Genomic DNA, 56467 nt, shown 5'->3' with positions numbered 1-56467 from the left:
TCGCCCGGCCCTGGATCGTCGAGCTCGTGGAGCATCTCTTCCACTCGCGCAGCCCTTCCTTCGCGGGGCTGCTGTCGGTGCTCTACGCGGACGGACACCCGGTCGCCGCGCACTTCGGCATGCGCACGCCGTCCGTCCTGGCGTGCTGGTTCCCCGCGTACGACCCGGCCTTCGCCAAGTACTCGCCGGGGCTGATCCTCCATCTGCGGATGGCGGAGGCGGCCGCCGCCGAGGGCATCGCGTACCTGGATCTGGGGCGCGGGGAGAAGGAGTACAAGGAGTCGCTCAAGACCCGCGATCTCGTGGTCTCCGAGGGCTGGGTGACCCGTCCGCACCCGGTCGCGCTCGGGCATCGCGCGCGGCGTGCGCCGGTGCGCGCGCTGCGCAACGCGGTGACGGCCCGGCCCCGGCTGCGGGAGCCCGCGGACCGGTTGCTGAAGCGTGTGGGGCGGTTGCGCGCCGGAGCGCGATAACGGACATTGACGTACAGGCAAGATCAATGCGACAACCTCGCACTAATTTAAGTCAAATGGTATTCAGTGCCACAGGTCTTGCCTTAGAGTCGCAATCATCAATACCGTCGTAATCCACCCGCAACGGTCCATCACAGTCAGCGGCTCAGGGGAGGGCCAGTCAGTCGCGATGGGACGGTGCGGGGCGCGGTAGGGGGGTACCGTGCTCGGCCACCAGGACCCGTGGCCGAGTCGCGAGCCGCGCGGCCAGTCACGCATGCCCACCCGCCTGAGCCGCCAGGAGCCGTATTCGTCATGCGTGCCACGCGTGACCACGACTTGGGTCAGGTGGGAAAACCCCCCTTTCGAACCGGACACACCACAGGACCGCCCGGGGGCGGGCGGTCCACCGGACGAGAGGGAAAAAAGGACTCATGAGCTCCTTTCTGCGCCCGGCAGTCACCGGGCAGGCTCCTACGGTGATGCCGATCCATTTCACCGAGGTGTCGGCACACTTGGCGATCGCGCCGCTGGTCAGCGTGGTCATCCCGGCGATGAACGAGGCGGCGAACCTGCCTCATGTCTTCGCCACACTGCCTTCCTGGATCCATGAAGTGGTGCTCGTCGACGGCCACTCCACCGATGACACGGTCAAGGTCGCGCGCGAACTGTGGCCGAAGGTGCGGGTCGTCGAGCAGACCGGGCGGGGCAAAGGCGATGCGCTGATCAGCGGATTCGCCGCCTGCACGGGCGAGATCATCGTCATGGTCGACGCCGACGGCTCCGCCGACGGCAACGAGATCGTCTCCTATGTCTCGGCCCTCGTCGCAGGTGCCGACTTCGCAAAAGGCTCCCGCTTCGCCAACGGCGGCGGCACGGACGACATGACCCCGATCCGCAAGCTCGGCAACCGCATGCTCTGCGCGACGGTCAACGCCAAGTTCGGGGCCCGCTACACCGACCTCTGCTACGGATACAACGCCTTCTGGAGGCACTGCCTGGACAAGATCACCCTGGACTGCACCGGTTTCGAGGTCGAGACCCTCATGAACATAAGAGTCGTCAAGGCGGGGCTCCGTGTGCAGGAGATCCCCAGCCACGAGTACGTACGGATCCACGGCGTCAGCAACCTGCGGGCGGTCCGGGACGGGCTGCGGGTGCTGCGGGTGATTCTCGGCGAGCGCCGCAAGGAGAAGCGGTGAGCGCGGAGCGCATCTCCGTGGTCATCTGCGTCTACACCGAGGACCGCTGGGACGACATCCTCGCCGCGGTGGCCTCGGTGCGGGCGCAGAGCCTGCCCGCACATGACGTCCTGCTCGTCGTCGACCACAATCCCGTGCTCCTGCGGCGCCTCGATGAACAGTACGGCGGCACGCATCGCATGCGCGTGCTCGCCAACGCCGGTCCCCGCGGCCTGTCCGCCGGCCGCAACACCGGCATCGCCGCCTGCGAGGGCGACATCGTCGCCTTCCTCGACGACGACGCCGTGGCCGAACGCGACTGGCTCCGCTGGTTCGCCGACGCCTACGCCGACCCGCTCGTCCTGGGCGTCGGCGGCCGCACCCGCCCCCTTTGGGCCTCCGGCCGCCGCCCCGCATGGTTCCCCGAGGAGTTCGACTGGGTCGTCGGAGCCTCCTACCGGGGCCAGCCGCCCGGACGTGCCCCCGTCCGCAATGTCCTGGGCGGCAACGCCTCCTTCCGTCGCATCGCCTTCGACATCGCCGGCGGCTTCGCCACCGGCATCGGACGCGACGGCGACCGCCGGCCCATGGGCTGCGAGGAGACGGAGTTCTGCATCCGCCTCACCCAGGCCAAGCCCGGCGCCGTGCTCCTGATCGACGACCGCGCCGTCATCTGGCACCGCGTCCCCGCCGAGCGGGAGGGTTACGGCTACTTCCGGAGCCGTTGCTACGCGGAAGGGCTGTCCAAGGCCCTCGTCACCCGGAGCGTGGGCGTCGACGCCGGCCTAGCTACCGAGCGCGCCTACGCCGCCCGCGTGCTCCCCCTCGGCGCCGCGCGCGCCCTGCGCGACGCGCTCCGGGGCCGCCCCGGCAGCCTCGGCCGCGCCGCCGCGATCGCCTCCGGCATCGCGGTGACTGCCACGGGCTACAGCGTCGCCCGCCTGCGCGGAGAGTCAGCCCGTCCGGCGTTTGAGGACACGCCCGAAGGGCGTTCGGGGGTCCAGGGGGCTTGCCCCCTGGTTTCGGGAAGGGGCGGGGTGGGGGAATCCCCGTCGGCCAGAAGCCCGCGGAAGGAGAGCCCTGATGACGCGGCACGGCAGTGAAAACCGCGTTCCGATCCTCATGTACCACGCCGTGGCCCAGGCCCCGCCCCGGGCGACGTATGGCCTGTCCGTCACCCCCGCCGCGTACGCGGAGCAGATGGCGCTGCTCGCGCAGAACGGCTTCACGCCGCTGACGGCCACGGCGCTGGCCGCCGCGTGGCGGGAGAGCCGCCCGCTCCCCCGAAGGCCCGTGCTGATCACGTTCGACGACGGATATGAGGGCGTGCACACGCACGCGCTGCCCGTCCTGCGCAAGCACGGCTTCGCGGCGACGCTGTTCGCGACGACGGGCTGGCTGCGCGGTGCGCATGAGGTGCAGAGCGGGGCCGCGCTGGACAGGATGCTCGACTGGGAGCAGGTGCGGGAGCTCGAGGCGGCGGGGGTGGAGATCGGCGGGCACAGCCACACCCATCCGGAGATGGACCAACTGACCGACGAGAGGCTGTGGTTCGAGGTGCTGCGCTGCAAGGAGATCCTGCGCGAGGAGCTCGGCGGCGGGGCGCCGCCCGTGTCGTTCGCGTATCCGTACGGCTATTCGGACCGCCGGGTGCGCAGGACCGTGCGGGCGGCCGGGTTCGGGGTGTCGCTGGCGGTGGGGAACGCCCTGGCGGCGCGCGGCCAGGGGCCGTACGCACTGGAGCGGGTGACGGTGCGGCGGAGCACCGGGGTCGAGGAGTTCGAGCGGATGGTGAGCGGCGGAGCCGGGGCCGTGGGGCGGAACTTCGCCGGGGACCGGGCGCTGACCAAGGGGTACGCCGTGGTGCGCAGAACCCGCCAGTGCCTGCGGAAGGTATCCGGGACCCGTGTCTGATACGACGACTCGCGAGCCGGCCACCACTGAGGAGGTGGTGAGGACAACAGGCGCGAACCACCTCTTCCGCAACGCGTACGCGCTGATGCTGAACACCGGCGTGTCGGCCGTCCTGGGCCTGGGCTACTGGCTGATCGCGGCCCGCTATTACACCGAGGACGCGGTCGGCCAGGGCTCGGCGGCGATCGCCGCGATGAAGTTCCTGGCCGGGCTGATGGCGGTGACGCTGACCGGGGCGCTGACCCGCTTCATCCCGGTGTCGGGGCGAAGAGCCGGGCTGCTGATCTTCCGGACGTACGCCGGGACTTCGGCGATCGTGGCCTTCGCGGCGGCGGTGTTCCTGCTGACGCTGGACTTCTGGGGGCCGTCGTACCGCTTTCTGCACGGGACTTCGCACGGCCTCGGGTTCATCGCGGCGGTGATCGGCTGGTCGCTGCTGACGCTGCAGGACGGGGTGCTGACGGGGCTGCGCAGCGCGCTGTGGGTGCCGGTCGGCAACACGATCTTCTCCGCGGCGAAGCTGGCGCTGCTGATCGCGATCGCGGCGGCGGTGCCGACGGCCGGGGTGTTCGTGTCCTGGGTGGCGGCGATCGCGCTGTCGGTGATCCCACTGGGCTGGCTGGTCTTCCGGCGGCTCGTGCCGCGGCACGTCGCCGCGACGGCCGGGCAGGGGGAGCCGCCGACGACGCGGGAGATGGGGCGGTTCGTCGCGGGCGACTCCACGGGGTCGCTGTTCGCGCTGGCGGTGGTGTACCTGGTGCCGGTGCTGGTCGCCTCGCAGATCAGCTCGGCGGACAACGCGTACTTCTACATCACGATGACGATCGGCGGCACGATCGACCTGCTCGCGATCAACATGGGCTCGTCGCTGACGGTCGAGGGCTCGCACGACCCCTCGCGCATCGCCGAGAACTGCCGGGCCGCGCTGCGCAGGATGGCCCGCATCATGGTGCCGATCGTGGTCTTCCTGCTGGCCTTCGCCCCGCACATCCTGGGCGTCTTCGGCAAGGGCTACGCGAGCGAGGGCGCGCCGCTGCTGCGGCTGCTGGCGCTGTGCTCGCTGACCCGGGTGCTGATCGAGGTCTTCTTCGGCGTGCTGCGCGCACAGAGCCGTACGGCGCTGCTCGCGCTGTTGCAGGGCGTGCTGTGCGTGCTGGTGCTCGGGCTGACGCTGGCCCTGCTGGGTCCGCTGGGCATCGTCGGGGCGGGCTGGGCGGAGCTGGGCAGCCTGGTCGTCATCGCGGCGATCTCGCTCGTCGGGCTGCGGCGTGTGATGGCCGCGCCCACGGCCCGGGTGCCGGCCCTGGCCGACGCTCCTCCCGCGGAGGAGCCCGATCCCGAGCCCGATCCCTGCGCCGCCGGTTCCGGCGACGACCTCGACGTCGTCTACGGCACCCGCTGGGCCAAGCGCGCCGCCGCCCTTGACCAGGACACGCTTCAGCTCGGCGTACGCCTCACCTTCGACCACCCCGAGCGGCGGCCTCCCGCCGCCCCGCCCACGCCTCCGCAGGGCGTGCCGCAGGCCATCGCCCCGGCCCCGCTCCCAGAGCGCGAGCCCGCGCCGGAGCCCGCGCCGGTGCCCGAGCCCTGGTCCCGCGTCCGGCCGCACTGGGCGCCGCTCGCCCTGTGGGCCCTGCTGGCCTGCGGACTGACCCTGTACTGGCTGCCGTTGCGCGGCATGGGCGACGCCCAGCTCGACGCCATGGACGGCCTCGGGCTGGTCTCCGTACTGCCGAAGGCGACCCTCGCCGGGGCCGCGCTGCTGGTGGCGGCCTTCGCGGGCGGGCTGTGGCTGCGCGCGCCACGTCCATGGCTGCTGCTCGCGGTGCTGCTGGCGACGGTGGTCTCGCTGCACAGCGTGCCCGCACTGCTGGAGGCGCAGCCCCGCTTCGCGACGGCATGGCAGCACGCCGGTTTCATCGACTACATCAACCGCACCGGCATCGCCGCGCCCGACATGGACGCCCGCTTCTCCTGGCCCGGCTTCTTCGCCGCCGTCGCTTTCGCGGCACGCGCATGCGGCGTAACCGATCTGACGGATGTCCTGCGCTGGTGGCCCCTGACGATGCAACTGCTGTACCTGGCCCCGCTGATGCTGCTCCTGCGCGCGGTGCGGGCCGGCTGGCGGGCCAAGTGGTGCGCGGCCTGGTTCTTCGCGCTCAGCGGCTGGGTCGGGCAGGACTACTTCTCGCCCCAGTCCCTCAACTACCTGATCTACCTGATGTTCGTGGCCGTCCTGCTGGTCTGGTTCCGCTCCCCCCGCCCGCCCGGGGGCAAGCTCATCCCCGGCGAGGCCGAGGTCCGGATCGCGGGCCGCACCGACCGGGCGATCCTGCTGGCGCTGCTGGTCGGGCTGTTCGCCGCCTCCGTGGCCAGCCACCAGCTCACGCCGTTCATGATGCTCGGCGCCCTGACCCTGCTGGTGCTCGTACGCCGCTCCACGCTGCGCGGGCTGCCTATCCTGTGCGGCGTCCTGCTGGTCGGCTGGATCGGCTTCCTCGCCGAGCCCTACTGGTCCGGGCACTTCGACGAGCTCTTCGGCGGCGTCGGCTCACTCGGCGGAAACGTCTCCTCCAGCGTCTCCGGACGCATCGAGGGCGGCAGCAGCATCCACAAAATGGTGCTCTATGTACGCGTCCTCCTCGCCGCCGGCGTCATGTCCCTCGCCGCCTTCGGCTGGCTCCGGCGCCGCTGGGCCGGCATCAACGACCGCGCCCTCCTCGTCCTCCTCCTCGTCCCCTTCTGCGGCTTCGGCATGCAGTCCTACGGCGGCGAAATGGCGCTCCGCGTCTTCCTCTTCGCCCTCCCGGGCGCCGCCGCCCTCGCCGCCCTCGCCATCTTCCCCCGCACCTCCTCCGACCGCGGCCGCCTCGCTCCGCTGGCCGCCCTGCTGGCCGGCTGGGTCCTCATCGGCGGCTTCCTCGTCGCCCGCTGGGGCAACGAGTCCTTCGAGCGCGTCCGCACGGGCGAGGTCGCCGCGATGAACTACGTCTACGCACACGACGCCCCTTCGGCCCGCGTGCTGTGGCTCAGCAAGGACACCGTCGACGATGTCACCCCGAACATGCCGTGGAATGCCCGCGACATGGAGAAGGTGACCTATGTGCCAGTGCTCGCGCCCAGCGATCCGGTGCTGGTCAAGCCGCTCGTCGCGGCGCTCAAGGACGCCGGTCCGCAGTCGTACCTCATCGTGTCGCGCGGCCAGACCACCTATCTGCAGCTCGACGCGGGCTTCTCCCGGACCTGGCCCGACAAGCTGCTCGCCGCCCTGGACGCCAGGACCGATGTGCGGCGGGTGCTGGTGAACGAGGACGCGGCGGTCTACGAAATGCGCAGGCAGCCGAGCGACTGGCCCGTGCGCAAGCCGCAGCCCGAGCGGGTCTTCCCCGTCGTGACGTGGACGGCCTGGACGGTGGTGGGGGCCGTGGCCGGAGTCGCTCTGCTTCTGCTGCTCGCCGCGCGGGAGTTGGCCCGCGTCACGGTGCCGGCGGAGCGGCGCAGGCGCGGCATGCGGCTCTCACTGGCGGTCGCGGCTCCCCTGATGGTGGTGTTCCTGCTGGCGCTCGTCGACCGCTTCCTGACGCTGAGCTGAGCGGAGGAATGTCCCCCACCCCGCCCCTTCCCGAAACCAGGGGGCAAACCCCCTGGACCCCCAAACGCCCTCCGGGCGTGTCCTCAAACGCCGGACGGGCTGAGTTCACCTCCGACGCCCACGGACCCGCACCCGACGGACGGAGACCCCGTCAGCGCCGCAGCCAGCGGATGCCGTAACCGGCGAGGTCGAAGGACTGGCCGTCGACCTCGGCGTGGATCGTCCGGTCGAGGACGTTGACGACGAGCACGGCCTTGTCACTGGCAAGCACCCGCACATTCGGCTTGTCGTCGGCCGCGACGGCGACGTCACCAAAGCGCGTCCCCGGGGGAAAGGCCGCCGCGAAGCGGCGCAGCAGGTCCAGCATGGGCAGTTGTTCACCACCCGCGGCCGACAGCTCCGTGCTGGTCCACAGGCAGCCGGGACAGGTGGCGCCCTGCGCCTGGGGGTTCCAGTAGAAGGCCGCGGCGGCGCCGCCGAGGGCGAGCTGCATCATCGCGGCGGCCTGGACGGCGGTGCGGTGCTGTTCGGTCCAGCCCGAGTCGTCGGGTTCGACGTACCACTCGGCCCACCAGAGGGGGAGGTCGGTGCGGCCGGCGATCCATCTCCCCAGGGCGGCGAACTTGTCGGTGGCGGCGAACTCGTCCGGTTCGAGGGTGTCGTCGTGGTTCATGCTGGAGCCGTCGAGGACGACGAAGTCCGCGCCGGCCTTGTGGCTGAGCCAGTAGTCGACGGCGTCGAGCGTGCGCTGGTCGGCGGCGCCCCAGGAGCCCTTCACGGAGGCGGACGCGTCGCCGTTGCCGCTGTCGCCGGGGGCGAAGCTGTCCATGACGACGTAGGGCCCGCCGACGAGATCGTCCGGGTTGACCTTCTTGATCGCCTTGTAGACGAGGTTGTAGAGCTTGGTGTAGCCCTCGTAGTCCCACCGCTTGAGGCCGTTGTTCCAGAAGCCCTTGAACTCGTTCCAGACGACGAAGTGCCGTACGTCGGGGTAGCGCTTGGCGACCGTCGCCGCGAGAGCCGCGAAGTCGTCGAAGTGGTCGGGGCTGGGGGCCACTTCCAGCCGCGACCAGTCCGTGGCGCCGGCCTGGCCGCCCTTCATCCAGTCGGGGGCGCAGCACAGGGTGATGACGGGTGTGCCGCCGGTGGCGCGGATGAGGTCGACGCGGTCGTCGAGCTCGCCGAAGTCGTATTTTCCGGGGGACGGCTCGGGGTTGTCGGCGCCCCAGCCCATGATGGCCTGGTCCTGCGGGAGGGACCGCTGGGCGAGCAGTTTGTCGGCGGCCTGCTTGGCGTAGGTCTCCCCGTGGTCGGCGCTGAACTCGGTGTGGGTGAGGCCGAAGCCGAGTTCGGCGGTCGGCTTCCCGGTGGCGGTGGCGGAGGGGCCGCTGGGGGCGTGTACACCGGTGGCGGTGTCGCCCTGCCGCGTATGCGTATCGCCGCCGCCGCACATGGACAGCAGCAGCGCCAGCGCGACGACGCCGACCACGCCGACGCCGAGCAGAGCGGTGACGCTTCGCCGCCCTGCCCCCGACAACCTCATACGTGCGCCCGCATGACGTCCCATTACCAGAAGCCTAGCCGCGAAGATGCCCGGAAGGGGCTACTTGTCGGCCACTTGTCCCGGACTTGCCCCGGACGGAAAAAGACTGTGCGATGCGGGCTCCTGTGCCGGATCATGAGCATCATGTCCGAACCGATCTCCGAGCCGAGGAGGCCCGTGGCGCAAGCGCAGCCGACCACGTCCCCGACCACGCCGCACCGTGCCGTGCCGATGCGTCTCACGATGGATGACAGCGACTCGCCGTCCGACATCGTGGACGCCCTGTTCCTGGGCCGTTTCGCCTCCGGTGAATTGCCCTACTCGCGCGGCGCCTCCCTCGACAGCGTGAAGCCGGGGCTGACGCTGCTCCCGCCCGAGGCCGCCGTGCTGCGCTCGGCCCGCGACAAGGACCGCAGCGCCACGCTCGCCGAGGGCGACGGCTGGACGGTCCTGGTCTCGCGGTGGAGCCGGGGCGCCGACGTGACGGTGGCTGCGGTCAGCGAGGAGCTGGCCGACGAGGTGCTGGCGTCCTGCGTGGACGGCGCGGCGGACGAGCCGGAGCCGCAGCCGGAGAACGTGACGATGGGCTTCTGGTATGTCTCGCCCAGGCGCGGGCCGCACCGTACGACCCGCCAGATCAGCGCCGAGACCTGGTCGGAGGTGCGGGGCAACTACACGGCGCCGGTGGCCGACGCGATGGACGGGCTGATGAAGCTCACCGCCGACGACGTGTCCGGGCGGCTGCTGCTTCTGCACGGCCCGCCGGGGACCGGCAAGACCTCCGCCCTGCGGACGCTCGCCCGTTCGTGGCGGGACTGGTGCCAGGTGGACTGCGTCCTGGACCCGGAGCGGCTGTTCAACGATGTCGGCTATCTGATGGACATCGCCATCGGCGAGGACGACGGCACGGCGGGCGGCCGCTGGCGGCTGCTCCTCCTGGAGGACTGCGACGAACTGATCCGCGGCCAGGCCAAGCACCAGACGGGCCAGGCCCTGTCCCGGCTGCTCAACCTCACCGACGGCCTGCTCGGCCAGGGCCGCAACGTCCTGGTCGGCATCACCACCAACGAGGACCTGGAACGGCTCCACCCCGCCGTCGTCCGCCCCGGCCGCTGCCTCGCCCGCATAGAGGTCGGCCCGCTCACCCGCCCCGAGGCCGTCAACTGGCTCGGCACCCCCGACGGCATCGGCCGCGAAGGCGCCACCCTCGCCGAGCTCTACGCCCTCCGCCGCGGCGCCTCCCCCACCCCGGTCCCCGCCATCCCCTCGCCGACCCCGGCCGCCGCCTCCTCGGACGGCCTCTATCTCTGACGGCCGACGTCCGGACAGGGCCTAGGCATACGCAGCCCGCAGCGCCTCCTCGACCGCGGCGCGGGCGGCATCGCGGTCCAGGCCGAGCCGCCGCGCGCGCTGGGCGTAGTCCGCCGCGGCGGACGCCGCTTCGCGGGCCGCCGCGTCGCCGGCGGCGGCGATGAAGGTGCCGTTGCGGCCCCGGGTCTCGATGACGCCGTCGGCCTCGAGGGCGCGGTAGGCCTTGGCGACGGTGTTGGCGGCCAGGCCGAGCTGTTCGGCGAGGCCGCGTACGGTGGGCAGCCGGTGGCCGACGGGGAGGGTGCCGGAGCGGGCCTGGTCGGCGATCTGGGAGCGCAGTTGCTCGAAGGGAGCGGTGGCGGAGGCCGGGTCGATGATGATCTGGGACGTCACAGGCCCATTGTGCGTCAGGTCCACACCCCCGGCAGGACGACTGCCCGGCCCGGCCCTTGCGGTGCGTACGCGATCGGGTCGCCCCGCTCGTGGAGGTGCAGGACGAAGCGCTCGCCGGTCCGGTGGGCGTCGACCCCGGCGCGGGAGTACGCGACCATGTCGTCGGGCAGTCCGACGAGCGGGAACCAGGCCAGCTCCGAGCACTTGTCCGGCTCGCGGTTGAAGGGCTGCGGGTCCGACTCCGCCAGATGCGCCTCGAAGAACCAGCCGATGCGCGCGGAACCGCCCGGCGCGCGGTGCTGCATGACCAGCGCGACCGCGAGCCGCTCGGGGTCGAGGACGACGCCGACCTCTTCGTACGCCTCGCGGAGCACGGCGGTCCGGACATCCTCACCGTCCTCGACGTGGCCGGAGGGCAGGTTGAACAGACCGTCCGCGTAACCGGTGTTGGCCCGGCGGGCGAGCAGGATCTCGTCCCCGCGCCGGAGGATCAGGTGGACGTCGATGATCTCCGCGTGGCGGCTGGGCCGAGCGACCCGCAGGACGGCCGCGTAGCGCTCGTCGGACACCGTGCGGCCCCAGAGCACGGAGTCGTGTGCGAGCTGCTCGATCCGGATGCGCTCCGCGACCGGCCCGGCGAGGTCGGCGAGGGCGTCGGCGGTGAAGCCCACCGGGGCGCTCTCGCCCCAGCGGCCCTCGATCAGCACCATGCGGCCGCCGCGCCGGAGCAGCCCGGCCCAGTGCCGGAGCGCCTTCGCGGGGTCGGGCAGCGCCCACAGGACGTGGCGTACGAGGACGACGTCGAACCGGCCGTCCCCGACCGGCGGTTGGGCCGCGTCACCGAGCAGGACCCGGGCCCCGGTGCCGGCCAGCTTGAGCCGGGCCAGCTCGGCCATGCGCGCCGAGCTGTCGACGGCCGTGACACGGTGGCCCTGTTCGGCGGCGAGCAGGGCGAGGCTGCCCGTGCCGCAGCCGAGGTCGAGCACGTCGCAGGCCTCGTCGGGCAGCCAGCCGCGCAGGCGGGCGGCCCACGCGGCGCGCACATCGGGGCTGCCGAGACCGTGGTCGGGCTCCTCGTCGAAGGTGTCGGCTGCGGTGTCCCAGTAGTCGGTGGGCGCGTCGGTCGTCATGTGTTCATGGTGTCACCGGGCACTGACAGTCCGAGGTTTCGGTAGCGGGCCCGGCGGCCGGTCATCCGGGCGGCCGGGTCCTGCGTACGGAGGGCGGCGAGCTCGGTGCCGAGGGCGTTGCCGAGCGAGGCGAGGAAGGCGGCGGCGTCGTCGCCCTCCTCGATGACCCGGTCGACGATGTGGTGGGCGAGGAGGTCGGCGGAGCGCACCCCCTGGCGGTCGGCGACCTCGTACGCCCGCTCGGTGGTCCGGTGGAGGATCGCGGAGGCGCCTTCGGGCGGGAGCGGGGAGAGCCAGGCGTGGCGGGCGGCCAGCACACGGTCGGCGGGGAGCAGGGCGAGCGCGCCGCCACCGGCGCCCTGGCCGAGGAGGAGGCAGAGGGTAGGGGCGGGCAGGCTGACCATGTCGGCGAGCGAGCGGGCGATCTCCCCCGCCAGGCCGCCCTCCTCGGCCTCCTTGGACAGTGCCGCGCCCGCCGTGTCCACGACGGTGAGCAGCGGCAGGTCCAGCTCCGCCGCGATCCGCATCCCCCGCCGGGCCTCGCGCAGGCCGCCGGGCTGGATGCTGTTGCTCCGGTCATGGCCGAGCACCACGCACGGCGTCGGCCCGAACCGCGCCAGCGCCAGCACCAGCCCGGGGTCCCGTTCCCCCGCCCCGGTGCCGCTCAGCGGGGTGACCTCGGTGGCCGCCACCGCCAGCAGGTCCCGCAGCCCGGGCCGTTCGGGCCGCCGCGACCGCCGGATCGACTCCTCTGTGGACACGTCGGGCGCGGGTTCGTCCGTGGCGCCCGGGGCGCCCGGGGAGAGCTCGGGGGCCTCCCCCGTGCTCTCCCCGCACAGCACGTGCAGCGCCCGCGCCGCCACCCCCGCCAGCTGCTCGGCCGGCAGGACCGCGTCGACGATCCCGTTGGCCAGCAGGTTCTCCGCGACCTGCACCCCGGGCGGGAACTCCTCCCCGTACAGCGCCTGATGGACCCGCGGCCCGAGGAAACCGATCAGCGCGCCCGGCTCGGCGGCCGTGAGATGGCCGAGCGAGCCCCATGACGCGAGCACACCGCCCGTCGTCGGGTGCCGCAGATAGACCAGGTACGGCAGCCGGGCCGCCTTGTGGTCGGTGATCGCGGCGGCGACCTTGACCATCTGCAGGAAGGCGATCGTGCCCTCCTGCATGCGCGTGCCGCCCGAAGCCGGCGAAGCCAGCAGCGGCAGCCGCTCCCGGGTGGCCCGCTCCACCGCCCGCACCAGCCGCTCCCCCGCCGCGACCCCGATCGAGCCGCCCAGGAACCGGAATTCGCCCGCCACGACCGCCACCCGGCGGCCCCGGATGCGCCCCTCCCCCGTCACGACCGACTCGTCGAGTCCCGTACGCGCCCGGGCCTTTTCCAGGTCGGCGCGATACGCGGCGTCCTGCGGCAGCGCCGGTTCCGGCACCGGCTCGTCCCAGCCGTGCCAGGTGCCGGGGTCCACGACGGCGTCGATGAGCTGAAGCGCCGCGGGGCGGGCGGGACGACTCGGTTCGGTCATACGGACACCTTGCCACGGGCGTCCGGGGCGGGAAATCCCGGGCCGCGTCCGGGCGCTGACCTGCGTTTTTCGTCTCAGATCGAAAGTCGTGGATCTGTCATCGCACACACGACCGTGCTGCGCGACGCGGGTCTCATCGCGAGCCGCGCCGCGCCGAACGACGTACCCGTACCGGTACCCGTACCGGGGTCAGCCGGTGAGGGCGGTGAGGCAGGTCGCCGGGGTCGCGTGCGCCGGATCGAGGGCGTTGGCGGCCAGGTGGAAGGCGATCACGTCGGTGAGCCCGATCGTGGCGTGCTCGGAGAGGTCGAGCGAGCAGCTGTCCTGGAGCAGGAGGTTGGTGACGTTGGAGCCGGTGAGATAGCCGGAGGCGTACGGCGTGACGATCTCGTCGTACTTGGTGACGATGACGGTGTACTTCACCCCGGGGACGGTGTCGCCGCCCGCGTTGAGCTTGCTGAGGAAGGCGGAGCCGGCGATCTGGTCCTGCAGTCCCTGCGGGAGGCTCGCAACCAGGGCGGCGGCCGCCGGGTAAAGGTCCGCCAGGGCGGTGATGCCGTCCAGGGTGGTGCCGTGGTTGTCGGGGGCGATGCCGACCAGGGCGTTCACCTTGGCGGCTCCGCCGAGGAACTTCAGGTAGTAGCGCGGCATCATGCCGCCCTCGGAGTGGCCGACGAGGTCGACCTTCGAGGCCCCGGTGTCGGCGAGGACCGTGTCGACGTAGTCGGAGAGCTGCTGCGCGGAGTCGGCGACCGGGCCGAGTCCGTAGAAGACCGCGACGCCCGGCAGCTGGCCGTAGTCGAGGGAGAAGACGCAGTATCCGCGCGCGACCAGATAGGGCGCGAAGGCCAGCCAGTTGTCGACGGAGTTGGCCAGCGTGCCGTGGACCAGCACGACGGGGCGGGGGTGGGAGGCGGAGGGCTTGCAGGAGTAGTCGTTCCAGCCACTGCTGACGGTCGCGGCGTCGGCGGTGGCGGCCCCGGTGAGCGCGGGGGCCGCGGCCAGAGTCGCGGTGAGGGCCATCGCGGAGAGCACCCGCGCGAGGATTCTCGGCTTGGAGGGCAGCATCGTGTGAACTCCTTGCAGGTCGGTGGGGGTAGGCGCGACGAGGCAGCGCGCGCTACGCGACTTGCGATCCGGATCACAAGATGTGGCGCTCATGCCAAATTACGGGCGAGTAGTAAAAACTTGAAGTTACGCGTCGGTAAAATAATTCGGATCCGGTAGAACGAACCTGTGAGTAACCTGTATTGACTCACATCGCCCCGGCAGCCACAGCCGCGACACGTACGGCCTCCGGCCCGAAACGGCGGCGGGCCCGGTCCGCGGCCGCTTCATCGGCGCGGATCACGAAGGCGCGCACCCTTGCCCGCTGCAGCCCGAGGGCGGCCAGCAGACCGGGAGCGGCCGTGGCGAGGGCGGGCGCGTCGCGGTGCTCATGGGCGATCAGTGAGCGGGGGACTGCGGCGCCGGTCAGATTTGTTGTGCCAGATGATCTACCGAGGCACCAGGTTCCTCCGATTTCGTCGTCGATCTTCACGTAGAGTGCGGCCAGGAGGGTGCTCAGGTCTGTCGTCACAAACGGATCTTGGACGCCCTCTGCCCGCTCCGGAGGCCAAAGCGCAGAGCCACGCGTCGTTGCGCTCGGCGGGACTGCGTAGCCATTGCAGAATCGAGGTCGGCACCCAGGTGGAGGCCGCAGCGAAGTGCCCTGACATGTCGCACGGTGCTCGTCTGATTGCCCATAGCGCCGTCTCCACATCCCTGGCCTTGTGCAGTGATCGCGCCCTGCGCGAGCTCGTGGACACGGCCGTGCCGATCGGATCCGGCATCGGCGGGAAGTCGGCCCTGATGGAGGTCGCCGGAACCCCGGTCTTCGTGAAGCGGGTGCCCCTCACCGACTTGGAGATGCAACCTGAGCACGTCCGGTCCACGGCGAATATGTTCGAGCTGCCCGTCTTCTGCCAGTACGGCATCGGCGCCATCGGCGGGCCGGGCTTCGGGGCCTGGAGAGAACTCGCCGTGCACACCATGACGACGAACTGGGTGCTCGCGGCGGAATACGAGGGCTTCCCCCTGATGTACCACTGGCGGGTGCTGCCGGACTCAACACCCCTGCCCGAAGAACTGGCCGACATCGAACGGGCCGTTGCCTACTGGGGCGGCGGATCGCAGGTACGCCGCCGGATCCAGGCTCGCCAGCAGTCCTCGGCGAGCGTCGCGCTGTTCCTGGAGTACATCCCGCAGAACCTGCACCAGTGGCTGGGCACCCAGGTCGAATCAGGAGACGAGACCGCCAACCGAGCCTGCACCATGGTGGAGAGGGATCTGGCAGCCGGCACCTCGTTCATGAACAGCTGCGGGCTCCTGCACTTCGACACGCACTTCGAGAACATCCTGACCGACGGCCAGCGCCTCTACTTCGCGGACTACGGCCTCGCCATTTCCTCCGGGTTCGAGCTGTCACAGGACGAGGCCGACTTCTTCGACCGGCATCAGGCCTACGACCGCTGTTACACCGCCACGTATCTGGTGAACTGGCTGGTCACCGCTCTGTACGGGTACCAGAGGGAGGACCGGGACGGCCGCTACGCGGTGGTGCGCTCCTACGCAGAGGGCAAGCGCCCCACAGGAATCCCAGAGGAGGCCGCAGCGATCATCGCCCGGCACGCGCCGATCGCCGCAGTGATGTCCGACTTCAACCTCAAGTTCCAGCGCCACAGCAGGCAGACCCCGTACCCGTTGGAGGAGATCCGCCAGCTCGGCGGGATGTACAGCCCCTCCATTTACTGACGGACGCCTGGAGGCCAGCACTCGACATCAAACCCGCGCAACAGCTCGGACAACGGAACCACGAGGCTGACGAGCTCGTGCATGGTTGGCGGTGAGGCGTCAAGGACGGCGGCGGGTCTCGGGGTTCACATCTGCCGTGCCGATGTCATGTCCGAGATCTGTTGGTGGGACAGCAGGCCGGCGACGGCTTGGACGGTGGCGCTCATGTGCTCGCGGCGGCCGAGGTGGCGGGCCAGCGCCCGCCAGTTCTTCAGGTGTGCAATGCCGTGCTCGACCCGGATACGTCGCGATGAATGCGCTTTGCGCTGTCGCTCGTACATCTCCTCGTGCCAGTCCGGGGCGTTCTTCTTGAACTTGCGGTGCGGTGGTGTCACCACGCGTCCGCCAGTCTGTGCGCCCAGACCCTGGTAGCCGGCATCGGCAAGGATCTCGACCACGGGCCCGACGGCCAGGAGCCTGACCAGCCCTAGATGGCGGGCGTGGGTGATGTCCGCGCAGCTTCCGGGCTGGACAGGGCTGCAGAACAGCACGTGTCCTTCGTCGTCCGTGACCACCATGGATTTGACAGAGTTCTGCTTGTTCTTGCCGGAGATGAACGTGTCCCGATCCTTGCGTCCCACGGCAGGCCGCCGGACCCGGATCTCGGTGCCGTCGATGATGCCGGTCTTTCCGGTCGCCCCCAGATGGTCGACGACTTCGGCCAGGGTCCGCAGCCGCACATCGGGGCTGATGGTGCACCCCCGCTCGGCGAGCAGGGGCCGCACCTCGTTGACAGCTCGGGTGATGGTGGAGCGGTCCACGCCGAACCAGCAGGCCCGCACCTCGTGGGTAGCTCCATGACGGAGATGAACCAGCGCGGCCAACAGCCGGTCGACGAACACAAGCCGGTGCTTCGCACCGGCGCCCACGGCCCGCTTCCGCTGCCGGGAAACAAACCTCGCCCGATGGCGCTCATGCCAAAACGGGCCGACTTCGGCGACGAGTTCAGCGATCACATCGGCCTTCAGGCCCGTGATCCGCCGATTGCCGATGACCACTGCCAGTCCAGCTTCGGCCATCTACTGGAGGGATACGACGCGGGCTACTACGGTTGCTTGTGGTCACGGATTCTGGCCGACGACATGTACACGAAATTCGAGACGTGTGGCCCGACGAACCAGGTCATGGGACCGCTCTACCGGCGGACCATCCTTGAACGCGGTGGCAGTGTGGACGGCAACCAACTCGTACAAGATTTCCTGGGCCGCCAACCGAATCATGAGGCGTTCCTGCGCGCCCTCGGGTTGGACGTGGACAGCCTTCCATAAGAGCTCATGACGCGATCCTTGTGATTCGTGGCTGGTGGGCGTGCCCGGTGTGACGATTCAGTCGTTCGTGAGGGTGTGGGCAACGGGCCGTGGGACCTGCCAATACCCGCACCCACCGCCGCGGCAACTGATGAACATGCCAGCGTGACGTGAATGTCCCTACGAAATTCCAGAGTTACGTTCGTCGATCCCGGCCGCGGACGCGGTCCGGCGGCACTGGCACCAGCGAGACCGCTTGTCGGTCATAATGTCCATATGCCGGTCTCGCAAGTCCACCTACCAACTGCTCTCGTCGCGCGATACCGAGCGGTCGATCGCGAGACCGTCGGCTCCGCGCTCGTCGACACACCACGTCATCTGGATGCGTTGACGGTTGACATCGGAAAGCGCGGGATCCTGACACCGCTCCTCCTTGGATTCAACGTGGATTTCGGGACTCTCGACGGAAATCACAGGATCGCCGTGGCCATTCGACTTGACCTGAAATCAGTCCCGGTCACATTGTTCAGCGAACCGCTGACCCCCCGGCCTCGCCACGCGCAGCCCATGCTTCCCGAGGATCTACTCGTCCTTCAGTGCGCCGAGAGACCGAGATAGCTCGAACGCCGGAAACAGACAGTGACTCAGAACTCGCAATACGATCACGAGGTCGGCTTAAATTCGGGCTCGATTGCTGAACTAAATCGACTTCCTGCACCGAGCGCCCGCGCCGGAACCGGCCGGCCAATCACCACAGTGCCCCGGCCAATGACGCGGGCATCACTGCCTTCGGCCCGTACCGGGCTCGCACAAGATCCGCTACCGCCTCCACGGCGAGGGCCTTGACCACCCCGAGATCACCCTCGCCGTGCGGGACCGCCGACCTGCGCCCCGACGACACCCTCAAGGTCACCGGGCAGCTCACGGTACGTGGGATCGACCGGCACCAGTTCGGCATGACCGTCAACCCGATGGGCATGATCCGCGGCCTCACGACCGTCATCGCCACCCTGCGCTTCGTCCGCCCCCCGGCCTGATCCGGGCTGATGTCGCAGCCCGGCTGTGCTCCGGGCCGGCAGATCCAGAACAGGTTGAATCGACGGAACGTGGACTGGGTTCACGTCAAATCAATCCACTGATCGCCTCCGCCATCACGCGGTCGACGGTCTGCCGCAGCTTCGCGTGGGCGTGCAGGGGTGTGTCGGGCTTCGCGCTGTTGGCCTCGAATCCGGTTCTGGTGCAGGCGGGTTCGACGAGAAGCGACCGGACACCGTGGTCACAGATCTCGTGGCCCATGGACTCGGTGCAGCCCTCGACCGCGCACTTGGAGGCGGCGTATGCGGCCACGATGGAGCGCGACTTCGACGCCTACGCGGTGAAGTCCATCGACGCGCTACTGATGCATAAGTCCGACGGGCAATATCGAGCCCAACATGCCGATCATGCTGTTCGCGCTGATCTTCGGAGTCTCCATGAACTACGAGGTGTTCCTGGTGTCCCGGATGCGGGAGCAGTACGACCAACTGGGCAACAGCACGCAAACCGGGGCGACCAGGTCAGCTCCATCGGCCGCCTGGTCGTGAGCGCTGCTGCGCTGATGTGCCTGCTGCTCGCGGCGACCGGGACAAGCGGTGTGCCGCCCATCAAGCCTGACCATCACCCTCTTCGACGGCGAAGGTATCCACTGCCACCAGCCCGCCGCCCTGCACCTCACCACCCCGACACCACGCCGAAGCGCCCCTCCGACATGGTCGGGAAAGCCGATCTCAAGCTCCTATTCGGCGGCCCGACTCGACTGATGTCGCCCTTGAGCTTGCGCTCGAAAACCGATCGGTTTACTGTGCTGGAAACCGATCGGTTTCCCAGCCTATGGAGGTAGCCATGACCGCACTGAAGGGCGAGATGCCCAGCCACGAGTCACGTCCCACGATTCACATTCCGGGGACCACCAGCCACACCATCGCCCCGCGCGCAGGACGCCACAGTCGCGAGGGCACCCTGCGCTACCTCAAGGGGGGCACCGGTGCCCCCCTGGTCCTGCTGCACACTGTGCGCACCCAGGCCGAGCACTTCCGCCACCTCATCCCGCTGATCTCGCACCAGTACACCGTGTACGCCCTCGACCTGCCGGGGATGGGCTACTCCGAGATCGTGCCCGGCGCCTCGTACGACGAGCCGGCCATGCGCACGGGCGTCGAACGGCTCCTGACCGAACTCGACCTCCACGACGTCACACTGGTCGGGGAGTCCATGGGGGCGGTGCTCGCCCTGACCACCGCCGCCGATCTCCCGGAGCGGGTACGGCGCGTCGTCTCGGTAAACACCTACGACTTCCGAGGCGGAATCGCCCGGTCGAGCCTCCTCGCCCGCGTCATCGTCACCGGTGTCCTCGCCCCGGGGGTGGGTCCGGTGATCGCCGGCGTGGAGCCCAAGCCCGCCCTCAGCAAGATCCTGCAGGGCGGCCTCGGCGACAAGAACGCACTGCGCGAGGACTACATCGACGAGCTCCTCCAGGTGGGCGGCCGCCCCGGCTACCCCACCGTCGCCCGGGCCGTGTACCAGGCCCTGCCCAGCCTCATCGCGGCCCGCTCGCGCTATGCCGAGGTCAAGGCCCCCGTCCACCTCGTCTACGGGGAGAACGACTGGTCCCGGCCCTCGGACCGGGAAGCCAACAAGAAGCTGCTGCCCGCCGCCGACTTCACACAGGTACCGAAGGCCGGACACTTCATCGCCCTGGAACGGCCTGACGTGCTGGCCGACTTGTTGAACGCGGTGGCCTGACCGTCCCAAGAGTGCCGTGGCCACCCCCGTTTCGGGTGTAGTGCGTGACCGGGACCGGGTTCGACCATGTCGCGTGACAACGTCGTGGCAGGCAAAGGAGCAGTACATGCCAGAGATGCAGATCGAGTTCGATGTTCCGGCGGAGATGCGTGACGGCACGGTGCTGCGCACCGATGTCTACCGGCCCGCGGGCACGAGACCGTGGCCGGTGCTGCTGATGCGGCTGCCGTACGGCAAGCAGATGCGGTCACGCGGTGGCTGTGGGCTCACCATCGGGAACTGTCACGGCCCAGGTGGCCATGGTGTCGAGGACAGCGCGCAGTCCCTCGCCCAGAGGGGTGAGCCGGTACTCCACCCGCGGGGGAATCTCCGGATAGGCGGTGCGGGTGACAATGCCGTGCCGCTCGAACTGGCGCAGCCTGCTGGTCAGGGTGTGCGGGCTGATGCCGGGCAGCGCATTGCGCAACTCCGTGAAGCGGTGCGGTCCGCGCAGGAGTTCGCGCACGATGAGGGTGGCCCACGGTCCGTCGAGCAGGGTGATGAACCGGGCGACGCCGCACTCCGGGAGACGGTCAGCAGTCATGGTTCGAGTCTAGGCCATTAGTGCAGTTGATGTAACCAATGCAGTGTGTGCACTAATGGGTCCATGACCTACATGATTCATGGCGCCACCGGCGCCCAGGGTGCCCCTGTCGTCGCCGCCCTCACCGCCGCGGGCAAGCCCGTGACCGCCCTGACCCGCAACGCAGGCACCGCCGTGGACGGTACCCGCGTATTGGCCGTCAACTACTCCTCCACCGCGGACCTGGCCGCTGCCTACCGTGGCGCGGACGGAGTGTTCATCCACCTGCCCGTGGCGCCGGAGGAGGACCGCCTGGCCTACGCGCACAACACCGTGGCCGCCAGGCCCGGCCCGCCCGCGTGCTGTTCTCCACCAGCGGCGCCAGGGAGCGGGCGTTGTCCGAGAAGGTCTCGGTCTTCACGCCGACTGCGTGCCGGTGCCGATCTGTTGGGTGAGCTTGAGCAGTTCTTCGACGTGGTAGATCTCGGTGATCTTGCCGTCGACCACGCGGACGATGTCGGTGCCCTTGATGTCGACCGGGTTGCCGCTGGCATCGAACCCGAAGGCGTCTCCCGTGTGGGTCCCGGTCATCCGCCAGTGCAGGACCACCCAGCCGTCGGCAAGCTCCTGCTGGAACAGGATCCGGTGCTGCGTGCCGGTGAAGCCGTCGCGGACCGCGGCGATCAACGCTCGCATGCCGTCGATGCCCGAGGCGGCGTCACCAGCGGGGTTGTGGTCGATCACATCCGGGGCGAACACCTCGTCCACCCCGGCGACGTCGCCAGTGTCGTACAGCTCAAGATTGCGCGCGGCGACCCACAACGCGGTGCTCGTGGCCGAGCGCACCATCTCGCTTGAGGTGTTGGACGTACTGATCGCAGTCATGAGGTCCTCCATGGTCTGTGGGGCGGGCTGACCCGGTAAACAGTTCCGTAACCGAACCAGTTACTTCAATTGAACTAATGGAGCGAGCACGAGTGATCCGGAACACTCTCTGCCGCGGTGTCCGATCGCCCGGTTCCTGACCACGCCGGACCAGCCCAGGCGACGCCGAACGTGCGGGAACTGAACTGCTGATCCGCCCGAAACGCTGCACCGAACTGCGGGCACCACCGGGAACTCAGCCCCAAGGCCCGGCGGCTCGCAGGCTGTTCACCGAGGGGCGTGCGCGGTTATTCAACTCGTCGCGCAGCGGATACCGAGCCGCCGCCCGCTCTCCCGTTTACAACTTGTGCTTACAACTTGCCCGTCCTGAAATCCGCACTGCTCTTGAGGACGGCAGAGTCCATGCTCCAGTTCTCCGGCTGGACCCTCTCCCAAAGACTTCCCTTGCCGAGTTCCCTGCCCAACTGGTCTTCTCGGCGGAACCACTCCTCAGCGCTTCTGATTTTGTTGGGGTGAATTCCGTCGAGCAGAGTGTAGTCCCTCGTAATGATTCCGTGCTTCCACACGTTCCAGAAGCCGGTGAAATTGTCGCGGAAGCTCATGGTGCTCTTGTCATTGGGATCGGCGTTGTATCCGGCAGGGTGATCAGCGATCCCCTTCAGGTCCGGACTGTCCCAGTAGGTGTCCAGATCAGTGTCGATGTACTGCGCCGGATGGCCGGTGACCTTCTCGAATGCTGCAGCCATTTCGGTGTAGGTCATGTGCTCAATGGCGACTTCGAGGTCCATGCCATTGGCTCGTTCCGGATGATCGAAGAGCCAGCGGACATAGAATCCGCAGTCTTCGAGAGCCACATGCGGAACGGCTCCCTCGCCAAGCGGAACTCGCCACGTGACGACACCGTCCTCGATGCTCGGTTGCATGGGCGTGAGCGGCGAGATCACCATCTCGATGTAGGGACCCGACGTGAAGACCGCTGCTCCCATGCGGCCCCTGTTCTTTTCGTTCTGGAACAGTACCCATTCCGCCATGCGACCCTTGCCGTCATAGTGGCCGGTGCGGAACCTGGAGTCGTAGCCTGACTTCTTGAGGGCATAGTCGAGATTTCCGTAGACGAAGAACTTGATTCCTTCTTCGATTGCTATCTCGTAAGTGCGGATGGCCCAGTAGGTCTCGGCCTTCTCGCCCGTGTTGAACCCGTCGATGTTGATGAACGCCCCGTCACAGCCACGAAATCCTTCGCGCAGCACGTCCTCGTCGGCGAATGACCCTTCGAGGATGGAGACGTTACCGAGCGCGAGGAGAGCCTGGGCCCGGGCGGAGGTGGCGTCCCGGGTGAGGACCCGGACGGAGTACTTCTTGTCGGCGACGAGAGCACGAACGATGGGCATCCCTTGAGCCCCCGTGCCGCCTACTACGAAGATGGTGGAGGTGGCATGAGAAGACATGATCTTTGACTCCGAGGTTGAGTATGGACGCGCTCAGCGCACGCTGGGCCGGCGCGTTCGGAGCTGATCCCTACAGCAACTTGGCGATCAACAGCACCGGTTGACTGACGCCGCGCGGGCGTGGGTCATGAGACAGCGGAAACCAATCGGTTTCCAACACAGTACACCGATCGGTTTCTAAGCGGCAAGCGCCCGTATCCAGATCTTGGCCATTGACTGGTGCGGAGGCGCCTGTGCGCTCGGAGAGAGGACACACCGCGGACTACCAGGAGGCCAGGGCCAGTTCAAGGATGAGGAAGTTGGGGATCGTGAAATCGAGTTGGAGACTGGCCGCAAGGACTATCGGGCCGAGCCGCATCCGGTGGCCCTGTGGGGCGAGCACGTCGCCTTCGACACGGCCGACCCTGCCCACCGGGCCCGGCGCAGAGCCCGCGCTCCCCCGCCACCCGCCTCACTAACACGCCGCCCGCGAAGGACCTGTACGACCTGCGGCATTCGGGGCTGTCCAATGCTATGACCCCATTCCGCGCCATGGTCTGGGTCAATGACCGGAGGGGTCCCGTCGACCGCGCGCTCCATACAGGCCGTCGCGGTCATGCCACCGCGTTCAGCAGGTCGGCCACCATCGACGGCCGCCGCCGACTTCTCCGGGGTCATCTCCGCGAGTACTTCGGCGACCGTCTCCCGCGCGATCCGCAACCGCTCCAGGCTCTCCCGGGCCAGCTCCAGCTTCCCGGCCAGCTCGGCGACCTCGGCCTCCAACTCCTCCACCCGCGCCCGGGCAGCCACCTCGCGCGCTTCCAACTCCTCAAACAGCGAGCCCATCCGCCACCCTTCTCCACCACCACGGTAGAGAGGAGCAGCCCAGAACACAGCCCGTCCGCATCGTCCACGCCCTGGCTCCGGTCGGCTTTCAAGCGCCGGCAGGCCGACGGTGCAGAGGGGACTGCGCTCCGAAGAGAAGATCTTGAGGTTCGCGCGATGAGTTCCGAAAGGGACGCCGGTATGTACTCACGGGCCCCTTCGGTCCCGACCAAGTGCAATGACTGGAGAGAACGATGTCCGACAACCGCGCGAACGACACGGCCGCGATCACTGCCGTCCTTGAGAGCCTCTACAAAGCATGGGACGCCGGCGACGCCGACGCCTTCGTCGCCGACTACACGCAGGAGGCCACCGCGATCATGCCCGGCTCCTACCGCGCCTCCCGCGAGGAGGTTCGGCAGGCCATGGCCGCGGGGTTCGCCTCCTTCCTGAAGGGCACCACGACGACCAACCGGCAGCTGGGGATCCGGTTCCTGGGTCGCGACGGCGCGATCGTCGTGAGCGAGGCCGGCATCCTCTTCCCCGGCGAGTCCGAGGTTCCCGCCGACCGGATCGTGTACGCGACCTGGGTGTTGGAGAAGCGCGACGACGCCTGGCTGATCGCCGCCTACCACAACAGCCCGGTCAAGTCCGCTAGCTGATCCAGAGTCAGTCCTGCCCGGGTCCGCCCGCGCCACCCGGGCGGGCCCGCGCCGACAGGTGCGGGCGGATCAGCCGTCGACCTTCTGCGCCAAGCCGAAGGCGGCGAACACGTCGGCGTCCTGGAAGACCGAGGCACGGCTGATGCCGCCAGCCGTGACCGTGAACACCTGCAGGGTGTGCAGCTCGAACACGCCGGCTTCCCCGCGCCGATAGGCGGCGAAGCCGGCCTGCCCGTTGGCCCGCACCGGCAGCAACCGCCAGGCCTTGCCGGCCTTGGCGAACACCCAGCCCATGAAGCTCGCGTAGTTCTCCCGGCCGGTGAACCAGTTGACCATGGGCGGCATCTCCATGAGGACGTCCTCGGTCACCACCTTCAGCAGCCCTTGGATGTCCGCCCGGACGAAGGCCGCCATGTACCGGTCCACCCACGACCGTTGCTCTGCGTTGGAAGGCTCGGCGACCTGCTCCTGCAGTACTCCCGCGGCCCGGATCCGGGCGTGAGCCCGCTGCAGCGAGCTGTTCACGGCCGCGGCCGAGGTCTCCAGGATGTCCGCTGCCTCCGCCGCCGGGTAGTCGAGCACGTCGCGCAGGATCAGGACGGCGCGCTCTCTCGGTGACAGCAATTGCAGTGCTGCGACGAAGGCCAGCCGCAGGCTGCCCCTGTCGATCGCCGCGGTGGCCGGGGCGCCCAGGCCGAGGAGGCTGTCCGGGAGTGGCTGCAACCAGGTTGCCTCCCCGCCGTGGACGAGCGGGCGCAGCGGTTCGCTCTCGGTGACCAGACCCGAGGGCATGGGGCGGCGGCCGAGCCCGTCCAGCGCGGTCAGACACGCATTCGTGGCGATCCGGTACAGCCAGGTCCGCAGGGAGGCACGCGACGGGTCGTAACGGTCCCGCGCGCGCCACGCCCGCACACACGTCTCCTGCACGAGTTCCTCGGCGTCGTGGACCGAGCCGAGCATCCGGTAGCAGTGCGCCAGCAGCTCCGGCCGGTACCGCTGCACCAAGGTCTCGAAGTCCCCCGTCGACGTCATCCCCGCGCTGCCGCCCTTCCGGTCTGCTCATCCGCCCCTACGGTAGCCGCCTCACGGGGCCGGTTGCAGCCGTTCTGCTGCCGGGAACATCGGTCGCGGCGGGCGCTGTGCTCTCGCCGCGTCCTGCGCGGAGCAGGCGGGTACGTGAGGAACCGAACGCTTCCACGCCGCCCACGAGCACCCGCGCCTCTACCCACCCCGACCAGCAGCATTACGACCTCACCGCTTGATCGCGAGCTTCACTGGAAACGAACCGCACCCAACCTCGATCGTTTTCTCGTCCCGCTCCAGCGCCCTCCGCACGGGCACCTGGGCGGACCAGAGGTGGCGCCGCCGCAGCTGGCGCACCCGCTGATCATGTACAGGTCCGGCGCCCGTAGATGTCGATCGTGGTCTGGACCGATAGGTGACCCAGCCAGCGCAAGACCTCGTGCATCAGAACGCCGTGGGCCAGGGCGATCGGGGTGAAGAAGTGCCGCAGGCAGCAGACGTGCACTTCGCCTTGCCCTCCGCGTCGACCAGGCCCGCCAACCGGTACGCCTGCTGAAGTGGTAACCGTAGGTGGAGGCGTGGGAGTGGTGCTCTTGCCTCGCCGACGCGGGGCGAAGAGCCGTAGCCGCTTGCCCTTCGGACCGGTGAAGGCCAGGGGCACCGGCGCCCACTTCGCCAGGCGGGCGCCGATCTCCTGATCGATGAACCGGGGGCGGTCGGCACATCCCGCTACTGTCCTCCACTCGATTCCTGCAGGGCACAATGGCCGTGCGGCAGTCGGTTCGGTGGGCCTTGGCGCTGACCTGCCAGCGGATTCCGACCAAGCCGGACCTCCGGCACTCGCGCCTACAACCAGCCGATCTCGACGCGCCCCGAAACGCTCCTGATGCAGATGCGGGGATACGCGATCGTGACGGTCGCCGAGGCGCAGCGCGATGACCTGATCGGTGACCTCGTCCGGGCCGGCTGGATGAGGATCTGGGAGGCCGTGCACCTGTCGCTCGGCGCCGATAGCGAGGAGACCGCGAGCTTCTTCGCCTGCGGCGTGCTCGGCAACGCCCTTGCGGCCGTTGGGCTTCCCCTGAGCACCGGACAGTAAGGGAGCGTTCCGGAAACGCGATGCGTCAGCGCATGCCTGCCGTATCGAGCAGGGTGACCACTGTGGGCGCGATGAGCCCCGTCAGTTTGTCGGCACCAATCCCCGCGCGGGCGCTGGCGCCGTCGAAGACCAGGATCAGCTGCCGGGCCAGCAGGTCGGGATCACTTGCGCCACCTTTCTCGGCCTCGGCACGGAGGAAACCCGTCAGGTTCGCCTTGATCCGGTGGGCCACCCGGCTCGCAGGGTGGCTCTGATCCTTGAGCTCAACCTGGACGGCCAGGTACCGGCAGCCTCGGAACTCGGGCGCACCCGACTGCGACTCCAGCTGCTCGAAGACGTACAGGATCCGCTCGCGGGGTGAACGGCCGTCGTCCGCCGGCGGCAGGAGCCCGGCCACGAAGGCGGAGGCGCGTTCCTCCAGGCTTGCTGCCAGCAGTTCATCCTTGCTCTCGAACAGTTGATACATGGAGCGCTTCGACACTCCGGCTGCCTTGCACAGGGCGTCGATGCCGATGCCGACACCATCTCGGTAGGTGAGCGTGGCCGCTGCCTCCAGCAGCCGCTCTCTAGTACTTGGCTTCACTACGGTGGTCATACTGCGAGGTTAACTCGATGTAGACGAAATGGAAACCGATCAGTTTTTGCCCGCTTTGTCAGGGCTACCTTGGCACCGCCCACGGCGAGCGGGCATGTGAGCCGGGTTCCGCTACGCCGGGGCTGCGCTCTCCTCAGGCTTCGCCTCGTCGGGGACGCGACTCAGCCCCTGGCGGCCGGGACCAGCCCGTCACTCCCGAAGCCGAAGAGTGCGGCCTCGATGAGGCCGACGGCCATCCTCACCCAGCCCCGGTCCAGTCCCGCGCCCCTGGGTGCCGTTGCAGAGGATCGAACGGACGCCGCCGGTGATCCGCTGCAGCGGCTCGGATTCCGCGAGGAAGCGGCAGCAGACGGGCAGCAAGGGGGTGGTGGCACCGGCCGTCGGCACCGCATCGCGACACAGAACAACTTGACTGCTCCCCTCCCTGAAGGGAGGGGATTCCTCACCCTCCAGGGCTGATCGGGGATTTCTAGCTCACGCCGCCAGGTAGGGCAGCGCCCCACCTGGTCTTCCGCGATCAGCACTAGCCGGGGCCAGACCAGCCCGGACCAGCATCACGCGGGCGGAGTTCTTGTCCCTGGGGGACACGACTGCGCACGCGGTGCAGGTGTAGGTACGTTCCGAAAGAGGAAGTGCGTGCTTGGTTCTCGCTCCGCACGACGCGCAGTCCATCGTGGTGTGCGCGGGGTGCACGAGGTGCACCGTCCGGCCGTGCTTCCGGGCCATCTCGACCAGCGCCGCCTTCGTCGCGCCGATCGCGGCGTCGGCCGCCTTGCGGGCCATGGTCGACTTGGCGAGGAACTTCGGCTTGAAGTCCTCGACCGCGAGGCGGTCGTGGTCGCGGACGACCTTCTTGGCCCACTTGCGGCCGGTGTCCTGCCGCTGCCGGGCGATCTTCCTGTGCAGCTTCGCGGCCTGCATCTGCGCCTGGTGGTAGCCCTTCGAACCAGCTTGCCCACGCTTCGGCTTCCGCCGGGCCATCATCCGCTGATAGTGGGCAAGCCGCTGGGCGGCCTTCTTGCCGTGCCCGGCATGGGGAAGGTCGTGGGTGTCGCTGGTGGTGGTCGCGGTCTCCTTCACGCCCCAGTCGATGCCGATCACCGCACCGGTCCTGGGCAGCGGCTCGACGGTCGCCGGTACAACGAAGGAGCAATACCAGTGCCCGACGCTGTCCTGATAGACGCGGACGCTGGACGGGTCGGCGGGGAGTTCCCGCGACCACACCACCGTCAGGGCGATGCCTCCCGCGAGATATAGCTTCCCGTCCTTCAACCGGAAGCCGCGCCGCGTGTAGTTCAGGCTCGGCCGGGCTTCCCGCTTCTTCTTCCACTTAGGCATCCCGGCCCGTCGTGCCATGGGCAGCCGGTCCTTGATGTCCTTCTGCGCCTTGGCGCGGGACTTGCCGAAGTCCCGGACGAGCTGCTGCTGCGGGACGCTGGCGCCTTCACGCAGCCAGGTGTTCCTGGTGCGGGCCTCCGTCAGCATCTTGTCGAGCTGCGCCGGACCGCAGGTCTGCTTCTCGCTGGTGGCCTCGTTGCGCGCGTACACCTGCTTCGACTTGGCGACGCACTCGTTCCACACCCAGCGGCACCTGTCCCACTCCGCTGCGAGCGCGGCGCGGGCGGTGGATGACACGCGAAGCCGGAACGTCCACCGGGCGTGCCCGGCGTCCTCGGCTGACTGCGTCGTCATCATGGCTACACGGTAGCTATACGATGGCTACATGGTCAACTTCAACGTTCGCTTCCCCGATGAGCTGATCGCCCGCGTGCGCATCCAGGCGACTGCGGACCGGCGGTCCATCAACTCCGAGATCCTGCATCTGCTTGAGGTCGCTCTCACCACCGTCGAGGAGGACGCCGAATCGCCGGGCGGCGATTCGGCTACCCCTGCCCCGCTACGCGGGAAGCCGGATTCCTCCCCGGCCTGAAGGCCGGGGCATCCTCCGATTACACGGTGACCACCAGCATGCCGGGCGTGCTTAACACGGCAAGGAGGTCAGCGCACCGATCCCGGAGACTGCGATGGCGCACGCCGAGTACGGCCGCAGCAGCGGCACGCAGGAGGCGCCCACCCTATGAGGCCAACCGCACCCGGCATGACCAGCGTGCCCATCGGCTGCGTAAATTCACGCATCGTGGATCTGAGGCCGTGTTGACGGACGGCACCCACTACCTGTGATGATCAGTTTCCTCAAGACGGAGCGCGCGGGCAGAGGTGGGAGCCATCTCGGAGATGCCCTGCCTTGCATCGCCGATCTGCGCCTGGAGGGCACCAGTCATCGCAGGTAGCAAGGCTTTTCCCACTGTCCACTCGTTGTGATCAAATGCGTTCCTCGGTGGATTCGGACTCAGTGGGCGATCACGGGCTCGCCCTCTGACGGCGCCAGAGCCTTGTTCGGCATCAGGAATGCCGTGAGTACCGCGCCGACCACGAAGATCCCGGCGCCCCACGCCAGGGTGGCCGTGTAGCTCTCGACCCCGGCCTGCGCCACGGTCAGCGCGCCGGGCTTGTGCGAGGACAGGTAGTCGGTCGCGGCCGATGAGGCAACGGTGGTCAGCAGGGCCGTGCTGATCGAGCCACCCACCTGCTGGCTGGTGTTGATCAGCGCCGAGGCGACACCGGCGTCCTCGTGGTGCACGCCTGCGGTCGCCCCCTGGAACGCGGTGGTCATCACCCCACCGATACCGAGACCCAGCAGGATCATGCCCGGCATGATGTTGGCGACGTAGGCGCTGTTCAACGTGAGTTGGGTCAGCAAGGCCATACCGGATGCGGCGACGAGGAAGCCGACGCTGACCACGACCTTCGGACCGACCCTGGGCAGCAGCAGCGAAGGCACCGTGGTCGACGAGGCGACGATGCCCCCGACCATCGGCAGGAAGGCCAGACCGGCCTCGATCGGCGAGTAGCCGATGCTGGCCTCCAGGTAATAGGTCAGGAACAGGAAGATCGAGAACATCCCCATACCCATGACGAACACAGCCAGGAACGAACCGCCTCGGGTCCGGTCCAGCACGACCCGCAGCGGCAGCAGCGGATGCGCGACCCTGAGCTCCAGCCATGCGAAGACCGCGAGCAGAACCACGCCGCTGATCATGGAGCCGAGGGCGACCGGGTCGGTCCAACTGGTGGATTCGACGTGCGCGAACCCGTAGACGATGCCGAACAGTGCGGCGCTCACCACGGCAGTGCCCGGAATATCGAGTTTGGGCCGCTCGGTGACCACGGGCTTGGCCAGCCACAGCAACGCACCGGCCAGCGCGACGCCCGCGAAAACGACGTTCACATACATCACCCAGCGCCACGACGCCCATTCGGTCAGCATGCCGCCGAGCAGCAGTCCGACCGCGGCGCCCGCACCGGACAACGCACTGAAGATGCCGAAAGCCTTCGCCCTTTCGGCCCGCTGGGTGAAGGTCACGCTGAGCAGCGAGAGCGCCGCGGGTGCGAGCAGCGCGGCGAACAGGCCCTGGGCCACACGTGCCGCGACGAGCATGTTGAAACTGGTGGCCGCGCCGCCGACAACGGATGCGCCCGCGAAACCGATCAGGCCGGTCACGAAGGTGGTACGTCGGCCGAACATGTCACCGAGTCGGCCCCCGAGCAGCAGCAGACTGCCGAACGCCAGGGCGTACCCCGTGATGACCCACTGCCGACTGCCGTCGCTGAAACCGAGGTCATGTTGCGCTTCGGGCAGCGCAATGTTCACGACGGTCGCATCGAGCGTGACCATGAGCTGTGCCACGCCCAGCACGACGAGCACCAACCAGCGCACGGCATGTGAGCCGCGGCGGCCCGAGTCTGTTTTCCCGGAGGCAGGCGCCCCACGATCGTAGGTGGTAGTCATGTTTTCCCTTTGCTGCTGGTCATGGGCTGCACACCGGTCGGAAACCGATCTGTTTCCACATAGGAAAACAGATCGGTTTCCATAGCGCAAGCGAACAGGGTGCCTCTGCCTGCGAGCAACCCGACAGCGCCAACGCCCGCGCTGGCCGCCGGTGCCGTCTCGACGCCTGATCGGCTGCTCGACGTCGCCGCGCAGCCGTTCCACCAGCAGAGGCGACCACATCGGCGTCGACATGCTGTGCCGCGCCGCCGGGGTATCGGAGCGGTCGATGTACCAGCTGCGGCAACCAGCAGTTACGTATCTGGGCCGCCGAGCCTCCAATGGAGTCCGCGCTTGCCGGAGGCATCCTTCGCCAGCCGACGACTCGTCAGCTGGCTCATCCGGCTCCGGCTCCGTAGCTACGCGGGTTTTAAATGAGGTATGCGCACAGGGTGGTGGTCTGTTCGATGAGCGCAGGCAGTTCCGCGAATTCGACCCCGAGGGTTTGTTTAGTCAGTAAACATGGCCTATGACCTGCGAAAATAGAGAGCGGCAGACGAGTCGGGCTGTACGCCGGGTTCAGTCCAAAACGCAACAGCATCGAACCTCCCGGCGAGGCGCGCAGCAGTCAGTCGGCCAGAGTCGCTGGGCGTATGGCCCAGGGTCCAAAGCGGCGGCGGGCGCGGTCGGCGGCGGCTTCGGCCACGCGGGCGCGATCGTCGCCCGGATCCATGGAGAGTTGGCGGTAGGCGCTGTCGGCCGGCAGCAGGGCGTCGGCACGGATCACGAAGGCGCGAACTCTCGCCCGCTGCAGCCCAAGGGCGTTCAGCAAACCCAGGGCGGTTGCCGCGAGGGCGGGTGAATGGCTGGTGGGTTCCGACAGCGTGCGCGTACGTGTGGTGGAACTGCTGTCGGCGTACCGCACGGTGAGGGTGAGCCGACTGGTGATCTGGCGTTCGCCGCGCAGGCGTTGGCCTATCTGGTCGGCGAGCCCCAAGACTGCTCGGTGATGCTGTGCCGGGTCGAGACAGTCCCGCTCCAGCGCCAGGTCGGCGACCAGATGCGCCGCAGGTTCCACCGAGGTGACCGGGCGTGGGTCGTGTCCACGGGCGCGCTCGGCCAGCAGCCGGGCGGGACCTGCACCGAGCAGTCGCTGCAGGGTTCCAGCGGGCAGATCGACGACCTGCCCGATGGTGTGCAGGCCGTATCTGCCTAGCGTCTCCGCTGCGGTGCGGCCGATCCCGGGCAGGGCAGTGACCGGCCGCGGATACAACCAGTCGGCCGCTTGACCCATGGGAACCCAGGTGGTGTCTCCCGGTGCAGAGGCGTCGGCGGCCATGGCCGCCAGCATGCGGTTGCCCGCGAGCCCGGCGCTGCTGTCGATGCCGTACAGCGCCTTCAGCCTCATCTTCGCCAACTGGACCACGTTGTAGGGAGACAGATCGAAGTACCGGAGCGCCGATGTCAGGTCCAATTGCACGGCGTTGGGCGGGACGGCCTGGACATGAGGCGTGACACCAGACATCAGTTCGATTACATCGGCGTACTGATCCCCGGTCAGCACGGCATGCAGGTAAAGGTGGGCAATGTGGCGCTGCCGCGTGATCATCCCGTTCATCCCGCGCTCCCGGGGCTGCGGTGGCCGAACTTCTTCAGGTCGGCGGAGCGGGTGCCGGCGGGCTGGAGGTCGGCGTACGGGTGGAGGCGGGCGCCGGTGGTGCCGTTGGCCAAGGTGCGCTGCGGCTGGGCGGGGGTCGGGTGCGGGCGGCTCTCGCCGAGGAGGGCGAGTGCGGCCTCGGGGCCGTTGTCGCGGCGGACGGCAGCGATCTCGTCCAGGTCCCAGGCCATGGAGCCGACGACGGTACGACGGGTGCCGCGCACCTGGACCGTGCCGCGCACCAGCAGCAGCCCGCTGTGGAAGACGGTGTACGCGCAGGCCGGGTGGGAGTCCTCGAAGAAGGCCAGGTCGACCAGGCCGGAGCCGTCCTCCAGCGTCACGAAGATGACCCGCTTGCCGCTGGCGATCGGCGGGGTCTGAGTGGAGGCCCGTACCCCGGCGACCAACACCTGCTGCCCCGCCCGTAGTCCGGTCAGGTGGGCGGCGTCGGTCGCGCCGATCTCGCGCAGGAGGCGGTGGTGGTGCTCCATCAGGTGCCTGGAGACGTCGATGCCGAGGGTGCTCAGCTCAGCGCTCAGAGTTTCGCGTCCGGTCATCTCCGGCAGGCCGCTCGGCTCCGCTCCGCCGACGGCGTTCGCGTCGATGGGCAGTTGGCCCTTGCCGGCGGATCGGGTGCGGGAGGCCCGGTGGAGTTCGGCGATCTGCAGCAGCAGGTCGCGGCGCGTGAGGCGGCCGTCGTGGAGAGGGTTCAGGGCGCCGATTTCGGCGAGGCGTTCGGCGGTGGGTCTGCTGGGGTGGGCTCGCTGCCAGAAGTCGGAGAGGGATCTGTAGGGCTGGCCTTGTTCGATTCGTGCGCACTCGTCCTCGCTGATGCCGTGTACCGCGGAGAGGGCGAGCCGTACGCCCCGCTGCTCTCCGTCGGTCTTCTCCACGGTGTGTTTCACCTGGGAGCGGTTGATGTCGACGGGCAGGATTTGTACGCCGCGCCGACGGGCGTCGGAGACGAGGACGCGCTTGGGCCACATCCCGGGGTCGTGTTCGAGGAGGCCGGCCAGCAGGTATGCCGGGTGGTGTGCCTTGAGCCAGGCGCTCTGGAGGGCGGGTACGGCGAAGGCGACCGCGTGGGCGCGGCAGAAGCCGTACGCGCCGAAGGCCTCGACCGTCTGCCAGACCTCGTCCCGGACGGCCGCGCTGTAGCCACGTCCGCGGGCCAGGCCGTGGAACCAGTCCCTGATCGCGGGCAGCCGGTTCTTGTCGCCGAGCGCCCGCCGGGCGATCTCCGCGAGGGCCAGGTCGCAGCCGGTCATCACATGCAGCGTCTCGATGATCTGCTCGTGCCAGATGGTCACGCCGTAGGTGTCGGCGAGCACCGGCTCCAGGTCCGGGTGGGCGTACGACGGTGTGCCGCCGTGCCGGGCGGCGATGTACCGCTCGGGCATGCCGCCTGCGACCGGTCCGGGACGGAAGAGGCTGATGTCGGCGATGACGTCCTGCGGGTCGCGGGGCTGAAGTCGGGAGAGGAGGTCCTGCTGGCCCGGTGATTCGAGCTGGAACAGGCCCAGGGTCTGGCTCTCCTGGATGAGCTTGAAGGCGAAGACGTCGTCCAGCGGCACCTGCTTCGGGTCGTCGAGGTCGATGTGGTTGCCGGTGGTGCGTTCGATCTCGGCGACGGCATGAGCCATCGAGGACAACATCCGGACGCCCAAGACGTCCAGTTTGATATTGCCCAGCGCCTCGATCTCCCCCTTTGCCGCCATCGCCATGGGGTAGTCGCCCTGTGGCGTGGGCTGCACCGGCAGTCGGTCCAGGAGGGTGGCGTCGCTGATGACCACACCGCAGGGATGCATGGCCATGCCGTGAACCAGCGAGTCGAGGCCTACCGCCAGCTCCCACAGCGGCCCGAACCGGTGTGCCTCGGCCGCCACCTGGCGCAGTTCGGGCAGTTCGGCGAGGGCGCCGGTGATGTCGGAGGCGCGTAGGTGCGGGAAGCTCTTGGCGATCCGGTCGACGTCCGCCGGCGCGATACCCAACGCAAGACCGGTATCCCGCAGAGCCCTGCGCGCTCTGTAGGTCTCGGGCATCGCGGTGACCGCCACCCGCTCCTTGCCGAACCGTTCGAAGATCGCGTCGTAGCACTCCAGTCGGCGGGCGGATTCCACGTCGATGTCGATGTCGGGGAGCGAGGCCCGGCGCACACTGAGGAAGCGTTCGAACAGCAGGTGGTGGTCGAGCGGGTTCGCGGTGGCGATGCCCAGGGCGTGGCAGACCAGCGAGCCGGCGCCGGAACCGCGGGCTGCGACCCGGATGCCTTTGGCCCGGATGTCGGCCACGACCTGGCCGACGGCGAGGAAGTAGGAATCGTAGTCCAGGGCGGAGATCACCTTGAGCTCTTCGGCCAGCCGGTCGAGCGCCTCACGGTCGCGGTCGAGGCCGCGTCGGGCCAGGCCGGCCTCGCACTGCTGGCGCAGCAACTGTGCGGCTCCTCCAGCTCCGGGTTCGGCGCCGAAGAGCGACGGTTCTGGGAAGTGCGGTGTGCCCAGCCCGAGGTCCGCTCGGGGGTCGACGGTGCACGCAGCCGCCGTGGCAGCGGTGTCCGCCATCAGATGACGCACCCGCCGAGCGTCCGTTCCGGCGCAATCGGAGATCATCTGCGCGACGACTGTCATCGCTCGCTCGTCCTTGAGCCAGCGCTGTCCGCTGTCCAGGCGGCGCCGGTCGATGGGCCGCAGCAGTCTCGCGGCGTCCAGGACATCAGCAAGCCGGTGTTGTTCGGGGTCTGCGTAGCGGACGGCGTTGGAGAGCACCGCGATGGTGTGGGTGCGGTCGGCCAGCGCCAGCGTCCGGGCCGCCAGCCCCAGCGACCCCGGCCCGGTGCCGGGCCGGCCGTGCGCGACCGCCTCAAGTCGCACCCCTTCTCCGAATATCTCCCGCCAGGGCATGAGCAGCTTCTCCGCGACGTCCTCCCGGCCGACCGCCAGCGCCCGCGCCGGCTCCGACAGCGGGCCGAGCAGCACGGTCAGGCCGGCCCCGCCGTACTCGCGCAGCGCCTCCCACGGCACCTGGACAGGGGCAGCCTGGCTTGCGGTGCCCACGTGGGCGGCGGAGGTGATCCGGCACAGCCGCGCCCAGCCCTCCTTGTCCCGGGCGAGCAGCACGAACCGCAGCGGCGGCTCCACCACATGGGCTCCGCCCCGAACCGGGGTCCTGCGCCGCTGGGCCGGAGGCGGTGGTGTGAGCGCTTCCACCGCGAGGTCTATCCCGAAGATCGGCCGCACCCCCGACTCCGCGCACGCCTGCGCGAACCGCACGGCTCCGGTGACGGTGTCCCGGTCGGTCAGCGCCAGCGCCTCCATCCCCTGCTCGGCCGCTCGCCGCACAAGGTGTTCGGGGTGCGCGGCGCCGTACCGCTCGGAGTAACCGGACGCGACATGCAGATGCGCGAAGCCCGCCATGTCGCACCTCCATCACTCCATCCCTTTTATCCATTTTGCCCGATATATTCTTCGTACGTTCGTTCGATTACCTTAGCGCGGTTGCTCCAGGTCAGCGACCCGACAGCGTCCCGTTTCGTCATCTCCGGAGCCCTGTAACGGACTTGGGGTTCCATGACGATCACAACCACGGTTCGCCGAGCGGTTTCGCCGAGCGGCATAGGCTGCAGCGTGCCCGGTTCGATGAAGATCGTCGCCGGCACCGGTGACCAGAAAGGCGAACGGATGAGCGCGCGTTTCGAGGAGATCGACTGGCGTCCGACACCGATGGGCGACATCAGTCTGCGGCGTCGCCGGGACCCGGCGTCGGGCGACGATGTGTACGAGGTGAAGCTCGGTGACGAGTTCTTGATGTCCAGCCTCTTCACAGCGGGCGAGATCGCGCTCACCCGGCTCGGCCTGGCGAAACTGCCGGGCACCGAACTGGACGTCGCCGTGGGCGGTCTCGGCCTCGGCTACACCGCTCAGGCGGCGCTGGACGACCCCCGGGTGCGCTCGCTGATCGTCATCGACGCACTCGCCGAGGTGATCGATTGGCATCGGCGCGGGCTGGTGCCGCTGGGCACCCGGCTGGCGTCGGACCCCCGCTGCCGGCTGGTCCAGGGCGACTTCTTCGCGATGGCGGGCGACCCCCATGGCCTGGATCCCCAGACGCCCGGCCGTCGTTTCCACGCCGTCCTGCTGGACGTCGACCACTCGCCCCGTCACGTGCTGCACCCCCGCCACGCGGCGCTCTACCAGCCTGCGGGACTGCGCGCCCTCGCCGAGCATCTCCACCCCGACGGCGTCTTCGCCCTGTGGTCGAACGACCCGCCGGACGAACAGTTCAACGCGGTGCTCGCGGAGGTCTTCGCGGAATCACAAGCCCACGTCGTCGAGTTCGACAACCCGCTGCAGGGGGAAACGGCGGCCAACACCGTCTATGTGGCGAGGAGGCGGCAGGCACTCCAGCAGGCCGGCACTTCGACGACTGGCTAGCCTGGAGATCAGGGGCCGCGGCGCAGGGAGGTCCGAAGTGACCATCGAGGCCAAAGGGACCGCTGGGGCGTTCAGCGGTCTCGGCGGATCCCGCGGCGCCGACACACCCCGCTATCTGCCGGTCGCCGAGCACGGCCTGATCGGCGATCTGCGCAGCGCGGCGCTGGTGGGCACCGACGGCACCATCGACTGGTACTGCTGCCCGCGCTTCGACGCACCCAGCGTCTTCGCCTCGATCCTGGACGCCGACCGGGGCGGGTCCTTCGAGCTGGCCGCGGATGTGCCGACCCGCACGAAGCAGTTCTACTTCCCCGACACCAATGTGCTGATCACCCGCTTCTTCGCGGACGACGGCGTCGGCGAGATCCAGGACTTCATGCCGATCGTCGACGACTCGCGCGAAGCCGACCGGCACCGCCTGATCCGTCGCGTGGTGTGCGTTCGCGGATCGCTGCCGTTCCGCGCCCGGGTATCCCCCCGCTTCGAGTACGGGACGCAGCCGCACACGGTGCACGCGCAGCACCTCCAGGCGGTCTTCGAGTCGCCCTCGCTGTCCCTCGCGCTGACGTCGAGTGTCCCGCTCGAGGTCGACGGCCCGGACGTGTGGTCGCTGTTCAAACTGCACGAGGGCGAGTCCGCCGTCTTCGCCCTGGACCGGATCGGCGGCGACGTGGCCCCCCGTGTCTGCCCGCTGTCCGAGGCGGAGCAGCAGTTCAACGCCACCGTGCGCTTCTGGCGGCGATGGCTGTCCCGGTCGCGCTACCGCGGTCGCTGGCGGGAGATGGTGCACCGCAGCGCCCTCACCCTGAAGCTGCTCACCTACGCCCCGACCGGCGCCATCATCGCCGCGCCGACCACCAGCCTGCCCGAACAGATCGGCGGCGGGCGCAACTGGGACTACCGCTACGTGTGGATCCGCGACGCCGCGTTCTGTGTGTACGCGCTGCTCAGACTGGGGTTCACCGATGAGGCCGAAGCCTTCATGGGCTTCCTTTCCGAGCATGTCCACCTTGACGCGACCCACGACCCCGGCCCCACCGGCCCGCTGCAGATCATGTACGGCATCGACGGGCGCTGCGATCTGCCCGAACGCGAGCTGCCCCACCTCGAGGGCTACCGTGGCTCGGCCCCCGTACGCGTCGGCAACGACGCCGTCAACCAACTGCAACTGGACATCTACGGGGCGCTCGTCGACTCCCTCTACCTCTACGACAAGTGGGGGCAGCCCATCTCCAGCGCGCACTGGGACAGCATCAGCGAGTTGGTGGACTGGGTGTGCGACCACTGGGACCAGCCCGACGAGGGGATCTGGGAGACCCGAGGCGGGCGCCGGAACTTCCTCTACTCGCGACTGATGTGCTGGGTGGCGATCGAACGGGCCATGCGGCTGGCCCAGCATCGCGGGCTGCCCGCCGACGTGGTGCGCTGGGGACGGTCCCGGGACGCGATCTACCGCCGGATCATGCGCCACGGCTGGTCCGCCGAACGCCACGCCTTCGTCCAGCACGAGGACGGCCACGTCCTCGACGCGTCCTTGCTGATGATGCCGCTCGCGAAGTTCATCTCGCCCACCGACCCGAAGTGGCTCGCCACGCTGGACGCACTGGGCGAGGAACTCGTGTCCGACTCGCTGGTCTACCGCTATGACCCGCTGGCCAGCCCCGACGGACTGAGGGGCGAAGAGGGCACGTTCTCGATCTGCTCCTTCTGGTACGTCGAGGCGCTGACCCGCGCCGGCCGCCTGGACGATGCCCGGCTCGCGTTCGAGAAGATGCTCACGTACGCCAACCACCTCGGCCTGTACGCCGAGGAGATCGGCCACACCGGGGAGCAGCGCGGGAACTTCCCACAGGCCTTCACCCACCTGGCCCTGATCAGCGCGGCTTTCAATCTCGACCGCGCGCTCGGCTAGGGCCTGAACCTATCCCTTGCGCGGTGCCGTCGGTCGGGGTTGCTGGTTCCGTCCTCAAACGCCGGACGGGCTGGTGTGGCGTGGGGTCGGTGCCACCACCGGGGATCTCTCCTCGGCGCTCGCGACTCGGGCACCTTGCTTGTCCGTGCCCGGGATCCTCGCTCGTCGCGCTGCGGGAGAACCCCGGCGTGTCCCCTCCCGGCCGGACGGCAACTTCAGCCCGTCCGGTGATTGAGGACACGCCCGCAGGGCGTCCGGGGGTCCGGGGGCTTGCCCCCGGCGGGTCCGGGCGGAGCCCGCCACGCGGCGCCAGCCGCTGATCGGATGCAGCGGGAAGGGGCGGGGTGGGGAACACCCACGGACCGTCGGCCGGAGGCCGGCGCAGCGGTCCGAAGCCAGCGAAGCGCCCGCGAGGACCGCACGAGGAAAAGGGGCCATGTCGCCCCCGGCGACTGGGGCACCGGCGTGGGCGCGAGCCTGCACGCGGCGTACGTGCGGGCGCTGTGCGCCGCCGGGCTCCGGCACGGCACGCTGTACGCCTGGGAGCGCAACGCCCGGGCAAGGGCGTTCTACGCCCGGCACGGCTGGCGCCCCGACGGCCGCCGGAGGCGGGGGCCGGGGCCGGGCGGGGCGAACTACATCGGGCTCAGGCTGAGCCTGGAGCTCAGGGACGCCGCCCAGGCCAGCAGCAGCTCGTCCGCGCAGGGGCGGGCGACGAGCTGAAGGCCGAGCGGCAGCCCGTTCGCGGCGCGGCCCGCGGGGAGGCTGAGCGAGGGGAGGCCGGCGTAGCTCCAGGGGAGGCACATGATGCCGTCGCCGGTGGTGTGGAGGCCGAGGGGGGCGGGGCCGGTGGCGGAGGGGGCGAGCCAGAGGTCGATGGCGTGGCGGGCGGCCATGGCGTCCAGGAGACGGTCGCGGAGCAGCTCGCGCTCGCGGGAGGCGCGTACGTGGTCGCAGTGGTCGAATACCAGGCCCTGGCGGACCGTGGCGGCGGTCTGCTCGCGGTAGAGGTGGCCGTAGCGGGGGAACCAGGCGGCGTGGCTGCGGGCGGCCTCGTAGCGGTTCAGGACGAAGAGCTGCCGGGCGACGGCGTCGAAGTCGGCCAGGGCGGGCACCTCGCGCATCGCGAATCCGGCCGAGCGCAGCCGCTGGACCTGGTCGTGGAAGGCGTCCAGGGCCTCGGCCCCGGCGCGCTCCAGGTAGGGGCCGACGGGGATGCCGAGCACGGGCGGCGGCGGTTGGACGGCCACGGGCCGCCAGTCGTCGCACAGGACGGCGGCGGCCCGGGCGACGCCCGCCGTGTCGGGCGCGAAGAGGCCCACTGTGTCGAGGCTCGGGGCGTTGGGGATGACCCCGTCGGCCGGGATGCGGCCGTACGTGGGCTTGAAGCCGACGATGCCGCAGTAGGCGGCCGGGCGGATCACCGAGCCGACCGTCTGGGTGCCGACGGCCAGCGGGACCAGGCCGGCCGCGACGGCCGCCGCCGAGCCGCTGCTCGAACCGCCGGGGGTGTGGGCGGGGTTGCGCGGGTTGCGGGTGGGACCGGGCGCGGTCATGGCGAACTCGGCGGTCACCGTCTTGCCCGCCACCAGCGCCCCGGCCGCCCGCAGCCGGTCCACGACCGTGGCCTGCGGACCCGCCAGCGCCTCGGGCGGCAGGGCCGAGCCCGCCCGGGTCGGCAGCCCGTCGACGTGGATGATGTCCTTGACGCCGACCGGGACTCCGTACAACGGCCCGCCAGGCGGAGCCGCGGCCGCCTCGGCGGCGAGCCGCGCCGCCCGGCCTGGCTCGGGCACGAACGCGTCATATTCCATGGCCGATCACCCTACGGCTCGGGCACCATGCCCCCATGACCGACAAAGACCCGCAGCCGCGGCGCCGGGCGGGCGAGACCGCGCTCCTCGCCACCATCCCGGAGGCCGAGCCGCTGGTCGGCGCGCTGCGCCGGCGCTATGACGCCGCGGCCGGCGCCGGGGTGCCGGCGCATGTGACCGTGCTGTACCCCTTTCTCGACGTGAGCCGGATCGACGCCGGGGTCATCGGCGCGCTGGCCGGTCTCCTCGCCCGGCACGAGCCGTTCGAGGTCGAGTTCGCCCGATGCGGGCGCTTCCCCGACGTACTCTTTCTCGCGCCGGAGCCGGCCGCCCCCTTTGTGGCGCTCACCGAAGCGGTGGCCGGCCGGTGGCCGGAGGCGCCGCCGTACGCGGGGAAGTTCGATGGCTCCGACCCGCACCTCACCGTCGCGTACGACCGCGAGCCCGTGTCGTTCGCGCCCGGGACGTACGACGCGGTCGAGGCGGAGCTGCGGCCCGGGCTGCCGGTCCGCGCGCGGGTCGCGTCGGTGGGCCTGTTCGTGTGCGACGAGACGGAACGCTGGCACCAGCGGCAGGTCTTCCCCCTGGGCGGCGGCGCGGGTACGCCAGGGTCATAACCGCCCGCGTCGTGCGAAAGTGGCGAGGCTGTTCGCCCCGGTGAGGGAATTCACCCGGATGCCGGTCACGCGCGGCATCGCGGAACTGCCGAATCCGCTGATGAGGACCCCTGTGGGACACCCGGCGGCGGGGCGGTCGCGCGGCACCCGCACCGTCCCCCACTGCACAGCCGTCCCCCTCGTCACGGGCCTGAGGCCCAAGCGATTGCTAGGGGGTTGCGGAGGCAAGGGTCCGACACGATTTACTACGCGGCATGACGGCGACCGACCCCACGCTCAGAGCCCTCGCTCACCCCGTACGGCTGCGGATGATGAACCTCACCTGGACCGGCCCCCAGTCCGCCGCCGAGCTCGCCCGCGAGCTCGGCATCTCGCACGCCCTGGCCAGCCAGCACCTGCGTCGGCTCGCCTCCGTCGGGCTGGTGGAACTGGCCGAGGTGCGCCCCAACCGGGGCGGCCAGGAACGCCGCTACCGGGCGGTGCACGGCAGCCAGCTGCCCGATCAGCGGCAGGACGCCGCGCCGATGCTGGCGGAGGTGCTCGCGTTCAACGTCCGTGAACGCGCCACCCGCCGCGCGCCCGGCCAGGGCGTCACCGCCGACGCCGAGCTGTGGGTGTTCCCGGACGCCTGGGACGACTTCCGGCACCGGCTCGCCGCGCTCCTGGTCGGCCTGCACGAGGCGGCGCAGGCGCCGCGCACGACGGCCACGGTGCATGTGGGTGCCACCGTGATGGCGTTCCCGCTGCGGGACCGCCCAACCCGGGCAACCGAAAGCCCCGGCCGCCGCCGTTGACGGCCGACGCCCGCCCGGGATACGCGGCCGACGTAGGCGAGTGAGCCAAAGCGGAGCGGCCGCTGTCGAAAGGGAGACGCGCGCAGGGAGCGAGGCACGAGCGACCGAGCACGTCGACCGTCGACAGTGGCTGAGCGAAGCGGCGGCGAACTCGCCTCTAAGAAATAGCAGCCCCGGTGGCCGTCAGCGCGGTGGTCACCGGCTGGAAGAAGGTCTCGCCGCCCGCCGTGCAGTCGCCGCTGCCGCCCGAGGTGAGGCCGATCGCGCTGCCGTCCTCCGTGAAGAGGGGACCGCCGCTGTCGCCGGGTTCGGCGCAGACGTCGGTCTGGATGAGGCCGGTGACCGAGCCCTCCTCGTAATTGACGGTGGCGTCCAGGCCGGTGACGGTGCCGTCGTGGAGCCCGGTGGTGCTGCCCATCCGGAACACCTGCAGGCCGACCGTCGCGTCGTCGGCCTGGACGATGGGGACCGAGCCTCCGTCGCCGACGCCGACCTCGCTGGGCGCGTCGGTGTCCGGGTCGTCGTACTTCACGAGTGCGAAGTCGCCGTCCCCGGGGAATGTCGCCTGGTCGACGGTGGCGATCGGGTCGCCGTCCTCCGTGTCGGACCACTCCTTGAAGGCGACCCCGCAGTGCCCTGCCGTCAGGAAGGCGGGCGAGCCGTCCGAGGCGGTGACGTTGAAGCCGAGCGAGCAGCGCGCGCCGCTGCTGAAGATGGCGTCGCCGCCTGCGACGAAGGGCTTGAACTCCCCCGCCGTCTTCCGGATCCGGGCCACGCCGTCGCCCAGCGACTTCACGGTGGCCTCAAGGGTTGCCATGTCGTCGGCGGCGACCGTGCTGTCCGCGGTGACCAGGATCTCGTTCGTCTTGGGGTCCACCGCCCAGGCGGTACCGGGGATGGTGGCCTGGGCCTTCAGCGTCCTGGCCGCGGTGGTCAGTTCGGCGGTGCTGTTCTCGACGGCGCGCGCCACGGCGCCGGCCTTCCTGACCTGCACGATGACGTTGTTGTCGTCGCCCTTCACCACGTTGACGATGATCTGGCCGGCCTGGGCGTCGTAGTACGCCCCGGCGATGGCCGAGCCGAATTGCGACGTGAGGTCGTTCACCAGGTCCTGGGCGGCGTCCGCGGACATCGTCCTCGGGCCGGTGTCGGTCGTCGAGGCCATCGCGTTCGGCAGTACGACGGCCGCCGTCACGAGGGCGGCGGCACCGCCTAAGGCCAGCACCGTTTTTCGTTTCGGTATTCGCCGGTGGCTCAACTCGGTACCTCCTGTGGGGCGAAGGAAGTCGTGTGCACGCCAATCAAGTGGCGCCGAGTATTCCCACCCCCGGGTGACAACTGCAAGGCCCCGTTCCGCTCTTGGTACCGAGCGCGTACAATTCGCTGGCTTCGCAAAGGCGGGCTGTGATGGACTGCCGCGCGATGACAGACCCCACACTCTCCGAAGAGGCGCTGACCTACCGCGCCGCGTACGAAGACCAGCTCCGCACCCGCGTGGTCCCCGGCGCCGCCGGATACCGGGCCGTCGAGCGCGTCGGCCCCATCGTCCGCAAGACCCGCCTGACCGGCCCCGGCTTCATCGGCTACCGCGATCTGGGCGGCTTGGACGGCGCCGAGCTCGACGACTTCATCGCCACCCAGCGCGACCACTTCACCGCCCTCGGCCAGTCCGTCGAGTGGAAGCACCACGGCCACGACCGCCCCGCCGACCTCCAGCAGCGGCTCGCCGCGGCGGGCTTCGTGCCCGACGAGCGCGAGACGGTGCTGGTCGGGCCCGTCGAGCCGCCAGGGCCTGTCCGGCGGATCTCCGTGGCGTCGCGCGCCCTGGCACCAGCGCTCGCGGCGTTGCCGAAACGCCCACAGGAAACCACCCTGTGGGCGCTCCGGCGCCTTGCGATCACAGGCACCAGACCCCGCTCCTTCTCCCACGGAGATCCGCCGGACAGACCCTAGCCGCGTCGGCCTCCGCCCTGCCGGAGGGCGTACGGCTGCGCGAGATCAGCTCCCGCGAGGATCTCGAACGGGTAGCGGCGATGGAGGAGGCGGTCTGGGGCAGCGACCACGGCTGGCTCCCCGAAGTGCTCGAACGGGAGCTGGCCGGCCCCGGCGATCCCTGCGTGGTCGTCGCCGTGGAGGCGCCGGACGGCGAGGTGGTCTGCGCCTCCTGGGTACGCTTCCACGACGGCACCGACTTCGCGTCCCTGTGGGGCGGATCCACCCTCGCCCCCTGGCGCGGCCTCGGTATCTACCGCGCCACCGTCGCCCACCGTGCCCGCCTGGCCGCCGCGCGCGGCCACCGCTACCTCCAGGTCGACGCGACCGACGAGAGCCGGCCGATCCTCACCCGCCTCGGGCTGGTCGCCGTCGCGACGACGACTCCTTACGTGTGGCGCCCGGGCAGGGCCTAGTCCTCCAGCTCGGGCCGGTCGGCCTCCGGCTCGAGCTCAGGCGGCTCCGCAGGCGGCACGGCACGCGGCGCCGTCGCGGCAGGCGGCGCCGGCGGGCCCGGGTGGGCGCGTTCGAGGAAGCGGAGGAGCTCGACGGGGAAGGGAAGGACGAGCGTGGAGTTCTTCTCGGCGGCGACGGCGACGACCGTCTGGAGAAGACGCAGCTGAAGCGCGGCCGGCTGTTCGGACATCACGCCCGCCGCCTCGGCGAGCTTCTTCGAGGCCTGCAGCTCGGCGTCGGCGTTGATGACCCGGGCCCGCCGCTCGCGGTCGGCCTCGGCCTGCCGGGCCATGGACCGCTTCATGGTCTCGGGCAGGGACACGTCCTTGATCTCGACGCGGTCGATCTGCACGCCCCACCCGATGGCCGGGCTGTCGATCATGAGCTCAAGCCCCTGGTTGAGCTTCTCGCGGTTGGACAGCAGGTCGTCCAGGTCGCTCTTGCCGATGATCGAGCGCAGCGAGGTCTGGGCCATCTGCGAGACGGCGAAGCGGTAGTCCTCGACGTTGATGATCGCGTCGGCCGCGTTGACGACCTTGAAGTAGACGACCGCGTCGACCTTGACCGTGACGTTGTCCCGGGTGATGCCGTCCTGGCCGGGCACCGGCATCGTCACGATCTGCAGATTGACCTTACGGAGCCGGTCGACACCCGGGACGATCATGGTGAACCCGGGCCCCCGGACACCCTCTCGCAGTTTGCCGAGCCGGAAGATCACACCGCGCTCGAACTGCTGTACGACCCGGGCGCCGAGCATCCCGTACACGGCGCAGGCCGCCAGCCCGGCTGCCACCAACTCCACGACCATCACGGCCCCCTGCCGGCCGCGCCGCGCGCGGCATCGCAAGCCAGGTGCCCCCGGGGGAGCCCCACGGGGGCGGTGATTCCACGGTACCTCCGGGGACCGGGACCGGACAGGCCCGCGCGTGCCCGCGCACGCTACCGGGGCCCCGGGCCCACCGCCCTGGCCAGCCGGTCGGCCACCACCCCCAGATAGCCGATCAGCTCGGGCGGCTCCTGGACCTCGAAGTCGACGCCCATCATCCCGATGTAGACCGAGAGGGCGTCCAGCGACTCCGCGCCGGTACGCAGCACGCACGTCCCCGCGTCGACCGCCTCGACGGTCGCGAAACCGGAGGAGGTGTACCGGGCGACCGTCTCGGCGGGGGCGTGCAGCGTGACCACCGCCTGATAGCGGTACGCACGCGAGGTGACCCCCCGCGCGACGTACGCGGCGGCCTCCATCGGCGGCTCACGGGGCGTGAAGCGGGGCCCGGTCGGGGACTTGGGGTCCATGCGATCGACGCGGAAGGAGCGCCAGTCGGCGCGGTCGGTGTCCCAGGCCAGCAGATACCAGCGCCGGGCGTGGTGCACCAGCCGGAACGGCTCGACCGTGCGGCGGCTCGAAGTGCCGCCGTGGTCGAGGTAGTCGAAGCGCAGCCGCTCGCGGTCCCGGCAGGCTCCGCCGATGACGGTGAGCACGTCCTGGCCGACCGCCGCCGGCGCCCTGTTGCCCGACACCGCCACCGCCTGCATCGCCTGCACCCGGTGGCGCAGCCGCGACGGCAGCACCTGCTCCAGCTTCGCCAGCGCCCGCAGCGAGGTCTCCTCGATGCCCGCCACACTGCCGTCGGTGCCGGTCCGCAGGCACAGCGCGACCGCGATCGCCTCCTCGTCGTCCAGCAGCAGCGGCGGCAACGCCGCCCCGGCCCCCAGCCGGTACCCGCCCGCCGTACCGGGCGCGGCGTGCACGGGGTAGCCGAGTGCCCGCAGCCGCTCCACGTCACGCCGCACGGTCCGGGTGGTCACGTCGAGCTTCCCGGCGAGCTCCGGGCCCGTCCAGTCGCGGCGGGACTGGAGGAGGGAGAGCAGCCGCAGCAGTCGGGCGGAGGTTTCCAGCATGAGGCCAAGTCTGTCAGCGCGGGGAAAGCCGGTGGGGGCCCTGGGCGTTCGCCCCGGACCCCCACCGCCCGCCGCTGAAGGACAGAGCCCTTAGAAGACGCTCACGCCGTAGTTGCTGAGAGCCTCCGTGACGGTCTGGAAGTACGTCGTGCCACCCGAGGTGCAGTCGCCGCTGCCGCCCGAGGTCAGACCCAGCGCGATACCGCCCGAGGTGTAGAGCGGGCCACCGGAGTCGCCGCCCTCGGCGCAGACATTGGTCTTGATCGTCTGGTAGACGATGTCACCGCTGCCGTAGTTGACGGTGGCGTTGGTGCCGGTGACCGAGCCGGAGTGGATGCCCGTGGTGGAGCCGCTGCGCAGCACCGACTCGCCGACGTAGGCGGTGCCGGAGCTGGTGATGTCCGTGTTGCCGGCCGTGCCGCCCTTGGCGATCGAGGTGTTGGTGTACTTCACCAGCGCGTAGTCGTTGGTCGGGAAGCTGTACGAGACGTTCGTGCCGAGCGTCGTCGTGTGGCCGGAGTTGGAGTACCAGGTCGAGGCGACCTCGCCGCAGTGACCGGCCGTCAGGAAGTAGTACGTGCTGCCGCTGACGACGTTGAAGCCCAGCGAGCAGCGGTACGCGCCGCCGTAGATGGCCGCGCCGCCACCGATCAGCCGCTTGAAGGTGCTCGCGGTCCGCTCGATGCGCACCGCGCTGCCGTAGGAGGCGGTGGCGGCCTTGAGCTTGGCCAGTTCGGCCTTGGTGACGCTGCTGTCGGCGGTGACCACCAGCTTGTTGGACTTGGGGTCGACCACCCAGGAGGTGCCGCCGATGTTCGTGGCCAGGGTGGCTTTGTCGGCCTTGCTCAGGAAGGCCGAGCTGTACTTGACGACCTTCGGGACGGCGCCGGAGGCACGTACGGCCGCGGCGTCGGAGGCCTTGGTGATGTTGACGACAAAGCTCTTGCCGTCGTAGTACGAACCGGCGGTCGAGCCGGTGCCGAGCGTCTTGGCGACGTTCTCGGCCGCCAGAGCGCGGGTCTTGACCGTCGGGGCCGTGGGGGTGGCCTGGGCGGTGGGGGCGATGAGCGCGCCGGCGGCCAGCAGGCCGGTGGCGGTGACGGCGATGAGCCGTGCTCGTCTCGCAGTGCGTGTGATCCTCACTTGTTTCCTCCTGTGGGGGGTGGAGAGGTCCCATGGGTGCGGGCCGTGAGGCGCAGGCAGGGAACAGCAGCCCTATAGGACATGTCCCTGACAAGCACTTGGGCGAGTATTTACGAGCGCCCCACTTCCCCACAAGGGGGCGCCGTGCCCGACCGGCTGATTACGGCCAATCGGACACAGCCCCTTCACAACTCGCCCGTACGTACGCCTAGTACACGCTCACGCCGTAGTGGTTGAGCGCTTCCACGACCGGCTGGAAGAAGGTCGTACCACCGGAGACGCAGTTGCCGCTGCCGCCGGAGGTGAGCCCCAGGGCCAGGCCGCTCGACGTGTAGAGCGGGCCGCCGGAGTCGCCGCCCTCCGCGCAGACGTTGGTGCGGATCATCTGGCGGACGATGTCGCCGCCGCCGTAGTTGACCGTGTAGTTGAGGCCGGTGACCGAACCGGAGTGGATACCGGTGGTGGAGCCGGAGCGCAGCACGGACTCGCCCACATACGCACTGGCCGAGCCGGTGATGTCGGTGTTGCCGGCCCCGCCGGTCCTGGCGATCGTGGTATTGGTGTAGCGCACCAGCGCGTAGTCGTTGGTCGGGAAGCTGTACGAGACATTGGTGCCGAGCGTCGTCGTGTGGCCGGAGTTGGAGTACCAGGTCGAGGCGACCTCACCGCAGTGACCGGCCGTCAGGAAGTAGTACGTGCTGCCACTTGCCACGTTGAATCCCAGCGAGCAGCGGTACGCACCGCCGTAGATGGCGGACCCGCCGGTTATCAGCCTGCTGAACTTCCCGGCGACCCTCGTCACGCTCACCGCGCCGCCGTAGGAGGCGGTGGCGGACCTGAGCGCGGCCAGCCCGGCGCGCGGGACGGTGCTGTCCGCGCTGATCTCAAGCCTGTTCGTCCTCGGGTTGACGCCCCACGCGGTGCCCGCGATGTCGGCGGCCCCGGCGGCGATGCCCGCCCTGGTGAGCTGCGCCGAGCTGTAGGCGACGAGCCTGGGCACGGCGCCCGCGTCGCGTACGGCCCGCGCGGCCGCGGCGGTGGTGACGTTGACGACGGTGACCCCGGCCGCGGCGTCGTAGTACGAGCCGGCCGTGACCGCGGACCCGAGGGACCTGGCGACCGTGGCGGCGGCCACCGGCGAGGCCTTGGCAGAGGGGGCCGCCCGGGCGGCGGCGGGCAGGGTGAGTGCGGTGGCGGCCAGCAGGGCGGATGCCAGGGCGATCAGCCTGGCGCGTCTCGCGACACCGCTTCGGGGGGTCGTGTGCTTGAGTCTCACTCGTTCCTCCTAGGGAGCGCTGGGGCGGAGTATTCAGACCGGCACACAAGGTCACAAGAGCGGCTTTCGGCCACGTAGCGGTGCGTAGTCGTGTGTAGTTGTGCGTAGTTGTGCGTAGCCATCGAAAAGGCGGCACCCCCAGTGAATCGGAATCCCGGGGGTGCCGCCTGGTGACCGGCCCGTCGGCCTCAGCCGGTACGGACCTGCCGCTCCCCCGCCTCGACCGCGAACGGCAGGGTGTTGCCCGGCGGCGGGAACGGGCAGATGAAGCCGTCCGAGAAAGCGCAGGGCGGCAGCAGGGCCCGGTTGAGGTCCAGCACCACCGAGCCGTCGGCGGCGGGCGCCGGCGGCCGGATGAAGCGGAAGCGGTAACTGCTCGCCCCGCTGGTCGCGTCGGCGATCACCCCCCACAGGTCGCCGTCCGGTTCGACGGCGACGGTCAGTGCGTGCTCGCTCCCGTCCACCGTGAAGGACAGCTCGCCACCGACGCCCAGCCCGCGCCGCACCCCGTCCGCGTTGGGCACCTGGACGACCCGGTCCTCGTCGTACGGGCGGAAGAGCGCCGGCAGCACCCACCGCTCGTCGTACTCGAATACCTCGATCCCGGCGAAGGCCTGGCGGGTGGGCGCGGCCGGATCCCAGATGCGCACCGCCCACAGGCCCTCGCGCCGGATCGCCACCAGCCTGCGGTCGTCCCCGGGGGTCACCGGCTCGTACGTGTCCTGCGGCCGCAGGGTCAGGCGGTCGCCCGCGTCCGTGGTCAGCAGGACCGTCTCGCCGTCCGGCGACTCCGTCCAGTGGCCCGGCACGCCCTCGATGCGCCCGTCCACCGCGTCCACCAGCCAGTACGTCCCGGTCAGCGACAGCGGCCCGTACGGCGCCGAGACGGCCTCGGCGCGCTGCTCGCGCCAGGCCTTCCACTCAATGCTTTCGGTGCTCATGGTGCTCATGGTCTTCAAGACTTCCATGCGGGCCCGCGAGGACCGGGGGCGGCCGGGCGGTGTCGCGGCTCGCACTGCTGTCGGAGCGAGCGACGTCGGGCCCCGTCACTACTGCGACGTGCGCCGCGAAAGCGCCGTCGACGCCGTCGAGTTGTGCACCGTGAAGGCCACCGTCCCCGGCAGATAGCGGTCGTCGGACCACTCGACCGGCGTGCCGGTCGGGTCGGTCGAGCGGCGGCGCTCACGCAGCAGCGCGCCGCCGACTCGGCATTCGAGCAGCCGCGCGTCGTCCGCGTCGGCCGGGGCGACGTCGATGGTGTGGTCCGCGTCGGTGAAGAGCACACCGTGCTCCTCAAGGAGCCCGCTGTGGGAATCCGCCTCGGTCGGGAAGCGCTCGACGAGTTCGCCGATCCATTCCGGGTAGACGGACCGCTCGACCATCACGGGGCGCCCGGAGAGCGTGCGCAGCCGCAGCACGCGGTAGACGTACGAGCCGTGGTCGAGCCGGAGTTGCTCGCATTCGACGGGCTCACCGGGGGTCCGCAGGACGGAGACCGTGCGGCCGCCGGGCCGTTCGCCGATGGAGCGGGCCCAGCGGGCGAAGCTGGTGAGCTCGGCGAAGCTCTGGACGCGGGCGGGGGCGGAGTCGAGGACGACGCGGCGGGTGCCGCGGCGGGAGGTGACGAGGCCGTCGGCGCGGAGCACGGCGAGGGCCTGGCGGATGGTGCCGCGGGAGACGCCGTACTGCTCGGCGAGGGCGCCCTCAGCGGGGAGCCGGGCCCCGGATCCGTAGGCCCCGGCGGTGATGGCCTCCCTCAGGTCGGCCGCGACCCTGCGGTAGAGCGTCTGCGGCCGCTCGGTGTCGTCCACTCCCGCTCCACCTGTCTTCCTGCCCGTCACCTGCGCCGTTGACCCTACCCGCTCGGTGGTTGCTCAGCGCAGGGGCCGGAATCTTTCCGGGAGCGCCCCGAAGAAAACCCGGTCTGTTTACTTCCCCGACACCACCCTCAGTCGTACTGTCCCTAAGTTGTACAGCCAACTTGGCTTTCTCCACACCCCGTCCCCAGGAGATCTCCGTGACTGTCCGCCCTGCCAGAGTCGCGGCATTCGCCGCCGCGCTCACCGCCGCCTCGCTCGCCCTCAGCGCCTGTGGCGCGGCCCCGAGCACCGATGCCTCGACCAGCAGCGCCGCGACGGCGACCTCCGCCGCGGACTTCGGCGGGCTCGACGCCCTCGTCAAGGCGGCCAAGAAGGAGGGCACGCTGCACGTCATCGCGCTGCCGCCGGACTGGGCCAACTACGGTGCGGTCATAGCCGGGTTCAAGAAGAAGTACGGCATCAAGATCACCAACGAGAACCCGGACGGCTCCAGCCAGGACGAGGTCAACGCGATCACCTCCCGCAAGGGCCAGGACCGCGCCCCGGACGTCGTCGACCTCGGCAGCACCTTCGCGCTCAGCGCCGCGAGCCAGGGCCTGCTGGCCCCGTACAAGGTCGCGGACTACGACAAGATCCCCGCCGCCCAGAAGGACAGCAAGGCCCGCTGGTACAACGACTACGGCGGCTACATCTCCATCGGCTGCGACGCCAAGAAGGTCACGACCTGCCCGAAGACCTTCGCGGACCTCCTGAAGTCCGAGTACAAGGGCAAGGTCGCGCTGAACGGCAACCCGACCAAGTCCGGCTCGGCCTTCGGCGGCGTCTACGCGGCGGCGCTCGCCAGCGGCGGTTCACTGGACGACATCCAGCCCGGCCTGGACTTCTTCGCGAAGCTGAAGAAGAGCGGCAACTACAACCCGGTGGAGTCCACCCCGGCGACCGTCGAGAAGGGCGAGACGCCGATCAGCATCGACTGGGACTACCTCAACGCGGGCTACGCGGACGAGTTCAAGAGCAAGGGCGTCGACTGGCAGGTCTCCGTCCCGACCGACGGCCTGTTCGCCCTGTACTACTCGCAGGCGATCAACAAGACGGCCCCGCACCCGGCCGCCGCGCGCCTGTGGGAGGAGTACCTCTACAGCGCCGAGGGCCAGAACCTGTGGCTCAAGGGCTACGCCCGCCCGGTCCTGATGGACGCCCTGAAGACCGCCGGCACCCTGGACACCGCCGCCGCGGCCAAGCTCCCGACGGTCTCCGGCACCGCCGAGTTCCCGACACAGGCCCAGCAGGACAAGGCCAAGACGGTCGTGACCGAGGGCTGGGCCAAGGCCGTGGCCGGCTGACATGACGACGGCCTCCGCCGCGACGCCGTCCCCCGCTGCCGCCGCCGATGACCTCGGCGGCGGCAGCGGGGGCGCCGCTACCGCGCCCCCGACCAGGAAGAAGCGCCGCCGGTCCGCCGGCTGGCTCGCCGTACTGCCGCTGCTGCTGTTCATCGTGGTGGCCTTCGGCCTGCCCGCCCTCGCGATCGGCATCGGCGCCTTCACCACCTCCGACGACGCCCCCGACCCCGCCCAGTGGACCGGCGGCAACATGCGCCTGTCCGTCCACGGCGCCTACCTCACCGCCCTCCTGGGCAGCGTCAAGCTCTCCGCGCTCACCGCGCTGCTCGGCGTGGTCCTCGGACTGCCGCTCGCCCAGGCGGTGATCACCTCCCGCTTCCGCGCCCTGCGCGAGGCGGTGCTGGCCGCCTCCGGCGTGCTCGCCAACTTCGGCGGCGTACCGCTCGCCTTCGCCTTCGTCGCCACCCTCGGCAACTCCGGCGAGATCACCCAGCTCCTGCACCTGGACGACCACGGCTGGAGCCTCTACACCTTCTCCGGCCTCACCCTGGTCTACCTCTACTTCCTCGTCCCCCTGATGGTGCTGACCATCACCCCCGCCCTGGAGGGCCTGCGCACCCAGTGGCGCGAGGCGGCGCAGAACAACGGCGCGACCGCCCGCCAGTACTGGCTGCACGTCGCGCTGCCGGTGCTGGCGCCGTCCCTCCTCGGCGGCTTCGTGCTGCTCTTCGGCAGCGCCTTCGCCGCGTACGCCACCGCCGCCGCCATGGTCGGCAGCTCGGTGCCGCTGATCACCCTGCAGATCGCCGACGCCCTGTCCGGCAACGTGCTGGTCGGGCAGGGCAATGTCGCGCTCGCGCTGAGCCTCGACATGATCCTGATCGCGGGTGTCGTGATGGCGGTCTACGTCCCGCTGCAGCGAAGGAGTGCCCGATGGCTGCGCTGACCACTCGTCCCCGGTACTGGCGAGGCGCCGTCGCCCTGATCGCCGGGGTGTACTTCCTCGGCCCGCTGCTCGCCTCCGTCATCTTCACCGTCGACGTCCCCGGCCAGGGCTTCACCCTCGGCGCCTACACCGGCATCCTCGGCGCCGACGGCTTCCTGGCCAGCCTCCGGCTCACCCTGGAACTGGCCGTCGCCACCATCGCCGTGGTCTTCCTGCTGCTGGTCCCGGCGATGATCGCGACCCGGCTGTCGGCGCCCCGGCTCAGCAGCCTCGTCGAGATCGTCTGCTCACTGCCGCTGGTGGTGCCCTCCGTGGCGCTGACGGCAGGCTTTGTCTCCGTCCTGCGCTGGGGCCCGACGAAGCTGTCCCGCACCCCGTTCTACGAGACCATCCTGCAGATCCAGAACCCCTCCTTCCCGGTGGTCCTGGTCCTGGTCTACGTCCTGATGGCGCTGCCGCTGGCCTACCGCACCCTGGACGCCGGGCTGCGCGCCCTGGACCTGTCGACCCTGGTCGAGGCCGCCCGCAACTGCGGGGCGAGCCCTGCGCGGGCGGTGCTCCAGGTGGTGCTGCCGAACCTGCGCGGGGCGCTGCTCAACACGGCGTTCCTGACGCTGGCCCTGGTGCTGGGCGAGTACACGGCCGGCGCGATTCTCGGCTTCACCCCGTTCGCGGTGTGGATCGTGGGCATCGGCGGCAGCCAGGCGCAGGTGTCGGTGGCGGTGTCCGTGCTGAGCCTGGTGCTCACGTGGGTGCTGCTGTTGATCCTCGCGGCGGCCGGGCGCGGCCGCTCGTTCCGTAAATCCCGTACGTCCCAGGAGACCTCGTGACCGCCACCCTCGAATTCCGTGGCCTGCGCCGCGTCTTCGGTTCCACCACCGCCCTGGACGGTCTCGACCTGACCGTCCAGCCGGGCGAACTCGTCGCCCTGCTCGGCCCGTCCGGCTGCGGCAAGACCACCGCCCTGCGGATCCTGGCCGGCTTCGAGCAGCCCGACGCCGGGGAGATCCTGGTGGACGGGGAGGACATCACCGGCGTACCGGCCCACCGCCGCAACGCGGGGATGGTCTTCCAGTCGTACAGCCTCTTCCCGCATCTGAGCGCCGCTGACAACGTCGCCTTCGGCCTGCGGATGCGCGGGGTCGGCGCCGCGGAGCGGCGCAAGCGGGCGGCCGAGCTGCTGGAGCTGGTCGGGCTGCCCACGCACGGCGACCGCTTCCCGCACCAGCTCTCCGGCGGCCAGCAGCAGCGCATCGCGCTGGCCCGCGCGCTGGCGCTGGAGCCGAGGGTGCTGCTGCTGGACGAGCCGCTGTCGGCGCTGGACGCCAAGGTCCGGGTCTCGCTGCGGGAGGAGATCCGGCGGCTCCAGCTGGAGCTGGGCATCACCACGCTGTTCGTCACCCACGACCAGGAGGAGGCGCTGTCCACCGCCGACCGGGTCGCCGTCATGCACGGCGGGCGCCTTGAGCAGTGCGCGCCGCCCGCCGAGCTGTACGACTCCCCGGCCACGCCCTTCGTCGCCGAGTTCGTCGGCACCATGAACCGCATCCCCGGCCGCACCGGCTCCGACGGCACCGTGGAGGTCCTGGGCCGCCGGCTGCCGCTGCGCGGCGAGGCGAAGGCCGACGCGGACGTGGACGCCCTGGTGCGCCCCGAGGCCCTGGATGTCACGGTGGGCGGCGACGCCCGCGTGGTCACCGCCTCCTTCCACGGCGCCGTCACCCGGCTCACCCTCGCGCTGGCCGACGGCACCACGCTCAAGGCCGACGTGCCCAGCCACCGCGCCGCCGAGCTGCCGGCGGGCGCCGCCGTCACCGTCGGGCTGCCCGACCGCCCGGTGCTCGTGGACGACCGTGCGCGCTGAGCCCGTACGGCTGGACGCCGTGCTGTTCGACATGGACGGAACCCTGGTGGACACGGAGGGGGTGTGGTGGCAGGCCGCGGCCGAGTCGGCGGCCCGGCTCGGCCTGGACCTGACCGACGCGGACGTCCCGCATGTGCTCGGCCAGTCCGTCGGCCACACCGCCGCCCACCTGGCCGGCGCCGCGCCGGGCACCGACGAGCGGGCCCTGGCCCGGGAACTGGACGCCCGCTTCGCCGAGTTGGTCGCCCGGGACGTGGTGCCCCGGCCCGGCGCGCTGGCCCTCCTCAAGGCCCTGCTCGCCGCCGGTGTCACCACCGCCCTGGTCACCGCGTCCCCGCGGCGGGTCGTCGACCTGGTCCTGGACGTCCTGGGCCGGGAGTACTTCGCCGTCTCCGTCTCGGCCGACGACACCGTACGCACCAAGCCCGCCCCCGATCCCTACCTGGAGGCGGTCCGGCTGCTCGGCGCCGACCCGGCCCGCTGCGTCGCCGTCGAGGACACCCCCACGGGCGTCGCCTCGGCGGAGGCGGCGGGCTGCCCGGTCCTCGTCGTGCCGTCGGTGGTGCCGATACCGGCGGCGCCCGGCCGCACGGTGCTCAGCAGCCTGAAGGACGCCGACCCCGAACTACTCAGATCTCTGGTCGGCTTGTAGTACTGGGGTACGACCGTCCGGCCGATGTACGTCACTCTCCCGGGGGGAAACGTATTTGTTGGCCCGTCAGCACCTCTGTCCCTAGCGGTGACTGACCCTCCAGCACTATTTTCTGCACCAGGTCTGTCACGAAGCACCTCCGCAAGGGCTATCCCCTTGGCGCATCATCCGCATCATGAACGAACATAGTGTTGCGGACAGCACAGACCGCGGGTGAGAGGAGGCGTCCATGGGTTCGGTTCGAAAGGCGACTGCCTGGCTGGGCCTCGTCGACGACAACGGCGGCGAGAACTACTACGACGAGGACTACGCCGACTACGGCGAGGGCGCCGGTCCAAGCGAGTCCTGGGTCACCGACCCCCGGATCCGCGTGGCCGCGGAATCCGCCACCGACCAGGGCCGGCGCATCGCCACGGTCACCCCGGACGGATTCCGGGACGCCCGCGGCATCGGCGAGCTCTTCCGTGACGGCGTCCCCGTCATCGTCAACCTCACGGCCATGGAGCCGAGCGACGCCAAGCGTGTCGTCGACTTCGCCGCCGGCCTCACCTTCGGCCTGCGCGGCTCCATCGAGCGCGTCGCCACCCGGGTCTTCCTGCTCACCCCGGCCGACTACACCGTCGTCAACGCCGACCCCAAGCACGGCGGCGACGGCTTCTTCAACCAGAGCTGACCCTGCGGTAGAGGCGCCGCCACGCCTTTACCGCAGGGACCGGCAGGTTGTGGGCAGGCGTTCCGCATGGCGGAACGGGTGGGCACAACCTGGTGCACCCGGCAACGGGCCGCACCCCGACGGTGCTGGACCGCATCGGGCCGTCTGAGCATCTGAGCGTCAGCGGAACGCGTCCAGGCCCGTCAGCGCCTTGCCCAGCACCAACTGGTGCATCTCCACGGTGCCCTCGTACGTGAGCACGGACTCAAGATTCGTCGCATGCCGCATCACCGGGTACTCCAGCGAAATCCCGTTCGCCCCCAGAATCGTCCGCGACATCCGGCAGATCTCCATCGCCTCGCGCACATTGTTGAGTTTGCCGAAGCTGACC

The 56467-nt window shown here is 70.0% G+C and carries 53 protein-coding genes and 2 pseudogenes (2 of these 55 only partly in view); 29 read left to right on the top strand and 26 right to left on the bottom strand.

Annotated elements, in window-relative coordinates:
• From OG607_RS37000 to OG607_RS36980, 5 genes are all read left to right on the top strand, one after another.
• Nucleotides 1-473, top strand: partial view of a GNAT family N-acetyltransferase gene (locus OG607_RS37000; RefSeq protein WP_405737295.1) — the end only. 625 nt of this gene lie to the left of the window's left edge; only the last 473 of its 1098 coding nucleotides appear in the window; its start codon lies beyond the left edge, outside the window; it ends in the stop codon at nt 471-473.
• Nucleotides 474-886: 413 nt separating this feature from the next.
• Nucleotides 887-1654, top strand: coding sequence for a glycosyltransferase family 2 protein (locus OG607_RS36995; RefSeq protein WP_405733110.1), 768 nt, complete (start codon nt 887-889; stop codon nt 1652-1654).
• The gene (locus tag OG607_RS36990) at nt 1651-2736 is read left to right on the top strand and encodes a glycosyltransferase family 2 protein (RefSeq protein WP_405733107.1); all 1086 of its coding nucleotides are present in this window, start codon (nt 1651-1653) and stop codon (nt 2734-2736) included. Before OG607_RS36995 ends, OG607_RS36990 begins: the two co-directional genes overlap by 4 nt.
• Nucleotides 2717-3547 carry a polysaccharide deacetylase family protein gene (locus tag OG607_RS36985; protein WP_405733104.1) on the top strand — a complete coding sequence of 277 codons (831 nt, stop codon included), beginning with the start codon at nt 2717-2719 and terminating at the stop codon, nt 3545-3547. Before OG607_RS36990 ends, OG607_RS36985 begins: the two co-directional genes overlap by 20 nt.
• On the top strand, nt 3540-7139 hold the full coding sequence (locus tag OG607_RS36980; protein ID WP_405733101.1) for a lipopolysaccharide biosynthesis protein: 3600 nt from the start codon (nt 3540-3542) through the stop codon (nt 7137-7139). The genes OG607_RS36985 and OG607_RS36980 overlap by 8 nt, the downstream gene beginning before the upstream one ends.
• A 151-nt stretch (nt 7140-7290) precedes the next feature.
• Here OG607_RS36980 and OG607_RS36975 read toward each other — a convergent pair whose 3' ends face one another.
• Nucleotides 7291-8706, bottom strand: coding sequence for a GH39 family glycosyl hydrolase (locus OG607_RS36975; protein WP_405733098.1), 1416 nt, complete (start codon nt 8704-8706; stop codon nt 7291-7293).
• Nucleotides 8707-8826: 120 nt separating this feature from the next.
• Here OG607_RS36975 and OG607_RS36970 point away from each other — a divergent pair, with 120 nt between their 5' ends.
• Nucleotides 8827-9993: a DUF5925 domain-containing protein gene (locus OG607_RS36970; RefSeq protein ID WP_405733096.1), complete on the top strand. Its 1167-nt coding sequence runs from the start codon at nt 8827-8829 to the stop codon at nt 9991-9993.
• A 21-nt stretch (nt 9994-10014) separates the two neighbouring features.
• Here OG607_RS36970 and OG607_RS36965 read toward each other — a convergent pair whose 3' ends face one another.
• The 5 genes from OG607_RS36965 to OG607_RS36945 form a co-directional block, all read right to left on the bottom strand.
• A complete protein-coding gene (locus OG607_RS36965) occupies nt 10015-10386 on the bottom strand; it encodes a GntR family transcriptional regulator (RefSeq protein ID WP_329319719.1) in 372 nt (123 codons plus the stop codon).
• 14 nt (nt 10387-10400) lie between these two features.
• The gene (locus OG607_RS36960) at nt 10401-11516 is read right to left on the bottom strand and encodes a methyltransferase domain-containing protein (RefSeq protein WP_405733092.1); all 1116 of its coding nucleotides are present in this window, start codon (nt 11514-11516) and stop codon (nt 10401-10403) included.
• On the bottom strand, nt 11513-13039 hold the full coding sequence (locus OG607_RS36955; protein ID WP_405733089.1) for a carboxyl transferase domain-containing protein: 1527 nt from the start codon (nt 13037-13039) through the stop codon (nt 11513-11515). Before OG607_RS36955 ends, OG607_RS36960 begins: the two co-directional genes overlap by 4 nt.
• 189 nt (nt 13040-13228) lie before the next feature.
• Nucleotides 13229-14107, bottom strand: a complete 879-nt coding sequence (locus tag OG607_RS36950; protein WP_405733086.1) for an esterase/lipase family protein — start codon at nt 14105-14107, stop codon at nt 13229-13231.
• A gap of 187 nt (nt 14108-14294) precedes the next feature.
• Nucleotides 14295-14618, bottom strand: coding sequence for a hypothetical protein (locus OG607_RS36945; RefSeq protein ID WP_405733083.1), 324 nt, complete (start codon nt 14616-14618; stop codon nt 14295-14297).
• A 137-nt stretch (nt 14619-14755) separates the two neighbouring features.
• Here OG607_RS36945 and OG607_RS36940 point away from each other — a divergent pair, with 137 nt between their 5' ends.
• Nucleotides 14756-15832, top strand: a complete 1077-nt coding sequence (locus tag OG607_RS36940) for a protein kinase family protein (protein WP_405733080.1) — start codon at nt 14756-14758, stop codon at nt 15830-15832.
• A gap of 125 nt (nt 15833-15957) precedes the next feature.
• Here OG607_RS36940 and OG607_RS36935 read toward each other — a convergent pair whose 3' ends face one another.
• Nucleotides 15958-16740 carry a transposase family protein gene (locus OG607_RS36935; RefSeq protein ID WP_405733077.1) on the bottom strand — a complete coding sequence of 261 codons (783 nt, stop codon included), beginning with the start codon at nt 16738-16740 and terminating at the stop codon, nt 15958-15960.
• Nucleotides 16741-16776: 36 nt separating this feature from the next.
• On the opposite strand from OG607_RS36935, the gene OG607_RS36930 reads away from it, so the two are divergent.
• Nucleotides 16777-17139 (top strand): M3 family metallopeptidase, encoded by a 363-nt coding sequence (locus OG607_RS36930; protein ID WP_405733074.1) that lies wholly within the window; start codon nt 16777-16779, stop codon nt 17137-17139.
• A gap of 821 nt (nt 17140-17960) precedes the next feature.
• Nucleotides 17961-18155, top strand: coding sequence for a hypothetical protein (locus tag OG607_RS36925; protein WP_405733072.1), 195 nt, complete (start codon nt 17961-17963; stop codon nt 18153-18155).
• An 85-nt stretch (nt 18156-18240) separates the two neighbouring features.
• Here the strand turns inward: OG607_RS36925 and OG607_RS36920 are convergent, their stop codons facing one another.
• Nucleotides 18241-18465, bottom strand: a complete 225-nt coding sequence (locus tag OG607_RS36920; protein ID WP_405733069.1) for an SDR family NAD(P)-dependent oxidoreductase — start codon at nt 18463-18465, stop codon at nt 18241-18243.
• 86 nt (nt 18466-18551) lie between these two features.
• On the opposite strand from OG607_RS36920, the gene OG607_RS36915 reads away from it, so the two are divergent.
• The 3 genes and pseudogenes from OG607_RS36915 to OG607_RS36905 all read left to right on the top strand — a co-directional run.
• On the top strand, nt 18552-18701 hold the full coding sequence (locus OG607_RS36915; protein WP_405733066.1) for an MMPL family transporter: 150 nt from the start codon (nt 18552-18554) through the stop codon (nt 18699-18701).
• 319 nt (nt 18702-19020) lie between these two features.
• Nucleotides 19021-19899: an alpha/beta fold hydrolase gene (locus tag OG607_RS36910; RefSeq protein ID WP_405737292.1), complete on the top strand. Its 879-nt coding sequence runs from the start codon at nt 19021-19023 to the stop codon at nt 19897-19899.
• A gap of 106 nt (nt 19900-20005) precedes the next feature.
• Nucleotides 20006-20128: pseudogene (locus OG607_RS36905) on the top strand (CocE/NonD family hydrolase); the annotation flags it as partial.
• Nucleotides 20129-20146: 18 nt separating this feature from the next.
• Here OG607_RS36905 and OG607_RS36900 read toward each other — a convergent pair.
• Nucleotides 20147-20482, bottom strand: a complete 336-nt coding sequence (locus tag OG607_RS36900; protein WP_405733063.1) for a winged helix-turn-helix transcriptional regulator — start codon at nt 20480-20482, stop codon at nt 20147-20149.
• A 63-nt stretch (nt 20483-20545) separates the two neighbouring features.
• Here OG607_RS36900 and OG607_RS36895 point away from each other — a divergent pair.
• Nucleotides 20546-20740 (top strand): annotated as a pseudogene (locus OG607_RS36895) (NAD(P)H-binding protein); the annotation flags it as partial.
• A gap of 138 nt (nt 20741-20878) precedes the next feature.
• Here OG607_RS36895 and OG607_RS36890 read toward each other — a convergent pair.
• Both OG607_RS36890 and OG607_RS36885 read right to left on the bottom strand, forming a co-directional pair.
• Nucleotides 20879-21346, bottom strand: a complete 468-nt coding sequence (locus OG607_RS36890) for an ester cyclase (protein ID WP_405733060.1) — start codon at nt 21344-21346, stop codon at nt 20879-20881.
• Nucleotides 21347-21696: 350 nt separating this feature from the next.
• Nucleotides 21697-22794, bottom strand: coding sequence for an NmrA family NAD(P)-binding protein (locus tag OG607_RS36885; RefSeq protein WP_405733057.1), 1098 nt, complete (start codon nt 22792-22794; stop codon nt 21697-21699).
• Nucleotides 22795-23852: 1058 nt separating this feature from the next.
• Between OG607_RS36885 and OG607_RS36880 the strand changes: the two genes are divergently transcribed.
• Complete coding sequence (locus OG607_RS36880) at nt 23853-24260, top strand: SgcJ/EcaC family oxidoreductase (protein WP_405733054.1); 408 nt, start codon at nt 23853-23855, stop codon at nt 24258-24260.
• Between the two features lie 69 nt (nt 24261-24329).
• Here the strand turns inward: OG607_RS36880 and OG607_RS36875 are convergent, their stop codons facing one another.
• Nucleotides 24330-25292, bottom strand: coding sequence for a sigma-70 family RNA polymerase sigma factor (locus OG607_RS36875; RefSeq protein ID WP_405733052.1), 963 nt, complete (start codon nt 25290-25292; stop codon nt 24330-24332).
• Nucleotides 25293-26193: 901 nt separating this feature from the next.
• Between OG607_RS36875 and OG607_RS36870 the strand changes: the two genes are divergently transcribed.
• Nucleotides 26194-26382: a hypothetical protein gene (locus OG607_RS36870; RefSeq protein WP_405733050.1), complete on the top strand. Its 189-nt coding sequence runs from the start codon at nt 26194-26196 to the stop codon at nt 26380-26382.
• Between the two features lie 25 nt (nt 26383-26407).
• On the opposite strand, the gene OG607_RS36865 is transcribed toward OG607_RS36870, so the two are convergent.
• Together OG607_RS36865 and OG607_RS36860 are read right to left on the bottom strand one after the other, a co-directional pair.
• A complete protein-coding gene (locus OG607_RS36865) occupies nt 26408-26977 on the bottom strand; it encodes a TetR/AcrR family transcriptional regulator (RefSeq protein WP_405733048.1) in 570 nt (189 codons plus the stop codon).
• 474 nt (nt 26978-27451) lie between these two features.
• Complete coding sequence (locus OG607_RS36860) at nt 27452-28672, bottom strand: RNA-guided endonuclease InsQ/TnpB family protein (RefSeq protein ID WP_405733045.1); 1221 nt, start codon at nt 28670-28672, stop codon at nt 27452-27454.
• 28 nt (nt 28673-28700) lie between these two features.
• On the opposite strand from OG607_RS36860, the gene OG607_RS36855 reads away from it, so the two are divergent.
• Nucleotides 28701-28907: an Arc family DNA-binding protein gene (locus OG607_RS36855; protein WP_405733042.1), complete on the top strand. Its 207-nt coding sequence runs from the start codon at nt 28701-28703 to the stop codon at nt 28905-28907.
• Nucleotides 28908-29327: 420 nt separating this feature from the next.
• Here the strand turns inward: OG607_RS36855 and OG607_RS36850 are convergent, their stop codons facing one another.
• From OG607_RS36850 to OG607_RS36840, 3 genes are all read right to left on the bottom strand, one after another.
• A complete protein-coding gene (locus OG607_RS36850; RefSeq protein ID WP_405733039.1) occupies nt 29328-30827 on the bottom strand; it encodes an MFS transporter in 1500 nt (499 codons plus the stop codon).
• A 607-nt stretch (nt 30828-31434) separates the two neighbouring features.
• Nucleotides 31435-32415: an ImpB/MucB/SamB family protein gene (locus OG607_RS36845; RefSeq protein ID WP_405737290.1), complete on the bottom strand. Its 981-nt coding sequence runs from the start codon at nt 32413-32415 to the stop codon at nt 31435-31437.
• Between the two features lie 5 nt (nt 32416-32420).
• Entirely contained in the window at nt 32421-35876 is a 3456-nt protein-coding gene (locus tag OG607_RS36840; protein WP_405733036.1) for a DNA polymerase III subunit alpha, read from the bottom strand.
• A 264-nt stretch (nt 35877-36140) separates the two neighbouring features.
• Between OG607_RS36840 and OG607_RS36835 the strand changes: the two genes are divergently transcribed.
• From OG607_RS36835 to OG607_RS36825, 3 genes are all read left to right on the top strand, one after another.
• Nucleotides 36141-36893 (top strand): spermidine synthase, encoded by a 753-nt coding sequence (locus OG607_RS36835; protein ID WP_405737288.1) that lies wholly within the window; start codon nt 36141-36143, stop codon nt 36891-36893.
• Nucleotides 36894-36930: 37 nt separating this feature from the next.
• Nucleotides 36931-38805: a glycoside hydrolase family 15 protein gene (locus OG607_RS36830; protein WP_405733033.1), complete on the top strand. Its 1875-nt coding sequence runs from the start codon at nt 36931-36933 to the stop codon at nt 38803-38805.
• Between the two features lie 324 nt (nt 38806-39129).
• Nucleotides 39130-39528, top strand: coding sequence for a hypothetical protein (locus OG607_RS36825; protein WP_405733030.1), 399 nt, complete (start codon nt 39130-39132; stop codon nt 39526-39528).
• On the opposite strand, the gene OG607_RS36820 is transcribed toward OG607_RS36825, so the two are convergent.
• Nucleotides 39441-40619, bottom strand: coding sequence for an amidase (locus tag OG607_RS36820; RefSeq protein ID WP_405733028.1), 1179 nt, complete (start codon nt 40617-40619; stop codon nt 39441-39443). The genes OG607_RS36825 and OG607_RS36820 overlap by 88 nt on opposite strands.
• A gap of 35 nt (nt 40620-40654) precedes the next feature.
• On the opposite strand from OG607_RS36820, the gene OG607_RS36815 reads away from it, so the two are divergent.
• Nucleotides 40655-41236 carry a 2'-5' RNA ligase family protein gene (locus OG607_RS36815; protein WP_405733025.1) on the top strand — a complete coding sequence of 194 codons (582 nt, stop codon included), beginning with the start codon at nt 40655-40657 and terminating at the stop codon, nt 41234-41236.
• Between the two features lie 254 nt (nt 41237-41490).
• Nucleotides 41491-42030 carry an ArsR/SmtB family transcription factor gene (locus OG607_RS36810; protein ID WP_405733022.1) on the top strand — a complete coding sequence of 180 codons (540 nt, stop codon included), beginning with the start codon at nt 41491-41493 and terminating at the stop codon, nt 42028-42030.
• A gap of 157 nt (nt 42031-42187) precedes the next feature.
• On the opposite strand, the gene OG607_RS36805 is transcribed toward OG607_RS36810, so the two are convergent.
• On the bottom strand, nt 42188-43255 hold the full coding sequence (locus tag OG607_RS36805; protein WP_405733019.1) for a S1 family peptidase: 1068 nt from the start codon (nt 43253-43255) through the stop codon (nt 42188-42190).
• A gap of 197 nt (nt 43256-43452) precedes the next feature.
• Between OG607_RS36805 and OG607_RS36800 the strand changes: the two genes are divergently transcribed.
• On the top strand, nt 43453-43983 hold the full coding sequence (locus OG607_RS36800; protein ID WP_405733016.1) for a hypothetical protein: 531 nt from the start codon (nt 43453-43455) through the stop codon (nt 43981-43983).
• Nucleotides 43984-44063: 80 nt separating this feature from the next.
• Nucleotides 44064-44438 (top strand): hypothetical protein, encoded by a 375-nt coding sequence (locus OG607_RS36795; protein WP_405733013.1) that lies wholly within the window; start codon nt 44064-44066, stop codon nt 44436-44438.
• Here the strand turns inward: OG607_RS36795 and OG607_RS36790 are convergent.
• From OG607_RS36790 to OG607_RS36765, 6 genes are all read right to left on the bottom strand, one after another.
• Complete coding sequence (locus tag OG607_RS36790; protein ID WP_405733010.1) at nt 44435-45286, bottom strand: slipin family protein; 852 nt, start codon at nt 45284-45286, stop codon at nt 44435-44437. The two genes, OG607_RS36795 and OG607_RS36790, sit on opposite strands and share 4 nt — an antisense overlap.
• A 131-nt stretch (nt 45287-45417) precedes the next feature.
• Entirely contained in the window at nt 45418-46380 is a 963-nt protein-coding gene (locus tag OG607_RS36785; RefSeq protein ID WP_405733008.1) for a helix-turn-helix transcriptional regulator, read from the bottom strand.
• 90 nt (nt 46381-46470) lie between these two features.
• Entirely contained in the window at nt 46471-47523 is a 1053-nt protein-coding gene (locus OG607_RS36780) for a S1 family peptidase (protein WP_405733005.1), read from the bottom strand.
• 208 nt (nt 47524-47731) lie between these two features.
• Complete coding sequence (locus OG607_RS36775; protein WP_405733003.1) at nt 47732-48799, bottom strand: S1 family peptidase; 1068 nt, start codon at nt 48797-48799, stop codon at nt 47732-47734.
• 188 nt (nt 48800-48987) lie between these two features.
• A complete protein-coding gene (locus OG607_RS36770) occupies nt 48988-49749 on the bottom strand; it encodes a DUF1684 domain-containing protein (RefSeq protein ID WP_405733001.1) in 762 nt (253 codons plus the stop codon).
• A gap of 99 nt (nt 49750-49848) precedes the next feature.
• On the bottom strand, nt 49849-50610 hold the full coding sequence (locus OG607_RS36765; RefSeq protein WP_405732998.1) for a GntR family transcriptional regulator: 762 nt from the start codon (nt 50608-50610) through the stop codon (nt 49849-49851).
• 206 nt (nt 50611-50816) lie between these two features.
• Here OG607_RS36765 and OG607_RS36760 point away from each other — a divergent pair, with 206 nt between their 5' ends.
• The 6 genes from OG607_RS36760 to OG607_RS36735 all read left to right on the top strand — a co-directional run bounded on the left by OG607_RS36760 (nt 50817) and on the right by OG607_RS36735 (nt 56097).
• The gene (locus tag OG607_RS36760) at nt 50817-51962 is read left to right on the top strand and encodes an ABC transporter substrate-binding protein (RefSeq protein ID WP_405732995.1); all 1146 of its coding nucleotides are present in this window, start codon (nt 50817-50819) and stop codon (nt 51960-51962) included.
• 1 nt (nt 51963) lies between these two features.
• The gene (locus OG607_RS36755) at nt 51964-52908 is read left to right on the top strand and encodes an ABC transporter permease (RefSeq protein ID WP_405732993.1); all 945 of its coding nucleotides are present in this window, start codon (nt 51964-51966) and stop codon (nt 52906-52908) included.
• Nucleotides 52896-53738 (top strand): ABC transporter permease, encoded by an 843-nt coding sequence (locus OG607_RS36750; protein WP_405732990.1) that lies wholly within the window; start codon nt 52896-52898, stop codon nt 53736-53738. The genes OG607_RS36755 and OG607_RS36750 overlap by 13 nt, the downstream gene beginning before the upstream one ends.
• On the top strand, nt 53735-54772 hold the full coding sequence (locus OG607_RS36745; RefSeq protein WP_405732987.1) for an ABC transporter ATP-binding protein: 1038 nt from the start codon (nt 53735-53737) through the stop codon (nt 54770-54772). Before OG607_RS36750 ends, OG607_RS36745 begins: the two co-directional genes overlap by 4 nt.
• Nucleotides 54762-55424 carry an HAD family hydrolase gene (locus OG607_RS36740; RefSeq protein ID WP_405732985.1) on the top strand — a complete coding sequence of 221 codons (663 nt, stop codon included), beginning with the start codon at nt 54762-54764 and terminating at the stop codon, nt 55422-55424. Before OG607_RS36745 ends, OG607_RS36740 begins: the two co-directional genes overlap by 11 nt.
• Before the next feature lie 229 nt (nt 55425-55653).
• The gene (locus OG607_RS36735; RefSeq protein WP_405732982.1) at nt 55654-56097 is read left to right on the top strand and encodes a cell division protein SepF; all 444 of its coding nucleotides are present in this window, start codon (nt 55654-55656) and stop codon (nt 56095-56097) included.
• Nucleotides 56098-56256: 159 nt separating this feature from the next.
• On the opposite strand, the gene OG607_RS36730 is transcribed toward OG607_RS36735, so the two are convergent.
• Nucleotides 56257-56467, bottom strand: partial view of an acyl-CoA dehydrogenase family protein gene (locus OG607_RS36730; RefSeq protein WP_405732979.1) — the 3' portion only. It continues 968 nt past the right edge of the window; the window shows 211 of its 1179 coding nt (coding positions 969-1179); the start codon falls outside the window, past its right edge; its stop codon occupies nt 56257-56259.

The organism is Streptomyces sp. NBC_01537, from assembly GCF_045040445.1.
GTDB lineage: Bacteria > Actinomycetota > Actinomycetes > Streptomycetales > Streptomycetaceae > Actinacidiphila.
This window is presented reverse-complemented; position numbering and strand designations above follow the sequence as displayed.

Coding starts and splice junctions, on each gene's coding strand:
- OG607_RS36915 (WP_405733066.1), top strand. CDS start 18,552: ATGCCGATCATGCTGTTCGCGCTGATCTTCGGAGTCTCCATGAACTAC.
- OG607_RS36975 (WP_405733098.1), bottom strand. CDS start 8,706: ATGGGACGTCATGCGGGCGCACGTATGAGGTTGTCGGGGGCAGGGCGG.
- OG607_RS36900 (WP_405733063.1), bottom strand. CDS start 20,482: ATGACTGCTGACCGTCTCCCGGAGTGCGGCGTCGCCCGGTTCATCACC.
- OG607_RS36875 (WP_405733052.1), bottom strand. CDS start 25,292: ATGACGTCGACGGGGGACTTCGAGACCTTGGTGCAGCGGTACCGGCCG.
- OG607_RS36910 (WP_405737292.1), top strand. CDS start 19,021: ATGCCCAGCCACGAGTCACGTCCCACGATTCACATTCCGGGGACCACC.
- OG607_RS36950 (WP_405733086.1), bottom strand. CDS start 14,107: ATGCTGCCCTCCAAGCCGAGAATCCTCGCGCGGGTGCTCTCCGCGATG.
- OG607_RS36815 (WP_405733025.1), top strand. CDS start 40,655: ATGACCGACAAAGACCCGCAGCCGCGGCGCCGGGCGGGCGAGACCGCG.
- OG607_RS36820 (WP_405733028.1), bottom strand. CDS start 40,619: ATGGAATATGACGCGTTCGTGCCCGAGCCAGGCCGGGCGGCGCGGCTC.
- OG607_RS36800 (WP_405733016.1), top strand. CDS start 43,453: ATGACAGACCCCACACTCTCCGAAGAGGCGCTGACCTACCGCGCCGCG.
- OG607_RS36940 (WP_405733080.1), top strand. CDS start 14,756: ATGTCGCACGGTGCTCGTCTGATTGCCCATAGCGCCGTCTCCACATCC.
- OG607_RS36825 (WP_405733030.1), top strand. CDS start 39,130: ATGCAGCGGGAAGGGGCGGGGTGGGGAACACCCACGGACCGTCGGCCG.
- OG607_RS36850 (WP_405733039.1), bottom strand. CDS start 30,827: ATGACTACCACCTACGATCGTGGGGCGCCTGCCTCCGGGAAAACAGAC.
- OG607_RS36865 (WP_405733048.1), bottom strand. CDS start 26,977: ATGACCACCGTAGTGAAGCCAAGTACTAGAGAGCGGCTGCTGGAGGCA.
- OG607_RS36890 (WP_405733060.1), bottom strand. CDS start 21,346: ATGACTGCGATCAGTACGTCCAACACCTCAAGCGAGATGGTGCGCTCG.
- OG607_RS36960 (WP_405733092.1), bottom strand. CDS start 11,516: ATGACGACCGACGCGCCCACCGACTACTGGGACACCGCAGCCGACACC.
- OG607_RS36840 (WP_405733036.1), bottom strand. CDS start 35,876: ATGGCGGGCTTCGCGCATCTGCATGTCGCGTCCGGTTACTCCGAGCGG.
- OG607_RS36795 (WP_405733013.1), top strand. CDS start 44,064: ATGGAGGAGGCGGTCTGGGGCAGCGACCACGGCTGGCTCCCCGAAGTG.
- OG607_RS36810 (WP_405733022.1), top strand. CDS start 41,491: ATGACGGCGACCGACCCCACGCTCAGAGCCCTCGCTCACCCCGTACGG.
- OG607_RS36750 (WP_405732990.1), top strand. CDS start 52,896: ATGGCTGCGCTGACCACTCGTCCCCGGTACTGGCGAGGCGCCGTCGCC.
- OG607_RS36855 (WP_405733042.1), top strand. CDS start 28,701: ATGGTCAACTTCAACGTTCGCTTCCCCGATGAGCTGATCGCCCGCGTG.
- OG607_RS36835 (WP_405737288.1), top strand. CDS start 36,141: ATGAGCGCGCGTTTCGAGGAGATCGACTGGCGTCCGACACCGATGGGC.
- OG607_RS36995 (WP_405733110.1), top strand. CDS start 887: ATGAGCTCCTTTCTGCGCCCGGCAGTCACCGGGCAGGCTCCTACGGTG.
- OG607_RS36845 (WP_405737290.1), bottom strand. CDS start 32,415: ATGATCACGCGGCAGCGCCACATTGCCCACCTTTACCTGCATGCCGTG.
- OG607_RS36885 (WP_405733057.1), bottom strand. CDS start 22,794: ATGTCTTCTCATGCCACCTCCACCATCTTCGTAGTAGGCGGCACGGGG.
- OG607_RS36880 (WP_405733054.1), top strand. CDS start 23,853: ATGTCCGACAACCGCGCGAACGACACGGCCGCGATCACTGCCGTCCTT.
- OG607_RS36970 (WP_405733096.1), top strand. CDS start 8,827: ATGTCCGAACCGATCTCCGAGCCGAGGAGGCCCGTGGCGCAAGCGCAG.
- OG607_RS36770 (WP_405733001.1), bottom strand. CDS start 49,749: ATGAGCACCATGAGCACCGAAAGCATTGAGTGGAAGGCCTGGCGCGAG.
- OG607_RS36735 (WP_405732982.1), top strand. CDS start 55,654: ATGGGTTCGGTTCGAAAGGCGACTGCCTGGCTGGGCCTCGTCGACGAC.
- OG607_RS36785 (WP_405733008.1), bottom strand. CDS start 46,380: ATGCTGGAAACCTCCGCCCGACTGCTGCGGCTGCTCTCCCTCCTCCAG.
- OG607_RS36955 (WP_405733089.1), bottom strand. CDS start 13,039: ATGACCGAACCGAGTCGTCCCGCCCGCCCCGCGGCGCTTCAGCTCATC.
- OG607_RS36860 (WP_405733045.1), bottom strand. CDS start 28,672: ATGATGACGACGCAGTCAGCCGAGGACGCCGGGCACGCCCGGTGGACG.
- OG607_RS36985 (WP_405733104.1), top strand. CDS start 2,717: ATGACGCGGCACGGCAGTGAAAACCGCGTTCCGATCCTCATGTACCAC.
- OG607_RS36790 (WP_405733010.1), bottom strand. CDS start 45,286: ATGGTCGTGGAGTTGGTGGCAGCCGGGCTGGCGGCCTGCGCCGTGTAC.
- OG607_RS36930 (WP_405733074.1), top strand. CDS start 16,777: ATGGCGCTCATGCCAAAACGGGCCGACTTCGGCGACGAGTTCAGCGAT.
- OG607_RS36755 (WP_405732993.1), top strand. CDS start 51,964: ATGACGACGGCCTCCGCCGCGACGCCGTCCCCCGCTGCCGCCGCCGAT.